The following is a 57,671-nucleotide window of genomic DNA, read 5'->3' as shown; positions in this document are numbered from 1 at the left end:
ATTTTTATTTTGTTTCTTGTCATCATGATTATGTTATTTTCATCTACTATTGCACCCTTTATATTGCGCTCAAGCAGATAATACAAAAGACTTATGTTGGCAAGAACATGGTCAAGTCTTTGACCTGTACAAGAAAGCATTACAACCTCGTCAAACCCATTCTCAGCCAAATACTCAATGGCAATCTGTGTATCTGTTTTATCCTTTTCACAAGGAAATTCCATTATTTGTATGCCATTAATTTTGAAAAATTCCAAAACCTCTTTGTCTACAGAGTCAAAGTCGCCTATTATCAAGTTTGGCACAAAACCATATTTGTATGCTACGTTTGCTCCACCGTCACAGCAAATTATAAAATCAGCATCTTTTATATATTCATCGTAAAATGACTTGCTTGCAATCTTGCCGCTTGAGATTACAACACCTTTCATGTCTCTTGTTCCTTTCCTGGCAATAAAGTTTTAGAAAAAGCTTAGCTGACTTGTTTGAGGCAAGTCTTTTAACACTTTATACTGAGTCAAAATCTCTATAACCTGCTTGTTCAGCTTTGCACGTCTTATAAGGTCATCCACAGACAAAAACCTTCCTTCTTTCCGCGCCTCCACAATACTTTTTGCAGCTGCCACCCCAACATTTGGCAGAGCATTAAAGGGTATTAAAAGCCCTCCATCTTTTATGATGAACCTCTCTGCATCAGACTCGTTCAAATCAACAGGGTAAAACTTCAGACCCCGTGCTAACATCTCGTTTGCAATCTCAAGTACTGTCAGAAGGTTTTTGTCTTTCTGAGAAAGGCTGCTTATCCTGTTTTCTAAATCTCTTATTTTCTGCCTTATAGCATCTCTCCCCTTGAGGATTGTTGCATAATCAAAGTCGTCTGCTCTGACTGTAAAATATGTTGCATAGAAAGCTTCTTTGTAATGCACTTTAAAATAAGCAATCCTGAACGCCATCATTACATACGCTGCAGCATGTGCTTTTGGAAACATGTACGTTATCTTTTTGCAGCTCTCTATATACCAATCTGGAACATTGTGTTCTCTTAGAAGCTGCTCATCCTCCGGCTTTAATCCTTTACCTTTTCTGACATCTTCCATGATTCTGAAACTGTCTTTTGGTGGAACACCCTTTTGAATTAAATATAACATAATATCGTCTCTTGTAGAAATTACCTCTTTGAGCGTTGCAATTCCATTTCTTACTAAATCCTGAGCATTGTTTGTCCACACATTTGTACCGTGCGAAAGTCCAGAAATTCGCACAAGTTCAGCAAACGTCTTTGGCTTTGTCTCAATTAGCATCTGTCTTACAAACCTTGTCCCGAATTCTGGTATACCGAAGGTTCCCACTTCACAATCTATGTCCTCCGGAGAAATTCCAAGAGCTTCTGTGCTTGTAAAAATTGACATAGTAGCCTTGTCGTCAAGCGGTATTGAACGCGGGTCAACCCCTGTCAAGTCCTGGAGCATTCTTATGACAGTCGGGTCGTCGTGTCCAAGAATATCAAGTTTTAAAAGCCTTCCTGAGATAGCATGATAATCAAAGTGTGTTGTGATAACACTTTTGTCCCCGCTATCTGCCGGATGCTGGATTGGTGTAAAATCAAATATCTCTTTGTCTCTTGGGACAATCATAAGCCCCCCAGGGTGCTGGCCTGTTGTTCTTTTTACTCCTGTGCAGCCCTGAGAAAGCCTCAAAATCTCTGCAGGATGAAGATTCAAACCTTTTTCCTCAGCATATTTTGTCACAAACCCGTGCGCAGTCTTTTCAGCAACTGTTGAGATTGTACCTGCTCTGAAAACATAACCTTGTCCAAACAGCTCCTCTGTAAACTTGTGTGCAATTGGCTGATAATCACCAGAAAAGTTAAGGTCAATATCAGGTTCTTTATCCCCATCAAATCCCAAGAAGGTCTCAAACGGTATGTCGTGCCCATCTTTTTTAAGTTTTTTTCCGCAGCGTGGACAGTTTTTGTCTTCTAAGTCATAACCACATCCAACAGAACCATCTGTTACAAACTCAGAATACTTGCAGTTTGGACAAACGTAATGCGGCGGCAGTGGATTTACCTCTGTTATCCCACACATTGTTGCAACAAGAGAAGAACCAACAGATCCTCGCGAACCAACAAGATAGCCGTCTGACAAAGATTTAGATACAAGTTTTTGGGCAATCAAATACATCACTGCAAAACCATTTTTAATAATCGAATTTAATTCCTTTTCAAGCCGTGCTTTTACAATTTCCGGAAGAGGGTCTCCATATATTTCGTGAGCTTTCTTCATTGTCATGTTGTATATTTCTTCCTCAGCACCATCAATCTTGGGCGGGAAAGTCTCATCGGGTATTGGTTTTACATCTTCTATCATGTCGGCAATCTTGTTGGTATTTTCTACAACAACTTCATAACAAGCGTCCTTACCCAGATACTCAAATTCTTTGAGCATTTCATCTGTTGTCCTGAAATAAAGCTGTGGGTCATTCTCAACATCATTGTAACCCTGGTTGTGTTTCAAAATCTGGCGCAAAACCTTTTGGTGTGGATGGCAATAGTGAGCATCTGATGTTGCAACAACAAGCTTTCCAAGCTTTTTGCCAAGCTGGTAAATCTTTTTGTTTATCTCTCTTAGGCTTTCTTCATCTTTTAGGTATCCTTCTCTAATCAAAAAAGAATTATTCTCAACCGGCATTATCTCAAGGAAATCATAAAATGCTGCTATCTTTTCTATCTCTTCCTCACTTTTTCCTTCCAAAAAGGCCCTGAAAATTTCACCAGACTCACAAGCACTTCCAATCAAAAGTCCATCTTTTAACTGTATCAAAAGACTTTTGGGTATCCTTGGCCTTTTGTAGAAGTATTCTAAATGAGAGTATGACACCAGCTTATATAGGTTTTTCAACCCCTGCTGGTTCTTTACAAGTATGGTTGCATGATAACTATGAGATTTGAGGTCTGCCTTTGCGTTTGACTCAATTGAATTAAGTTCTTTTAACCATTTGTACCCTCTTGCTTTTAATCTTTCTAAAAGGGAAATAAAGATACCAGCTGTTGTTTCAGCGTCAGAATCAGCTCTGTGATGATGCCTCAACTCTACATTTAAAAACTCTGCAACTTTGTTTAACTTATGAGAAGACAGATCTGTCAAAAGCCTTCTTGAAAGTTCCAGCGTATCGATATATGTATAGTCGAATATAATTCCACATTCTTGATACGCCTTTTTCAAAAATCCAATGTCAAACTGCGCATTGTGCGCAACAAGAACGCTGCCACTTGCAAACCTTTCAAATTCCAAAATAGCATCAATGAGTTTGGGTGCCTTGTCAACCATGTCCTGGTAGATGCCTGTTAGCTCTGATATCCTCACAGGGATTTTGCCTTCAGGGTCAACAAATGTAGAAAATCTATCTGTAATTTGACCGTTTTCTATCTTCACAGCGCCAATTTCTATTATTCTATCTCTTTGACTGTCAAACCCCGTTGTTTCAATATCAACAACCACAAAGGTAGAGTCAAATCCTTGCCCCTCCTTAGGATTGTAAACAACTGGCACGCCATCATCAATAAGATAGCATTCCATCCCATAAATAACTTTGATATTACAGCTTTTGCTGGCCTCCTGTGCTTCCGGAAACGCCTGGACAACTCCATGGTCTGTTATCGCAACTGCTCTGTGCCCCATTGAAGCTGCCAACTTTATTAATTCTTCTGCAGAGCACACAGCATCCATTGCAGACATTTTGGTGTGAGCGTGAAGTTCAACTCTTTTACTGCTGCTTGTATCAAGCCGCTCAGGTTTTTGACTTTTGTTTATGTTTTTAGCATTTATCACAACAGCTTTTTCAAAATCGTCAAACTCTACCCTGCCTTCGACCTTAACATAATCTCCCACAGAAATTGAAGTAGGAATTTTATCTTTCTTGGCAACAATCTTTACAAAGGTTGAATTTAAATAGTCTGTGATGTAAAGCTTGTATATGAGCACATTCTGGTTTTTAGTCTCTTTTATCTCAAGGTTAAAAATCTCACCTTCAATCACGCAATCAGTACCAACTTTGACAAGAGAAATAGGAGTTACCTCTTTCTTTTCATCTATCTTTTTTCCAAAAATAATGGTCGGGTCTGTCTCAACCTCACTCTTTTCACTTGTAATTTTTTCAGCTTCTTCTTTCTTTTCCTCGCTAAGCCTTAGATATTTTTCTACTTCCTCGTCTGTGTCAAACTGGATAAAAAAGTCTTTAATCTTAAAATCCACGTCGCAAACTATTCCGAACTCTTCAGACAGTATTTGCTTTATAAGCACATCTACTCTTCTTTCAAAAAGAATATCTCTGATACCATTTGGAACCAAAAAATCTAAGCCGTTTGAACTTTGCACAATCTCGCATTCTCTCAAAAAATGGCTAAGACCATTACACCTTTTTGAAATTTTATAAAACAAAAACCATCTATATTTTTTCAAAAGTTCGTCCAACGTCAGGTTTTTGCTTTTGAAAAGTTTTATCTCAACATCTTTGCAACTTTCTAAAAGAGACTTGAATCTTTGCTCAATTCCAATGAGGTCAATATCTTTAAGGTTATCAAGGCTCTCAACATAAACCTTAAGACCCATACTTGATTTGTCAAACTCAATCTTGACAGGCTTTGCAGGCAAAAATGCAACCTCACTCATTGCCCATCCCTACTTTTTTTGAGATTGACATAACCTTTTATTATATCTGAATACATCTTCATCCGGTGCTGAGCACCTTTTATAAACCCAAGCTTCTCTTCCTTCATCACATGCGAAACCTTTGGCAGTGGTACTGTCAAGACTCTTAAGTTAAATTTTTTGGCATACTCTGTGAGAATAATCTCTATTGCATACCCCAAGTTTTTTATATCCTCGCGCGACTCTAAAATTTTTTCAAAAACCCATCTTTTTATTCCTCTCTGGCCTGACAAAAAAGGCGAAATCTTCTGGGCAAGGTCAGTGGAAAACCTACCATCAGAAAAAATTCCCACTGTCATGTCAGCCTTGTTCTCAATCAAAGGTCTAATTAAATTTTCAACATCTTCAACCTTGAGATTTACAAGGTCTGCATCAAGCATCAATATTATATCGCCTTGTGTATTCTCAACACCGTAAAATATAGCATAGCTCTTTCCCATGTTTTTTTCAAGTCTTAAAACTCTCACACCATTTTTTTCTGCTACTTCAGCTGTTTTGTCTACAGATCCATCGTCAATTACAAAAATCTCATCTACAAGCTCACACTTTTTTACAACATCAAGCACAGCACCTATTCTCTTTTCCTCATTGTAGGCAGGAATAAGACAAACCACCTTCTTACACATATTTTCACCTCATCGAAAAATTAAGAAAGAGAAAGAATCTCCTTTACAAGCTCATCAACAATCTCATTCTCTTTTACCTTTCTTATAATTTTGCCCTTTTTGAACAAAAGACCCTCGCCAATCCCGCATGCAACACCCACATCAGCCTCTTTTGCCTCACCAGGTCCGTTTACTGCACAGCCCATTATTGCAACCGTAATGTCCAAGTCCAAATTCTGTATCCTATTTTCAACCTCATTTGCAATCCTTAAAAGGTCAACATTACACCTTGCACACGTAGGACATGATACTATCTTCACACCTTTTCTGAGCTTTAAACTCTTCAAAATCTCTTTTGCAACAATAACCTCTTTTTCTGGGCTATCTGTGAGAGAAACCCTTATGGTATCACCAATTCCCCTCAAGAGAAGATAGCCAATTGCAATGCTCGATTTAACAGTACCTGCAACAAAAGTACCTGCTTCGGTAAGACCAACATGAAGAGGATAGCTGAGCTTTTGAGATAGTATTTCATAGCTCTTAATTGTAGTTAAAACATCTGAAGATTTGACAGACACAACAATATTGTCAAATTCAAACCTTTCAAGAAGTCTTACCTGATAAATGGCAGCTTCAACAATGGCATCTGGTACAGGAGATTTGTATTTTTGCAAAATATCTTTGGGAAGCGAACCCGAATTTGCCCCAACTCTGATGGCAATTCCATATCTTTTGGCCTCTTTTGCTATTTCCTGGACTTTTCTTTCATCACCAATGTTTCCAGGATTTATTCTAATCTTGTCAGCGCCATTGTATATAGCTTCAAGCGCAAGTTTGTGGTCAAAATGAATGTCAGCAACAAGTGGAATGTGTATTCTTGACTTTATTTTACTTATAGCCTTAGCACTATCTAAATCAGGAACAGCAACTCTTATGATGTCGCATCCCAAACTCTCAAGTCTCAGTATCTGCTCAACTGTAGCCTCAATATCCTTTGTCTTTGTATTTGTCATTGACTGAATTCTAATTGGCTCACCGCCACCAATATAAAAATTGCCTATTTTAATCTTTTTTGTCAATAATTTCACCTTCCAGGCATTATAATGTTCTTTATATCATTAAAAGTGACAATCACCAGCAAAAATAGAAGAAGTACAAAACCAATTGTGTGAATGAGTGCTTCTTTTTCTCTATTAAAAGGCTTTCTTGCCACAGCTTCGTATAGATAAAATACAAGTCTACTTCCATCTAAAGCAGGAAATGGAATAAGATTTATAACACCTAAGTTTACTGAAATCAGCTGCATGAGCCAAAGTACGTTCAAAAGACCGCTGAGTACGCTCTGCTTAAATCCGGCATTTGCAGCCTCTCCAATTGTCTTTACCATACCAACAGGTCCCATAATCTCAGAACCAGAAACTTTTCCTGTTATCATTAGAACCACACTGTATATGGTCTCTTTTATCTCTGCATATGTTCCAAATATTCCATAATAGATGCTATCAAACAAGTTTTTGCGTGATATCTTTGAAGCAACACCTATTCGCTTTGTTTTTGTGTTCGGGTCATACTTAGGCATTACCCTGAAAATATATTCTTTGCCATCTCTTAAAACCTTTATCTCCACTTCTCTGTCTTTGTAGAGCATATTGTGAACGGCCAAATAAAAGCTTACCTGGTCCCAGACATAAACTCTATTTTTGTCAAGCGCTACAATCCTGTCACCACTTCTTATCCCAGCCTCATATGCAGGCATGTTTGGTTCTACTTTGCTAATGGTGTTGGTCCCAAAACCAATAAAATAACCAATCCCCATCATGATTATTATGGCCAGGACAAAGTTCATAACAGGTCCCATCAAAACCATCAAAATTCTTTTGTAAACCTTTGCGTTATTGAGTGCTCGTGGATGGTCAACTTCCTGGTCTTCACCAAGAGGCTTTACATACCCTCCTATCAAAAATGCCCTCACAGAATACTCTGTCTCTTTCCCTTTGATGCTAAAGAGTTTGGGACCAAAACCAATGGCAAATTCTTCAACCAGGACACCTGATAGTTTGCATACAATGAAATGTCCAAACTCATGAACAAGTATCACTATTGTTAGCACAATTAATGCAAGTATAAGATTCATTAGCTTTTCTCACCTTCCACAAGATTTTTAAACCTTCTTCTTGCCTCTGCGTCAATTACCAAGATGTCTTCAACTGTCTCAATTTTTTGCAACCTGTGACCTTCAATAATTTTAGCTACATACTTCATAATATCAACAAAGCCAATTTTCCCTTCCAAGAAATATTTTACAGCCTCTTCATTAGCAGCATTGAGCACAATCGGGTAACTTTCTCCTTCTTTTGCACAATCATATGCAATTTTGAGCAAAAAAAATGTATCAAAATCAGGCTCTTCAAATGTAAGATTTTTTACTTTTGCAAGGTCAAGTGGCGCAGCTACTGCTTTGCCTCTTTCTGGAAAAGTAAGTGCATATTCAATCGGAAGACGCATATCCGGGTAAGATAGCTGTGCTTTTACAGACCCATCAACAAATTCAACCATCGAATGAACAATACTCTGTGGATGTATCAATACTTCTATATCATCACAACCTTTATCAAAGAAAAACATAGCTTCTATCACTTCAAACCCTTTGTTTATAAGGGTGGCTGAGTCAACTGTGATTTTCTTGCCCATGTTCCATGTAGGATGCATCAGCACATCTTCTAATTTAACACTCTGCAGTTCTTCGAATTTTTTTCCTCTAAAAGGTCCACCCGATGCAGTGAGAATTATCTTCTTTACATTTTTTTTGTCTTCACCTACAAGGCACTGGAAAATAGCACTGTGTTCTGAGTCAACAGGAATAAGAATTGGAAGAGAATCTTTTTCTTGTTTCTGGGAAATAATCCTTTTTATAATCTTTCCACCTGTCACAAGGGTCTCTTTGTTGGCAAGAGCAACCCTTTTCCCTGCCAAAATAGCCTCAACTGTTGGCACCAAACCAGATATACCAACAAGGGCATTTACTATTAAATCTGCATGTGGATATGTCGCAATATTAATCAGACCTTGCTGCCCTGTTACAACTATCTTATCAGGAAAATTTTCTTTTAATAGAGGATAATATTTTTCATCTACTATACATAAAATGTCCGGACTAAGCTCTCTTGCTTGCTTAATCAAAAGATCCACATTTTTGTGCGCTGAAAGCCCAACAACTTTAATCCCAAGCTTTTTGGCAACATCTATTGTCTGAACACCTATGGACCCGGTTGACCCTAAGATGCAAATCTTTTTTGTCATATACTTCGCTCCTTTAAATGCAATTATTAAAATAATCCAAATTTTGCAAGAAAATAGATTATTGGTGTAACCATAATTAAACTGTCGAACCTGTCAAGCACACCGCCGTGACCTGGCAAAATAGATCCAAAATCCTTTTTCTGCTGCTGTCTTTTTAGCATTGAAGCAAACAAATCGCCTGTGTGTGCAATTATAGATAGTATCATACCTTCTGCAGTGCTAAGCAGCAGGGTTGACAAATCAAAATTTTTGACCGAAAGTCCAAACTGGTAAAACCAGACAGCAACCATACCCCCAATCATTGCCCCCAAAAAACCTTCCAAACTCTTTTTAGGACTTATATTACTCCATATTCTTCTTTTGCCAAAAGCAAGACCAGTAAAATACGCAAAAGTGTCTGAAAGCCAGCACACAATGTAAGGGACCCATATTAGCTTTTTCCCATTTTCAAATCCTCTAAGTAACACTAAAAATAAAATGGGAAAAACTATGTAAATAAAAGAAAATAGCACATAAACTATACTCTGTGAAGCTATCCTGTTTTTAAAGCTTTCTATGAGGGCAAGTAGAAAAAGAAGCACAAATAAAAACAATATTTTATTGTTAATACTATAATTGCTAAAAATAACAAAGAAACTCAATGCTATACTCAAATACAGCATATATCTTTCTATTCTAAACAAATTGAAAAATTCATACAAAGCAACTGCTGCAACAAGAGCACCAAAAATCTTCAGCCAAATACCACCAAGAAAGTTTGCTAAAGCTACCAACGCTATTCCCCAGATAGCAGTGATTATCCTCTGTTTCATCCTATTTCCTCCAAAAAAGCTATTTAACACCGCCAAATCTTCTTTCTCTCTTTTGATAGTCTTCGATAGCTTTTAAAAGGTGCTCCTTTTTGAAGTCTGGCCACAGGACATTTGAAAACCAAAATTCTGTATATGATATCTGCCACAAAAGAAAGTTTGAAACCCTCATCTCCCCGCTTGGTCTTATCAAAAGGTCAGGATCAGGGATATCCCTTGTGTAAAGGTATTTTTTAAAGAGGTTCTCATCAACATCTTCGATATCAATTTTACCACTCTTTATGTCCAAAGCCAAATTTTTTACCGCATTTATTATCTCCTGTCTTGCACCATAATTCAAAGCTATAACAACACAAAGCCCTCTTTTGTCTTTTGTTCTTTCTTCAGCACTTACAATTCTCTCTTGAATATCTTCATCAAGCTTTGAAATATCCCCTATAACCCTGATTCTTATCTGGGTCTTGTTTATGAGGTTTTCTATCTCTGTATCAAAAAACTCTCTCAAAAGGTTCATAAGATTGTCAACTTCCTCTTTAGGTCTTTTCCAGTTTTCAGTTGAAAAAGCGTAAACTGTAAGGTACTTTAATCCTATTTCATCAGCAAAAAGCACTATCTCTTTTAGCTTCTGCGCACCAAACCTGTGCCCCGCCGAACGCGGAAGACCTCTCTTTCTTGCCCATCTGCCATTTCCATCCATAATGATTGCAATGTGCTGTGGCATCTTTTCCTTGTCTATTTTTATTTTTTTTCTTTTCAAAAATTCAAACATCTGCCTTCATGCTCCTTTTTATCGATTAAAAAAATAACGGGGTTGCAACCCCCGCCAAAACCTGAACTTCTGCAACTGGAAAATCTTATACCTCCATAATCTCCTTTTCCTTTGCGCTCAAAAGTTTCTCAATCTGTTCTATGTATTTGTCGTGAAGCTTCTGGACATCCTCCTCGGCGTCTTTGAGGTCATCTTCTGTAATCTCATTGTTCTTTTTCATTTTTTTGTATTCATCAAGCGCCTCTCTTCTTATGTTTCTAATTGCCACCTTTGCATCTTCAGCCATCTTTTTGACTTGTTTTACAAGCTCTTTTCTTCTTTCTTCTGTGAGTTCAGGGAAAATAAGTCTTATAACCTTTCCATCATTTGTTGGGTTTACTCCAAGGTCAGATTTTTGAATGGCTTTTTCAATCTCTTTGAGCATCCTTGCTTCCCATGGCTGGATAACAATCATTCTCGCTTCGGGAACGGTTATGCTTGCAACCTGGGGAATGGGAGTTGGAACGCCATAATAGTCAACCATCACCTTGTCCAGAATATGAGGATTTGCTCTTCCTGCTCTGACCGTTGCAAACTCCTCTTTCAAAGTCTCAATTGCCTTTTTCATCTTCTCCTCTGCAACCTGAATAGGCTCTGCCATTTTACTTTGCCTCCTTTACATTTACAATTGTTCCTATGTTCTCGCCCATAACAGCCTTGAGAATATTTCCTTTTGCAAGTTCAAACACCACAATAGGAATTTCATTGTCCATGCACATAGATGTTGCTGTTGAGTCCATAACCTCAAGCCGCTGATTGATGACATCTAAGTAAGTGATAAAGTCATACTTTTTAGCATTTGGATTTTTCTTCGGGTCACTGTCATAGACACCGTCTACTTTTTTTGCAAGTAGTATTGCCTCTGCGTCAATCTCAGCAGCACGCAAAGCTGCTGCAGTGTCTGTTGAGAAGAAAGGATTGCCTGTGCCACATGCGAAAATCACAACCCTGCCCTTTTCCAAGTGGCGAATTGCTCGTCGCCGGATGTACGGTTCTGCAATCTGTCTCATCTCGATTGCGCTCTGCACTCTTGTCGGAATACCTCTTTTTTCAAGAATGCTCTGAAGTGCAAGTGAATTAATAACAGTTGCAAGCATTCCCATATAGTCGGCTGTTGCCCTGTCTATGTGCTCAGCACTTCTTCCTCTGAAGAAGTTGCCGCCACCAACCACAATAGCAACTTCCACTCCAAGCTCCCTTACCTTTTCAATCTCTTCACAGATGGTTTCAACAACCTGCCAGTCAATTCCAAAACCCTTTTCACCACCCAAAGCTTCACCACTTAATTTTAATATTACCCTTTTGTACTTTGGCTTAACCATTTTTATCTTCTCCTTCTTTACGATAATATTTTACAAACAAAGATGCCCGCATATCAAGAGTTTTTGCTCAAAAAAAGGGAACACCACTTTCAATAAAATAGTGTTCCCTTCCACTGCCATATTTAAAATCTTAGCAGGAAGCAGCCTTTTCAATTCCTTCTCCTCTTTCAAACCTTGCAAATCTTCTTATAACAATATTTTCTCCAATCTTTGCAATCTTTTCTGTAAGCAAATCCTTTATTTTCATGTCAGGGTTTTTAATCCAAGGCTGCTCAAGCAAGCAAACCTCTTCAAAGAACTTTTCAAGCCTACCCTCAACAATTCTATCAACAACATTTTCTGGTTTTCCTTCATTCAAAGCCTGCTGTCTTAAAATTGCCTTTTCTTTTTCAATTACATCAAGGGGAACCTCTTCTCTTGAAACATACTTTGGATTTGCTGCTGCAATCTGCATAGCAATGTCCTTTGCAAATTGTCTAAACTCCTCATTTCTTGCAACAAAGTCTGTCTCGCAATTTATCTCTACCAAAACACCAATTCTGCCATTTCCATGGATATAGCTTTCAACAATACCTTCTGCTGCAACACGTGAAGCCTTCTTTGCAGCCTTTGCAAGACCTCTTTCTCTCAAAAGCTCTATTGCCTTGTCCATATCGCCGCCGGCATCTTCTAAAGCCTTTTTGCAGTCCATCATACCAGCACCTGTTTTTTCTCTGAGCTCCTTCACCATCTCAGCAGTAATCATGAAAAATCCCTCCTACAATTGTTTGATAAAAAACATATTATTCTTCATCTATACCATCATCAACTGTTATTTCCGCCTGTTCAATCTCTTTGTCAGCTTCTTGAGATGAAGTTGTAGCAGGTGTAAACTGTTCACCTTCTCTTCCCTCAATCACAGCATCTGCAATTTTAGATGTGATGAGCTTTACAGCACGGATTGCATCATCATTTCCAGGAATTACATAGTCAATTTCGTCAGGGTCGCAGTTTGTATCAACAATCGCAACTATCGGAATCCCAAGCTTTCTTGCCTCAAGCACAGCATTTCTTTCCTTTCTTGGGTCAACAATGTACAGAATGTCGGGAATGCGTGGCATATTCTGAATACCACCAAGATACTTCAAAAGCCTTTCTTTTTCTTTCCTCAAGAGATTTACTTCTTTCTTTGGCAGAACATCAAATGTGCCGTCTTCTTCCATTCGCTGTAGCTCTTTTAACCTCTCAATTCTTGTCTTGATTGTTCTGAAGTTTGTCAAAAGTCCACCAAGCCATCGCTGATTGATATAAAACATTCCGCATCTTTCTGCTTCTTCTTTGATTGTCTCTTGAGCTTGTTTTTTTGTCCCAACAAAGAGCACAATCTTACCTTCTGCTACCTGAGACTTTACAAACTCATAAGCCTCGTCCATTTTCTTTACTGTCTTTTGAAGGTCAATAATATAAATACCATTTCTCTCAGTAAAGATGTACTCAGCCATCTTGGGATTCCATCTGCGTGTCTGGTGACCAAAATGCACACCTGCTTCAAGAAGCTGTTTCATTGTTAAAACTGGCATTTGTCTTACCTCCCTCAATTCGGTTTTTCTTCGAGCCGGATAATAAGAAGGCTTTTTATGCCTTCCACCGAAGATTTCCGACTCTGCTTTTTTACAAAGCCGACAATATTATAGCACAGGTTAATATTAATAACAAGACAATATTGTTTTTTTACTAAAATTTTTATATAATCATATCTGCAAAACCCCCCAAATTTTATTTTGAAGGTCTATATCCAAAAAAAGAGGTCGTGGCAAGTTGCCATGACCTCTTTTTCTTTATATCTTTTCCAGCACAAATCCTTTTTCTTTTGCATCATTGTAAGAAAATACATTTCGTGTGTCAATAATAATTGCCTGAGAAGGTGGAATATACTCAAAAATCTTTTCAAATTCTATCCCATGCTGCTTTGCTAAAATCAAAACAAGCTGTGTATCTTTCAAAGCCTCTTGCAAGCTGCTGACTTTAAAATCATATTCGGTTTTTACCGCAGGGTCAAACGCTTTAACCTCAACGCCTCGAGCTTGTAAGATTTTAATTATCTCAATAGCTGGGCTGAGCCTATCGTCAGAAGAGTAATCTTTCATCGCAATACCAAGCACTGCAACCTTTTTTGGACATTTGTGTTTTTCAATAGTCTTCATAACAAGGTCGGAGATATAATTAGGAATACCTTCGTTGAACATTCTTGCTGTTTTTGAGAGTTTGAGCTCAACACCCAGCTCCTGTGCTTTTGCATCTAAATAATAAAATGCGTTAGGAATGCAAAATCCTCCAACCCCAGGCCCAGGATACAAGAGATTTACCCTTTTGTGAGTGTTTGCAACCTTTATTACTTCAAATATATCAAGGTTCATCGCCTTTGTAAATCTCTCAAACTCGTTTACCATCGCAATATTTATATCCCTTTGCAGATTCTCTATCACCTTTGCTGTCTCAACAACCTCAAACGACGATGCAACAATTATCTCTTCCTTACAAATCACCTTAATCAAATCAACAGCTCTTTTTGCACTATTTTCACAAAATCCCGCCAAAGCAGTAGGCATATTTTCAAACTCTTCAAAAGCCTTCCCCTCTGCAATCCTTTCTGAGGCATAGGCTAAATAAAAGTCCTCTCCACATTTCAAACCACTCTCTTCTAATATCGGTAGAAATATATTTCTTGTTGTACCCGGAACAACGGTTGATCGCAAAAGTATTAGTTGATTTTTTCTCAAATTTTTGCTTATCTCTTTAGCGCAAGAAATTAGATAATCAAAGTAAGGTCTTCCTCCATAAACAGGTATTGGTACCGTGACTATTACATCGTCTACATTTTCAAGTGCCTCTTCGTAATCGACCATTGGAACAAAGTTCCCATTCTCAAGCTGTTCCTTTAAAATCTCCTGTATAGTCTTTCCATTGTAACTTTCTAAATGGTGAGTCACTCCCTTTTTAAGCTCCTCAATCAATTTTTCGTTGCTATCAACACCAAAGACTTTATAACCCTTCATTGCAAACGAAAGAGCAAGTGGAAGACCAACATACCCAAGTCCAATTACACATACGCTATTCAATATCTATCCCTTCCCTCTTTAGTATATCAATAATTTGAGCTACTCTGCTATCCCAGGAGGTTTGCTTTGCATACTCTATTCTTTTTTCTATCTTTTCAATATTAGGATTTTGTGCCTCCTGCAGAGCTTGAACGCATTTTTCAAGCACATCTTCATAGTTTTTGCCGATATATACAACATCAGAAAATTCTTCTACCTGAGGCATAGAAGTTGAAACAATTGGTTTTCCAGTTGCCAAATATTCATAAAATTTTAGCGGACTTACATTCTCTGAGAGCTTGTTTGTTCTGAATAAGTTCAAGCACACATCAAATTGAGAAACATACTGCGGCAAATCCCTGTGATCAATCCTTCCAAGCAAATAAACATTGCTCAGCTTCTTTAAATTATCTACACTCACACCAGCACCCACAGGTCCTATTAAAACAAAAGACCACTCTCTTTTTTCTCTTGCTAAATATTCTATAAGCTGAGTGTCTATCCATGTGTGGATAACACCTACAAAGCCAAAGATAGGACGGGGTATATTATTCATCTTATCGGGTACAGGCAATTTATTTGAAGCTTTATTAAAGTGTTCAAACTCAGCACCGTTTGGCACAAGATATGTGTTAGGATTTAATGGCTTAAGTTTATTATATAATCCATGGGTTGTTGTAAAAACTACATTACTCTTTTGAGCAAGCTCATCTTCCATGCTCTCAACCAAAGCCTTGTCAATAAACCCTTGAAACTCTGAATGTTTGTCTATACAGTCGTAAACTAAAAAACTGTAAGAAAGATGTTCAAGAAGATCAACAGTGTTTGGCATGTAGGTCCATATTATAGGTGACTTTAAATCAAAGTTTTGATAGATAACTTCTTTTACAAAATTTGCTATCATTTTTTGATTTAACTTATTTATAGATCTTTTCTTGTTATAAAAAGGAATAATAGGTGGCAGAGCAAATACAAAAAGGTTTTCTTTTATTCTTTTTGGAGACTTTCTAAATCTTGTTAGGTAAGGTCTCAAACTGGGGTCTTTTAATGGACCTATCAAGGTCACAGGTGGGTCTAAATAAAATATTCTACAGTTTTGTGGCATTCTTTTCATTATCTGTTGTTTTCGTGTTGGTATAGGGTCCCATGGCGTTGTTGAAAAACAAATTATATCTATCATCTTTTCTCAGTCCCTCAGTAATTTTTTTGAAACTCTTTTTACAAATCTTAAGATACAATATTTCTGGCAGTGCAGTCAACAAAAAATTCTAATATCTCTTGACCAAGCTCAGTAATTTGTAATACTATGGTCTTGATAAACTATTGTTGTGGAGGGAGAAATAAATATGAAAATAGTGGACCAAAAAGGAAGACTATTTGGAATTATTAACATTGTTGACCTTATCTTGATAGTGCTGATTGTAGCAATTGCATGGGTAGGGTTTGCAAAGATTTCATCACATGCAAAATCATCCGAAAATACTCCGCAGGATGAATTTGTGGAAATCAAGCCGGGCGAAGCAATCATCAATGTAAAAATTCCTCTCGCTGACCCTGTTATGGCTCAGTCTCTTCACAAAAACGATTATTTGGTAACTGGCGACACTTTGACAAAATCATACATTCAGGATATTCAAATAAAAGATGGAATATATGAAAGAACATCAACAGACGGCAAAGTTGTTGTCGCAACCCACCCATACAAGAAAGATGTCTATCTTACTATCTATGGCTACGTAACTTTGCAAGGAGCAACAATAAAGCTTGACAAGCAGACAGTCAGAGTTGGAAAGACATTTTATGTAAAGACAAGAACTACAGAACTTGTTGGAGTTGTAACTGGAGTGAAAATTGTAAAAGAATAGGGCTGGTGGAAACATGATTAAAGAAAGTTATTCTTACAAATTGGCTTTGTTATTAGCAAGATATTTAAAGGAGAGCAGAATATATGAGCTTGTTTCCAAGCTATTTTATCTTTCAAGATACTCAGCAGTCTTCGAACTTGTAAGAAAAAAAACAAAAGAAGACTACATACAACAATCTCTTTTCTTTAGGACTCTTTTGAACTTTTATAGCAAGATTATAAATAGTATACATCGGGTACTTTTATCCTCAGAAAGTTTGTGGTCACACAGTTTTTTGGTTTATGTTGTCCGTGAACAGATAAGATTTATGAAAGAAAAACCTGCTTTTTTCTGCATTCTTTACGCTTTTATCTTCTACACTGGCTTTATAGCTGGAAAAATTGTAAAAGGCGCTCTCTCAATAAAAAGTCTACTGCCATGGGCCATTTTGCTACTGCTAAATTTCTTCTTCATTCAAGATGCCATGAGGAAGTTCTCAAAAGACAGTATAATTATCAGGTTCTTTAAAGACATTTTTGCCTGAAAAATAGATTTATGAAAGGTGAAATAGGATGGCTGAAAAGAAAACTTTATATATTACCTCTTTTTTGATGCTTTTGTTAGGAATTATTAGCAGCTTAATCTCTGTAAAAGTTGGCATACTTACGCTTGGTCTGTTTTTGCTTGTGCTAATAATGTTAGAAGACCCTTCAAAACTCTTGTGGGGTGTTGTACTTTATGCTTTTGTGGATTTTCTTTTCAGAAAACTTTCTATTTTAAGCGGTTTTGCTTCTGTGTGGGATGAAGCGCTATTTTTGATAATTGTCTTTGCGCTGTTTTTAAAGTCAATTATAAAAAATCAATCAAGTTTGAGGGTTTCTCCATTAGATGTGTACGTCTTGGTCTTCTTACTTGTTTGTGTATTTTTGCTGTTCAAAAATTCGCCTGATATGAGAATAGCAATAGAAGGGTTTAGAGTATACGCAGAGTATGCCTTATGGTTCTTTGTGGGATTGTGGCTTTTAAAAGACGCAAAGCAGTTTGAAAGGATTATTACAATATTCATCCTGATGATGTTCATAATATCCATTTACGGTATATACCAGTATATTATTGGTGTTGAAATACCCTCAAGCTGGATTGATAGCAGTAGAGAAACGTATATAAGAACAAGGGTGTTTTCAATTATAGGAAGTCCAAATGTCCTTGGAAGTCTTTTGGCAATGTCAATCCCGTTTGTACTTCCATATGTGCTTTATGAGAAAAATATTAAAAAGAGAATTTATTATTCGGTTGTGTTGATTTCGATGATTGCCTGCCTTGGGTTTACATTTTCAAGAGGAGCATGGCTTGCATTTTTGTTTTCAATGCTTCTTTTTGGTTTTTTCATAGACAAAAAAGTTTTGGGCATTCTCTTTGCCATCTTTGTATCAGTCCCTATTTTGGCACCTTCAATTGTGATGAGGGTGCTTTATATGCTAAGCTCTGAGTATGCCAAAAGCAGCGCAAGGGCAGGAAGAATTGCCCGTTGGACAAAAGCATATGAGATTTTGACACAGCATCCTCTCTTTGGTGTTGGATTTGGAAGATTTGGCGGTGCGGTTGCAAAGAGAAATATAGCCAATGCATTTTACGTTGATAATTTCTACCTTAAAAGTGCTGTTGAAATGGGAATCATTGGAGCAGGTTTAATGATTTTGGTGTTTATAGTAGGGCTTTTGCTTGCTGCAAGAACTGTAAAACATCTGCGCTCAAAAGAACTTAAGAATATAGCAAGCGGAGTGCTCATTGGTCTTGCAACAGTCTTGCTGCACAACGTGGTTGAAAACATCTTTGAAGTTCCAATGATGACAACATATTTCTGGCTGTTTTTGGGATTTTTGTTTGCTCTCAAATCAGTAGAAGATAAAAGCCAATCTTTTCAGCAGAAGAACATCTGCAACAATGGGGGAAGCTAAAAAATGCCATTTGACGGAGTTGTTTTAAGTGCTCTTAAAAAAGAGTTAATTTCGGAGCTTGTGGATGGCAAAGTTGAGAGAATATATCAGCCAAATCAGTTTGAGGTAAACCTTTATGTCTACAAATTTGGCAGTACAAAAAAACTGATTATCTCTGCAAATCCTTCTTTGCCAAGGATATATATTTCACCAAGGCAAAAGAAAAACCCAGAAGTTGCTCCAAACTTCTGTATGATTTTGCGCAAGAACTTGCTCGGTGCAAGGCTTGTCGGAATTTATCAGGAAGGGTTAGAAAGAATTTTGAAGATAGAGTTTGAGACAAAAAGTGAGCTGGGTGACATTGAGACAAAGTATATCATATTTGAAATGATGGGAAGGCACAGCAATATATTCTTGGTAGATTCCAATTACAAAATTATTGATGCGATAAAAAGGCTATCATTCGAAGACTCACCAAGACCAATTTTACCTGGAGTCAAATACACATTGCCGCCAGTTTTGACAAAGAAAAATCCTATTGAAGTTTCATTTGAAGAATTTGCCTCTTTTTTTAAATCCTCAAACAAAAGTCCAGAAAATATACTGACCGACAATCTTTCAGGAATTAGCAAACAATTTGCGAATGAAGTTATCTTGCGTGCACAAGTTTTTGAAAAAAGTCTTGAAAATGAGGATACAATTAAAAGGATTTTTGATTCTTTAAAAGAATTATTATATTGTATAGTCGAAAAAGGGGAGATACTTCCAACACTCTATACTGAAAAAGGAAACGTTGTAGACTTTTATGCTATCGACTTGAAATGTTACACTGCTTACCCCAAAAAACACTTTCCAAATCTAAATTCGTGTATAGACGAATACTATTTTAAAAAAGAACAATACACAGTATTTATTGAGAAACGTCAACATCTTCAGAAGGTTATAGAACAAAATATAAAGAAGCTGAGCCAAAAATATGAGCAGAATATTCAAAAAATACAAGAGGCTAAAAATGCCGAGGTTTACAGAAAATATGGTGACCTAATTTTAGCAAATCTTTACCAGCTCAGAGAAACAAATGAGGATTTTGTTGAAGTTATTGATTATTACAGTGAAGATTTGTCTACCATAAAAATTCCGCTTGAAAAAGACAAAGATTTGAAACAGAATACTGAGAGGTATTATAAGCTTTACAATAAGCTCAAAAAAGCTGAAGAGTATGCTAAAAATGAAATTGCCGAAATTGAGAAAGAACTTGAATTTCTGCAAAGTTTAGAAGCACTGCTTGAAAAAAGCCAAGAAATAGAAGACCTTTTGAGCATTGAAGAAGAGTTAGAAAAAGAAAGTTATATCAAAACTCAGGCAGAAAATGCAGGTCAGCAAAAGAAAAAAGAAAATCAAAAATCAAAACCTCACCACTTTATCAGCTCAGATGGATTTGACATATATGTGGGAAGAAACAACCTGCAGAATGATTTTCTCACCCTAAAATTTGCTTCAAGCCATGACATCTGGCTTCACACCCAAAAGATTCCCGGCTCTCATGTTATAATTCGAACAAACAACAAAGAAGTCCCGCAAACAACCTTGATTGAAGCTGCACTTCTTGCAAGCTACTTTAGCAAAGCCAAGCATTCAACAAAAGTGCCGGTTGACTATACCTTTGTAAAGTATGTAAAAAAACCACCCAAAACCAAGCCAGGTTTTGTTATTTATGATAACTTCAAGACTATCATTGTTGATTCGCCTGAAAATATTGATAACTTTAACAAAGTTGAGTAATGGCTTCTATGTTTAACGTTAAAATAAACTAAAAATACGGACGGGAGGGATTTTGAATGCCAAAAGAAGGTAACTGCGTGGTTGCGCAATCAGGTGGACCAACTGCTGTCATCAACGCATCGCTTCTGGGTGTTATTGAAGAAGCTATGAAACAGCACCCAATCCGTGCTATTTATGGTGCTAAAAATGGAATCATTGGTCTTATCGACGAAGAGCTTTACGACCTCAGAATGGAAGACCCTGAGGAGCTGAAGCTTTTAAAGACAACTCCATCCTCTGCCTTAGGTTCTTGCAGGTATCAGCTCAAGCCTTTTGAACATGATGAAAAAGACTATATCAAGATTTTCAATGTATTTGAGGCGCACAACATCCGCTACTTTTTCTATATAGGCGGAAATGACTCAATGGACACAGCTGACAAGCTCACACGATATGCGCAAAAAATTGGATATGACATATGCATAATCGGAATTCCAAAGACAATCGACAACGACCTTGTGATGACAGACCACTGTCCGGGTTTTGGAAGTGCTGCAAAGTACATTGCAACATCTGTGATGGAAATTGCAAGAGATGCAGTGGTGTACCCAACAAACATTGTTACTATAATTGAAGTGATGGGAAGAAACGCTGGCTGGCTTGCAGCAGCATCTGCTCTGGCATCTAAAGATATAGGCGCACCAGATTTAATATACCTTCCTGAAGTTCCATTTTCAATCGACAAGTTTTTGGATGATGTAAGAAACATCCACAAAAAAACTGGAAAGATCACTATTGTGGTTTCAGAGGGCATAAAAGACAAAGAAGGAAAGTATATTGCTGATATGAGCCACAAGTTTGGAATAGACGCGTTTGGGCATGTGCAGCTTGGCGGTGCAGCATTTGTTTTAGAGAACATCATCCGCGAAGAAGTGGAAAAGAGAGTAAAATCAATTCAATTCAACGTACTGCAGCGCAGTGCTGCTCATATCATGTCCAAAACTGACGTTGAGGAAGCGTACATGGTTGGACGCATGGCAGTAAGGTACGCGGTTGAAGGCGCTTGTGGATACATGGTAGCAATAAAACGCGACAGTGACAATCCTTATTCAAGTTCAACAGAGCTTGTTGAGCTCAGCAAGGTTGCAAATGCTGAAAAGCTTGTCCCGCTTGCATGGATATCACATGACGGCAACTATGTAAAAGAAGATGCTCTAAATTATATCCAGCCGCTAATTGAAGGTGAAGTTGAAGTCAAGTACGAAAGAGGTCTTCCTCGATATGCAAAGCTCAGAAAGATAATGGTGCCAAAGAAGGTCGTATAAATAAAACAAAAAAGCGGGAGCTGAAGTTTTAAGTGCTGCTCCCGCTTTAATTTTTACTGTGACTGAGCCATTTCAGATGAAGATGTAGATGCCTTTTCTTTTTTGACTATTACTGTATTTCCATCAACAAAGTCCACTATAAACTCATCGCCCTGTTTTATCTTCCCTTCCAAGATAGCCTCTGAAATCTTGTCTTCCACCATGCTCTGGATTGCACGCTTCAGCGGTCTTGCACCGAACACAGGGTCAAATCCTTTTTTAGCAATTGCTTCAACCAAGGAGGTAGTAAACTCTGCATAGTACTCGCTTGCCTTTATCCTCTCCTGCAAGTTTTTGAGCATTATTTCTACAATCTTTTTAACATCCTCTTCGTCAAGCGGATGGAAGACTATAATTTCATCAATTCTGTTCAAAAACTCTGGCCTGAAAGTTTTCTTAAGCTCTGTCATGACATTTTCTTTTATCTGTTCATATGTCCTTTGTTTTTCATCCTCTGAAGTTGAAAATCCTAACTTTTTGGGGTTTGTAATAAGGTTTGCACCAATGTTAGATGTCATGATAATAACAGTGTTTCTAAAGCTTACCGTTCTTCCCTGAGAGTCTGTGAGTCTTCCATCGTCAAGTATCTGCAAAAGCAGGTTGAAAACATCAGGGTGCGCTTTTTCTATCTCGTCAAACAACACAACAGAGTAAGGTCTTCTTCTGACCTTCTCGGTAAGTTGGCCACCCTCTTCATACCCAACATAGCCTGGAGGCGAACCGATGAGCTTAGATACATTGAACTTTTCCATATACTCCGACATGTCGATTCTTATCATAGCATCTTCTGTGCCAAACAGTGCCTCTGCCAAAGCCCTTGCAAGCTCTGTTTTACCAACACCAGTAGGTCCGAGGAAGATAAACGAACCAATTGGTCTTTTCGGGTCTTTGAGCCCAACTCTTCCTCGTCTTATAGCCCTTGCAACAGCTTTGACAGCCTCATCCTGACCAACAACTCGTCTGTGCAAAACCTCTTCAAGCTTTAAAAGTCTTTCAGACTCATCTTCGGTAAGTTTATTTACCGGAATTCCTGTCCAGCTTGATACAATGTATGCAATGTCATCTTCTGTAACAATTGGCTGTGTCTTTTGCTGGTCATTTGTCCATGAATTTTTAATCTTTTCAAGCTCCTGGCGAAGCTTCATTATTTCATCTCTTATCTTTGCAGCTTTTTCATACTCCTGAAGCCTTATAGCCTCTTCTTTTTCCTTCTCAAGCTTTTCAATCTTCTCTTCAAACTCTTTCACATGCGGGGGCAAAGTATACATTCTGAGCCTTACCCTTGATGCTGCCTCATCAATAAGGTCGATTGCTTTGTCCGGCAGGTATCTATCTGTGATATATTTAGTAGACAGCTCAACAGCAGCTTTTATAGCCTCATCAGTTATCTTAACACCATGATGAGCTTCGTATTTGTCTCTAAGACCTTTTAAAATCTGTATAGCTTCTTCAGGTGTTGGCTCACCAACCAAAATTGGCTGGAACCTTCGCTCAAGTGCTGCATCCTTTTCTATGTGTTTTCTGTACTCATCAAGAGTTGTTGCACCAATGACCTGTATCTCACCACGTGCAAGAGCAGGTTTTAAGATGTTTGACGCATCAATTGCACCTTCCGCTGCACCAGCACCAATTATGGTATGCATCTCATCAATAAACAGAATGACATTTCCCGCTTTTCGAACCTCTTCCATAGCTTTTTTGAGCCTTTCTTCAAACTCTCCTCTGAACTTTGACCCTGCAACCATCGCAGAAAGGTCTAAAGCCACAACCCTTTTGTTTCTCAAAAGTTCAGGAACATTTCCCTCAACAATCTTTTGTGCAAGCCCTTCAACAATGGCAGTCTTACCGACACCCGGCTCACCAATCAAGCACGGGTTGTTCTTTGTTCTTCTCGACAAAATCTGAATAACCCTTTCTATCTCTTTTTCACGGCCAATAACAGGGTCAATTTTGCCCTCCAAAGCAAGCTGGGTGAGGTCTCTGCTAAACTGATTTAGTGTTGGAGTGTTCTGTGTTTGGAAATTGATCTGCTGCTGAGGAGATACACCACCAACATTTTTTGCATCCTCGTTCAAAAGCTTCATAATCTCTTCAAAAAGCCTCTGTGGGTCAACACCAAGGTCCATCAAAATCCTGACAGCAACACTTTCACCTTCTCTCATTATAGCAAGAAGGATATGTTCTGTGCTGATATAGCTGCTACCAAGCCTTCGCGCTTCCATAAAGGCAATCTCAAACACTCTTTTTGTTCTCGGGGTAAAACCTGTTGGTGGCTGTGGAAGCTGATAGTCGCCCCTTCCAATCAGTTCTTCAATCTCATCAATCACCTTTTCCTCAGTAACACCCTGGCTTTGCAAAACTCTTGCAGCAATGCCACCACCTTCTCTTATAAGTCCCAAAAGCAAGTGCTCTGTTCCAACATAGTTATGGCCAAGCTCGGCAGCAGCCTGCTGCGCAAGCATTATTGCTTTCTCAGCTCTTTCTGTAAACCTTCCTTGAAACATATTAATTCTTCCCTCCCTATTCTAAAATTTTTCTTATAAGTTCTGCTCTTTTTATGTCTCTTTCCTCTGGTGTCATTTCCCTGCCAAAGTAGTCTTGGATAATAGCAGGCTGAATTAAGTTCAAAAGCACATCCAGCTTGTCGATTGTTGTCTCCTTTATTATACCCATACTGATGCCCATCCTCACATCAGATATGAGTTTTAAAGCTTCGTTTGAAGAGATATTCCTTGCATATTTCAAAATTCCAAAAGCCCTGTAGACCTTGTCTTCAACAAAAGCTCTGTTTTCGCTCAAAAGCCTCAACCTTGCTTGCTGTTCCTGTTCTATTATCTGGTTTGTAATTGAAACTACATTTGCTATAATGTCTTCTTCAGGCTGACCCAAGGTTATCTGATTAGAAATCTGATACAAGTTTCCTGCAGCTTCACTTCCCTCACCATAAAACCCCCGCACTGCAATCCCCAGCTTTGTTATTGTATCAATTATTCCTTTCATGTACCCCAGAAGTGTCAGAGCAGGAAGATGAAGCATAAAAGATGCTCTCAAGCCTGTTCCAACATTTGTGGGACATGAAGTAAGGTAACCCCACGTCTCGTCATAGGCATAAGGAAGATGCTGTTCCAAAAAGTCGTCAATCCTGTTTGCATCTTCCCATGCCTTTTGTATCTGCTGTCCTCTGTAAAGAACCTGAATTCTTAAATGGTCCTCTTCATTTATCATAATGCTGATATTCTCATTTTGGTCAATTGCCACAGCACTTTTTATCTTTGACGATGCAAGCGCGGGTGATATCAAATGCTTTTCTATCAGCACCTGACGTTTTATAAGAGGTAGTTTTTTTATCTCGAAAAAATCAAAATGATACTGCTTGTTTTTTAAGATTACCTCCCTTACCCTATTTATAACATTTGAGGCATCATAGTCATTCATCTTTATGGTGAAAGGAACATCAGAAAGATTTCGTGCAAGCCTTATTCTGCTTGTAACAACAATATCATTCATCGTGAAAAATCACTCCCGTGAAAGCTTTTTTTCAAGCTCTCTTATTTTATCCCTAATTTGAGCAGCCTTTTCATACTCCTCATTCTTTATAGCAACGTTGAGCTCTATTTTGAGCCTGTCAATTTCTCTTTTTATTGCAATATCCTCGCCCATCTTTGTTGGAATTTTACCAACATGTTTTGTGTTGCCGTGAATCCTGCGGAAAATGGGATAGAGCTTTTCTGAAAAGGAACTATAGCACATAGCACAGCCAAACCTGCCAGCTCTTCTAAACTCGTCAAACGTCATACCACAACCCTTGCATGTAAGAGCAATCTCAAAAGAGGGCTTTAGGACCTGTGCTCCAAAAGCTGGCTCCAGTATTCCTGCCAAAAAGTTTGTTACAGAAAATGGTGCATCGAACTCTATACTGCCTTTTTGCTTTGCACAAACCTCGCAAAGATGCATCTCTGTTTTAACTCCGTTTATAATCTGTGTATAGTGCACAGTTGCCGGTCTTTTCCCACAATTTTCGCAAAGCATGATATCTCACCGTCCTTTAAAAAGAAAAGCTTCTTCTCATTTAAATATTACCCATTCATAAGAGAAATTATCATTGCTTTTAGAATTAACATTCTGAGCGTATCTTTCAATGGTTGATTCACCGGCAGTGTCTTGTCATTGAGCGCAGCTTTCATTATATTTGCTTCTCTTTTTGATATCACACCATTTTCAAGTAAACACTCAACAATTTCGTTTGCCTGGTGCTGACTCACAGGTGAGTTTATATTGTTCAGAATATTTTCAAGCAGGTTAGAAGAATTTTCAAACTTGACCTTTACAATTCTAATAGACCCGCCACCGCCACGTTTGCTTTCAATGTAATATCCTCTTTCAATAGTAAACCTGGTGGAAAGCACATAATTTATCTGAGATGGTGCACAGTTGAAAAAGTTTGCAAGCTCATTTCTCTGAATTTCAACCTCACCATCTTTTTTTTCAATCAGGTCCTTTATAAACTCCTCAATGATGTCAGAAAGCCTTGGCATAAAAATTCCACCCCGCTTCAACCTTAGCTGACTTTGACTATCTTTGACCTTACAAATATATTTTAATATATTTTTCTTTTTAATGCAATATATTTCCTGTTGTTAAGATGTAACAAATATATTATAATCATTTGTATAAAGTGCTCGCTCGAAAGGGAAGAAATTAAGGTTGAGTGTCAAAAAGATAATGTATGTAGCTTCTTCAATCATTGTAGGATTAATTATCTTCTTTGCATCCATGCATATAAGCAAAAACTTTTTCTCAGCTATAATTTTAAAACAAAATTATACTTACCTTCAAGAAGAGAGGCTCAAGAACTTTGAAAAGCCAAAACCTTTACAAAATCAAAAATTAGTCAAAATTAGTTTAAGTGAAAACAATAAAGCTAATAATTCTATTGTCACTTCAAACAAAGATGCACAAGCTGAAAAGCAAGCAAAAAATGAAAAAATCGTTTATCTTACCATTGATGATGGACCATCACCTGTCACCCCTTCCATACTTGAAATCTTGGAAAAAGAGAAAGTTAAAGCCACCTTTTTTGTGGTAGGTATAAATTGTATAAAGTATCCACAGTACTTAAAGGAAATTTATCAGAAAGGCCATTTGATAGGAAATCATTCATATTCTCACAGATATAAAAGCATATATAAAGATTTTAACCATTTTGTTGAGGACTTCAAAAAGGCGCAAGATACTATATACAAAATCATAGGAATAAAACCCAAATACTATAGATTTCCTGGTGGGTCTCTCAGCAGAGTTTCACCTCAAATTAAAAAGTTCCTTGACGCAAACGGTATAGTGTATGTTGATTGGAATGCAATCACTGGCGACTCAACAAAAAACCATGAAAATCTTACACCCAACCAAATCTTAAAAATTACAATTTCGACAGCTAATAAAAAAAATGAAGTTGTACTTCTGATGCATGACAGCTCTTCTAAAAAGAATGTGATAGAAGCTCTGCCAAGTATAATCAGAGCTTTCAAAAAACAGGGATACAGATTTGAAACAATTGACAAGATGCAAAAACCCCTTCAGTTTAAAACAAAAGCCGCATCACACTGATGCGGCTTTTAACTTCCCCATTTTATCTAAACCTGCAGTGGTTATCTTGTTGCCTTTATCTTGGAGAAACAATCACTGCAGTATATGGGTCTGTCGTTTCTGGGCCTGAATGGAACCTTTGTCTCTTTCCCGCATGCGCTGCACACTGCATCGTAAAGTTCACGTCTCTGGGTTTGTCTACCTTCTCTTCTTTGCATAGCCTTTCTTTGGTCTCTGCACTCTTTGCATCTTGTTGGCTCGTTCTTGAACCCCTTCTGCGCGTAAAATTCCTGTTCACCTGCTGTGAACACAAACTCTCTTCCGCAATCCTTGCAAACTAAAACCTTGTCTTGATACATTCTAAAATTCCCCTCACTTCATGGATTTAGATTTTTTCTGACGCCCATTGTTCCTTTGCCGAACAACCAACGTCTTTTTAATTATAACCCCATTTTAGCATTTTGTAAATAGCAAATTAAAAATTTTTTTACTCCTCTTCTTCCTCCTGCATCTGAGCCTTAGCTGCCTCTATTACCTTTTGTGCAATATGGCTGGGCACCTCTTCATACCTTGCAAATTCCATGGAAAAATATCCTCTCCCCTGTGTCATGGACCTGAGGTCTGTTGCGTATTTGAACATCTCAGCAAGAGGAACTTCTGCTAAAATCTCTTCCAAGTGATTGTCAAGCGGCTGCATACCCAGAACTCTTCCCCTTCGTCTGTTCAAATCACCCATAATATCACCAGTGTAGTCTTGTGGAACAACAACTTTTACACTCATGATAGGCTCTAAAAGCACCGGGTTTGCCTGCGCAAGACCTTTTTTGAAGGCTAAAGATGTTGCAACTTTGAACGCAAGCTCTGATGAATCAACTGGATGGTATGACCCATCAACCAAGGTAGCTTTCAAATTCATAACAGGATAGCCTGCAAGTACACCCTTTTTAATACACTCTCTCAGTCCTTTTTCAACAGCAGGAATGTACTGTTTTGGAACAGCACCGCCAAATATCTTCTCTTCAAATACCAAATCTTCTTCCGGGCTTGGTTCAAATTCAATAAACACATGCCCGTACTGACCATGTCCACCTGTTTGTTTTTTGTACTTTCCCTCGCTCTTTACCTTTTTTCTGATAGTCTCTCGATAGGGCACTTTTGGGTCAGACAAGACAACCGAGACGCCAAACTTGTTTTTAAGCTTGCTGACGATCACATCTATGTGCATCTCACCAATACCATAGATGATGTTTTGACCTGTTTCATTGTTCTTTTCTATCCTGAAAGTAAGGTCCTCTTCCATGAGCCTGTGAAGACCGTTTGAAATCTTTTCCTCATCGCCTTTTGTCTTTGGCTCAATTGCAAGCATAAGCCAGGGACGTGGAAAATCAATTTCTTCAAGCTTTATAGGTCTTGACTGTTCGCACAAGGTTGAGTTTGTCAGAGTTGATTGGAGTTTTGTCACAACACCAATGTCACCTGCAACAAGCTCTGATGCTGGAATCTGTTTTTTGCCTCTTATAACAAACACCTGGGAAATCTTTTCTGGCTTTTCAGACATGGTATTAAGCAAGGTCATCTCCGGCTTTAGAACGCCGCCTACCACTTTCAGATATGAAATTCTACCAACAAACGGGTCAGCAACTGTTTTGAATACAAAAGCACAGACAGGCTGGTTTTTGTCAACTTTTATACTTAATTCACTTCCATTTTTCGTATCCTTTGCTTTATAGTGCTTTGTATCGGCTGAGGGCAAGAGTCTGCAGATGCTGTCTAAAAGCTCTTTAACACCAAGACCCTTTGCAGCACACCCGCACAGTATTGGAAAAACTGACCTTTGTTTTATTCCTTCGCTAAGTCCCCTGTAGATTTCGTCCTCAGAGATTTCTTCACCTGCAAAATACTTTTCCATCAGTTTCTCATCATTTTCAACCGAATCCTCTATAAGACGATTCCTTATCTCCTCAATTTTATCACTCAACCCGCTCGGAATTTCTACTTCCTTTGCGGTGTTATCTTCATACCTATAAGCTCTTTTTGAAATCACATCAACAAAGCCAATAAACTTTCCATTTTCCATTATTGGATACTGAATCGGGATTGCCTTTGGTGTTAAAACTTGGTTAATTCTATCTACTACCTTTTCGAAATTGGCATTTTCCTCATCCATCTTGTTGACAAATATGAGCACTGGAAGGCCATGCTTTTGAGCAAGCTCCCATGCCTTCTCTGACCCAACCTGTACACCTGTTTTTGCACCGATTACCAACACTGCAGAGTCAGCTGCATAAAGTGCTTCACATACTTCTCCAACAAAGTCAAAGTATCCCGGCGTGTCGAGAATGTTTATTTTACAGTCCCGCCACTCAAGAGGTTCTACTGTCATTGAGATTGAAATTCGCCTCTTTATCTCTTCCGGGTCAAAGTCTGAGGTGGTTGTACCATCTTCTATCCTTCCCATTCTGTCAATACATCTTGCGGCAAATAACATACTCTCTGTGAGGATTGTTTTTCCATCCCCCCCGTGACCAAGTAAAACCACATTTTTTATATTCTGCGGCGCATAGTCTTTCATACAGGCATTCCCCCTTGTAACTTAAAAGATTTAAATTTGTGTACGATAAATAAGATATTCTACAATGATTTTAAAAATCCTTTTGCTATTTTGCTAATCTTCTCAGAAAAATTTAAAAAGGCAAACTCAGAGGAAGTTTAAGATGTGGTAGAATATATATAAATCTTATTGACGTACCAAAAAATGTTGCTGTAAAATTTTATTAAGGAAACTTTTTTAATCTTATTTTAAAAACAAAGGGGTTTAAAAATCACATGAAAAAAGTGACAGTTGACCAGCTTGAAGAAGGCATGAAACTTGCGCGGGATGTGTTTACTGAAAACGGCAAGCTTTTGCTTCCAGAAGGGTTCATCATAAAACCTTCATTTATTCAAAAGCTTAGAGAACACAATATCGACAGCGTCTATGTGGAAGATGAAAAAGCTGAAAGTTATATAAAAGAAGAGGTCATTTATCATGAAACCTTTGTTGCCATTCAGGACTTGATGCTGTCTGCAAAGGCAGGAGAAATTGTTGACCCATTTGTTGCTAAAGAAATAGTAAACGACATTGTAGCGCAAATAATTGAAGAAGAGGATGTGTTCTTGAGAATAGTTGGATTTAGAGATGTTGATAACTATACATACTTTCATTCTGTGGATGTGAGTATTTTTGCCGCTATAATAGGAAAGCTTTTAGAACTTGACAGAAAACAAATAGAAGACTTGGCTTTGGCAGCACTTTTGCACGATTTTGGCAAAATGAAAATTCCTCATGAGATACTAAACAAGCCTGCAAAGCTTACTGACGAAGAGTTTGAAGAGATGAAAAAACACACTATATATGGATATCAAATTGTAAAAAACATGGATGGTATTTCTGAAGAGGTTGCAGAAGTTGCACTTTTACACCACGAAAGACTTGATGGTTCTGGCTATCCTCTCAAACTCAAAGGGGATAAAATACCATTGTTTGCAAGAATTGTGGCAATTGCAGATGTGTATGATGCCCTTACTGCAGATAGAGTGTACAAAAAGAAAGTAGTGCCAACAAAAGCGGCAGATTATCTTACAAAATATGCAGGCATTCATTTTGACAAGGACATTGTTCAAAGGTTTTTAAAGATGGTGGTAAAATACCCGGTGGGTTGCTTTGTTGTTCTAAATACGGGTGAGATTGCTATTGTGTACGAAGAAAATCCTTTCAACAAGACAAGACCAATAGTGAAGGTTGTTGCAAGAAAAGAAGGCCCACCTGTGCTCATTCCTTATTTTGTGGACCTCTCTCAAGATCATAAAAGGGAAATTATTGATGTAATCAACTATTAACTTTTTTTGCTTACAAGACTTATATAAGGTACAGCATTTTCTCGATAAGACGACACAATTCCTTTTTGCAGCTTAAAGTAGCCGCAGGAAGCAATCATAGCTGCATTGTCTGTACAGTACTTAAATTCCGGCACAAAAAATTCAATATTGTGCTCGGCACACTTTTTATAAAATTCGCTTCTTAGCCTTGAGTTTGCAGCAACTCCACCGGCAACCGCTATTTTTTTTATATTTGTCTCAAGTGAAAGATTGATTGTCTTTTCCACAAGTATGCTCACAACTGTCTTCTGAAAAGACGCAGCAACATCTTCTATTTTAAATTCCTCTTTTTTTTGCCAAAGGCTATGAACATGGTTTATCACAGCAGATTTCAATCCGCTGAAACTAAAATTGTATCCATCAACATCGGCAATTGGGTATTTATATTTATCCTCATCACCCAGCTTTGCAATTTTGTCTATGGCAGGCCCGCCAGGATACCCCAACCCCAAGTACCTTGCAATCTTGTCAAAAGCCTCGCCTGCCGCATCATCTCTTGTTTTCCCAACCACCTCATACTCTTCAAAATCTTTTAAAATAATTAGATTAGTATGCCCTCCAGAGACCACAAGAACAATTAGTGGTGGTGTGAGCTGAGGGTATGTTATAAAATTGGCATAAATGTGCCCTTCAATGTGATTCACAGCAACAAACGGAAGCTTTTTGGCATAGCTTAGTGCCTTTGCAAACGAAAGCCCAACAAGAAGCGAACCTACAAGCCCAGGTCCGTACGTTGCAGCAATACCATCTATAGTGTCTACTGTCAGACCTGCCTGTTTGAACGCCATGTCAACAACATATGAAATCTTTTCAACATGCTTGCGAGAAGCTATCTCTGGCACAACACCACCAAATTGATGATGAATATCAATCTGGGAGTATATCACATTTGACAGAACCTTTCTTCCATCTTCTACAATTGCAGCTGAAGTCTCGTCGCATGATGTCTCGATCCCAAGCACAAGCATCTTTTAGTTCTCAGCTCCTTACTTAGAAACTTTGACACCCTTTTATTATACCAAATTCTCATAGAATTTTAATTTTTTCTATCACATATTTTTGATATAATAAATTAGTCCGAAACATTCTCAAGAGGAGGTTATAGACTTGACAGCATTTCAGGCAATCTTCTTAGGAATACTGCAGGGACTTGGAGAATTCTTGCCAATTTCAAGCTCTGCACACTTGATAATCTTTCCATGGCTTTTTGGCTGGAAAGAACACTCTCTTGTATTTGATGTTGCTCTACACCTTGGAACACTCTTGGCAGTACTTGTATATTTTTGGAAGGATTACTTGGATATCGTGGTACAAGGAATAGCAAAGCCAAAGTCAGAAAAAGGAAAATTGCTTTGGTTCATAATAGTTGCAACAATTCCCGGCGCACTTTTTGGATATCTTTTTGAAAATATTGTAGAGGAAGTTTTTAGAAAACAATATCTTTTGATTGCAATTGTGCTTGCAGTGTTCGGGTTTATCTTGTACTACGTAGACTCAATTGCAAAAAATAAAATAGAGCTTTCAAAGATGAATGTGTTGCAGGCAGCTTTAATTGGTGTCTCGCAGGCATTTGCCCTTTTCCCCGGAATTTCGCGATCTGGCATAACAATGACAACAGGACTTTTGCTTGGTCTTAAAAAAGAAGCTGCAGCTAAATTTTCGTTCTTGATGTCAGCACCCATTATACTTGGTGCAGGAGCTGTGTCGCTTTTAAAAAACATCAATCATGTGTCTGCTGAGTTTTCAAACTTTGCAATTGGATTTTTTACATCTGCTATAGTAGGTTTTCTTGCAATTCATTTTTTGCTTGGTATTGTCAAAAAAAGTGGTTTTAAAATTTTTGCATATTACAGATTTTTCTTGGCAGCAGTCATTTTAGCCTTCTATCTTTTAAGAGCAGTGTAGATAAGCTCAGCATTGCTATAACGCCAAGACCGATGTATCCCATGAGAGAGTAAAGTTTTCTCAGCAGCTCCTGAAACTCATTAAAGCCCAAAATAAGCGAAAGGATAATAATTACAAACTCAGCTTTTGGATTTTTTATAGAATAGGAAAGCCCCATGTAGTTTGCAAGAGTAGTTGTAAGTATTTCTAAAAGTGCACATGTAATAAGGACAAACTGCAAAATAATATTCTTTTCAACTTTCAAAAGAGGCATCTGGGAAGTTTGAAGGTTAGCTTCCCAAAGTAGCATGACGTTTATAATGCTCAGCAGAAAAAAAATTATGATAGATGATATCCCTATTGAAATTTTAATCTCTTTTTGACAAAATCTTTCTTTAAGGCCATTTACTACAGGAAAGGCAAGCAACGAATTGTAAGTGGAGTAAAGTAGAGGAAATATAAGATGATTTAAAATATCTTTTGGCAAAGTGCATCTTAGACTTTCAAATTGAAACATTATCTCATTTTTATGCCAAGCCTTTAGAAAGACAAAAATAAGCGCTGTAATTAAAATACTAACCACAACCTTATTCATATTTATGACTGCCAGCAAACCATGTTTGAAAATTGCAATGCTCATGACAAAACAAAGCAGAGTAAATATATACCTGCTTACTCCCAAAAATTCTCTTCCTAGCTGACCAAATGCAGAAAACATAACTATTAGTGTTATTACAGAAAAGAGCAAGATGTAAAATTTGAATATTATTAAAATTATTCTGCTTTTAATCCTGATGTTCACAAGGTAAAGTAGAATTAGAAATATCAAAATGGAAGAAAAGCCGATATAGAAAAAACTTTTTTCTTTGAACTGAGAGAAAAAATAGAAAATCTCCTGACCGGTAGAAAAACCAGCGCCTATTATCGACCCAAGGATTGTCGAAATGATTGCGAAAATTCTTCCCATAGGTGATTATTTCCCCTTGATACCTTCATATATTTCTCAAATTACATGATATTTAGATTCAAAATACTATATGAAAGAATTCTGGAGGAATAAAAAATGGAGTTTATAAAACAGATATTTATATCAATTGCTGAATACCTCTCTCAGTTTGGCCACTTAGGCATATTCATAGGGATGACGCTTGAGTCTGCCTGCATTCCAATACCCTCTGAGGTCATCCTGCCGCTTGGTGGATACCTCGCATACAAAGGAATTGGAAGCGTGCTTTCCATGACTATTGTTGCTACCTTAGGAGGTCTTGCCGGCTCCATAATAGCCTATGTAGTAGGGTACTTTGGCGGAAGACCATTTATACTCAAGTACGGCAAATACTTTTTTATCTCAAAGCACGACTTTGAAAGAGCAGAAAAATTTTTTCAAAAAAGAGGGGAAATTACTATATTTTTGAGCAGGCTTCTGCCTGTCATAAGGACATTTATCTCGCTTCCTGCTGGTATTGCAAAGATGAACTTTGTAAAGTTTTGTATCTACACAATCCTTGGGTCATTTCCTTGGTGTTTGCTTTTTGTCTATCTTGGTAAAAAACTTGGCGATAACTGGAAGTCAATTGAAGAGCATTTAAAAGGCTTTGACTATCTCATATTAGCCTTAATAATTGCTGCAATTGTGGGTTATGTTGTCTATAAAATCTTCAAAGGCAAAAAGTCAGCTGAAGTTGAATAAATATAAATATTGATGTATAATTATTAAAAAATTTTTAGTGAGGGAGCAAAATTATGAACATAGATGAAATAATCTCTTATGATTCACAGTACTATGTCAACGTGTTTGGCAGTCGGATACCACTTGCTTTTGAAAGAGGAGAAGGGTGTATTCTTTATGACAGCCAAAACAAAGAGTATCTTGATTTTATCTCTGGAATTTCTGTGTGCAATTTAGGGCACAGTCATCCAAAATTTGTGGCTGCTTTAAAGGCTCAGATTGAAAGGCTCATACACACATCAAGCCTGTTTTACATTGAACCTCAAGCACTTTTGGCAAAAAAACTTGCTGAAGTTTCTAAATTTGACAAGGTATTTTTCTGTAACTCCGGCGCTGAGGCGAACGAGGCTGCCATAAAGCTTGTGAGAAATTATTTTTATAAAAAAGGGCTTTCTAAATATAAAATAATTACACTTGAAAATTCATTCCATGGAAGAACACTTGCAACAACCGCTGCAACAGGTCAAAAGAAGTATCAAAAGCCATTTGAGCCAATGCCAGAAGGATTTATAAACGTTGAGGCAGACATTGAAAAGATAAAAAGTGCTATAGATGACAAAACAGCAGCGGTTATGATTGAACTTGTTCAGGCAGAAGGCGGAATAAAGGTGCTTTCAAAAGAGTTTGTACAAAAGCTTTATAGCCTTTGCAAAGAACATGGGCTTTTATTTGTAATTGACGAGGTTCAAACAGGTATTGGTAGGTGCGGCAGTCTTTTTTGTTTTGAGCAGTATGATATAACTCCTGACATAATTACTCTTGCAAAAGGGCTTGGAAATGGTGTGCCGATTGGAGCTATGCTTTGCAAAAAAGAGGTTGCTACATTTGAACCAGGTGAGCATGGCTCAACCTTTGGTGGAAATTTGCTTGCAACAAGAGCAGCTTTAGAGGTGTTGAGAATAATTGAAGAAGAAAATATAATTGAAAATGTAAATGTGATGGGGAATTACCTAAGACAAAAGCTTCTTGAGCTAAAAGAACAATTCGATTTTATGGTAGATGTCAGAGGTTTGGGCCTTTTAATAGGTGTTGAATTTTCTTTCCCTGTGAAAGAACTTGTAAAAGAGTTAGCTTTAGCCGGACTTTTGACAAGCAGTTGCGGAGGTGGAAACGTAATAAGATTTGCTCCACCTTTGATTGTTCAAAAAACTCACATAGATAAAGCTTTGGAAATCTTCAAAGATGTGGTGAAAAGATATGCTGACATGGGAAGAGCTTGAAAGTGCGTGTCTTTCATGTGAAAAGTGCCCTATTTCCAAAAATCGTACAAACGTTGTTGTGGGTGATGGCAACAAAAATGCAAAGCTTGTGTTTGTAGGTGAAGCTCCTGGTGAGGAAGAAGACAAGCAAGGGAAACCTTTTGTGGGCAGGGCAGGAAAGTTTTTAGACTTGGCTTTGACCTCTTTGGAGCTTTCAAGAGAAAAAGATTTTTATATCTGCAACATTCTAAAGTGTAGACCTCCAAACAACCGTGTTCCAACAGAGGTTGAAGCTCAAAACTGCCTGCCTTTTTTGAGAGCCCAGATAAAACTCATCGCACCAAAAATAATTGTCTGTCTTGGTGCAACAGCTATGAAATATATTCTTGGCAAAGACCTTAAAATCACCCAAGACAGGGGGAAGTGGTTTGAAAAAGGTGGTTTTTGGATTATGGCTACATACCATCCAGCAGCACTTTTAAGAGACCCAGGCAAAAGAGAGGATTTTTACAGGGACTTGAAAAGTGTGAAGGAAAAGCTGGAGAAGATAAAGTAGTGATTAATAAAAAATAAATTTAAGGAGCAGACCACAAGATTTTGTCTGCTCCTTTGGCTTTTTATGGTATCTTTACTTTAATTACATTGCCACCCACTATTCTATCTGAGTAGATGGCATAAACTGTAAAGTAATAGTAATGTCCTTTCTTGAGTTCTTTATATTCCCCATTTATCAAATACTTATCTTTTGCTTTGACATTTATTGAAGTTATGTTTCTATCCGAAATTGCTGCAAGCAAACCGTCTTTATTGAAGTCAGGTGATGGGTTTGAATCAGATACAACAACTCTGTACCCTTGAAGCTTATCATTGTCTATTTTGTCCCATTTTAAGTTAATATACGATTGTCCCCACCATCTTACTGTTTTTGCCTGCAACTTTGGTCTTAACTTTGCAATCTCTAAATTAGAGTAATAAATGGCCTTGATGCTATTCCCAGGGATGAGTCTATCTTGATACTGAGCTGTTACACTAAAATAATATTCTTCACCATCTTTTAAATACTCGCCAAAATCTCCACCTTTGTAAGGAATTGTGTTGTCAATTACAATCTGGGTTGTATTTCTGTCATTGATAAAAACAAGATAACCATTGTCTGGATATTTAGGTTCACTTGTCTTTTTAGATATCACAACCCAATATCCTACAAGTCGTGAATCATTTATAGGCTGCCAGCTCAAAACAAATTTATTGTCTCTATATTCATACTTTACAGAAGGTTTTTCAAAATAATTTGGTATAACTGGCATTCTCATTTTTATAGCATTGCCTTTTACATAAACATTCCCTTCATAAATTGCTGTAACACTGAAATAATACTCTTCTCCGCTTTTCACATAAACTCCAAAGTCGCCACCATTATACTTTGAATTTACTCCAATTTCTATATAATTAGCGTTTCTGTCCGACAGTATAGTCAGATAACCATCTTGCGGATATCCCGGCTGGCTATTGTTCTTTGAGATAACAACTGCGTATCCTTTCAGTTTTCTATCATTTATTCTATTCCATATCAGGACAACTCTGTCCCCCTTTGTATAGGCGGTAACATTTGGTACAGGATAAGTATATTGCTGATTAGAACCTGATGAGGAATTATCATCATAGGTAACTTTTTCTTCGGTTGATTGAGTATTAATAACGTTGTACAATAGTACTGCTGCCTGAGCACGGGTAAGAATTCCTTGTGGTTCGAATTTATATTGATTAGAATTTGGAACTGGGCTTCCTACCATGATACCTTTTGCAATGGCAATTGCAACATATTTAACAAGATTCTTTGATATCTGGTCTTTGTCAATGTAGTTGTTTAAAATATTCATGTCAACATTTTCATTCTGTAGTCCCTTTGCTTTTACAAGAGCAACTGCCATATCCTCTCTTACCGCATAATCAGATGGTTTAAAGTAGTCGCCATTTTGAGTTCTAAAACCTGTTAAATAATATTTTGCAGTTTCTACATAAGGATATGCCCAGTGGTCTTTTGGAACATCTCTAAAGGATGGATTATCTGTCACTTTGATTGGAAGATTCAAACTTATTACCATAATCCTTGCAAATTCTGCTCTTGTGACTGGATTGTCAGGTCTGAATGTGTTGTCCGGATAACCTGTTATAATTCCTCTTTCTACCATGAATTTCACCGCATTGTAAGCCCAATGATTTTGAGGAAGGTCAGAAAAAATTGTGTTTGATTGTTCTTGAGAAAAAGAAATTGTGCTAAAAATAGAAATCATAAAAACTATCACCAGAAAACTTGCCAACAGCTTTTTGCAATACCCTTTCACACTCCTCCAACCCCTTTCTAAAATGAGATGATTTTTTACACAATAACATTATATCCAATATTTATGTAATTCACATTATGATATTATTACAAATCTATGTAAATTTTATTTTTGTTTTTTACATTGAAACCTATCCAAATTTTTGAGATAATTTTAATATACACAACAGTAAAATCTCGGTGAGTTTGACATGCTTGAGGTATATGAACAGATTACAAAGCTTAAAAATACAATTGAACGTTTTAGTAGTTTTATCGTTACTACCTCTTCTGAAAAAGATATAAATGAAATACTTCTTATGAGCATTGATGCCTGCATAGAACTGACTGGAAGCGACGGTGCAACAATTTATCTAAAGGAAACGATAGACCAAGAAGAAAAACTTGTTATAAGAGCTACAAAAAATCTGTCTGTTAACTTTGAATTCTATTTAGGATATTCCCTGCCTATTTCCCCAATTAGCCTTTGCGGATATGCCGCAGTATATCAAAAACCTGTTGTAATAAACGATACCTTAAATTTGCCTGAAAATCACGAATTTAGACAGTTCAAATTCTTTGACAAGAGTTTACATTATATTACAATCAATACCATAACCGCTCCCATATTTGATTTTAGTAACAATCTCTTAGGAGTGTTGCAGGTAATTAATAAGAAAGCAAAACCAAATATAAAATTAGACGAAAATAATGCTGCACTCTTTACTATTAGCTACACTGAAACAGATATAAAGCTCATACTGGCAATTTCCTCTTTCGTAGGTACTCTTCTTGACAGAGCTAAAACTTATGAGAAAATTGAAACAGCTGTTACCAATACGCAAAAGATGCTGGCTAATATGTTTGACTCTGTAAAAAAGTCTATCTCAGTTTTAAATGATATTTTAGTGAGCGGTCAGCAAAAATTCATAGAGTCTTTACAAGCCGAAAAGAAAGAAAAGCTTCTTGCTCTTAAAGAAGGAATAGAACTTTTTAAAAAACAATATGAACTTTCCAAAATCACCGAAACAATTATGAGCATAGCATATTTGATAACAAAAAATGGGGATATAAAGGCTACAGATGTTCTGCATGAGATAATTTCAACAGAAATAAGACTTTATGATATACCTGTGAAAGTAAATGAAAACGAATATGTAATTTTTCTTCACAATGTTGACATAATAAAAGCACGCATGATTGCCAAAAGAATAGAGCGAAAAGTTTTTGAAAAATTGCGATTGAACGATATGCCATCTTCCTCATTAAAATTTCACTGGAGCTTTTATGAATTAAAACCTGACGAAGAAAAAAGTATTGAAGAGATACTCAATTATTTGCAAAAAATAGCTAAAGAAAGCGAAGGTGAAATTATAACATGAAAATACCTGTATTGAAGTTTTTAGGAATAGGAAGCGCCTTTAATCCCTACTTTAACAATACTTCTGCTTATTTCGAATTTGACACAGAACTATTTTTAATTGACTGTGGAGAAGGTGTGTTTTCAAACCTTTACAAACTCAAGTTACTTGAAAGATACAAAACAATCAATGTCCTTATCACTCACACCCATTCAGACCATGTAGCAACTTTAGGACATTTACTTCTTTACTGTTTTTATGAGCTAAACAAAAAAGTTAAAGTCTTTTTCCCAGAAGAGTCTTTAATTTCTTCTCTGCTAAGTAGTATGGGCGTGGAAAAAGATATTTATGATTTAGTGAAATTGAATGACATCTTTATATATAAAGAGAAGCTTACGATAATATCTATAGAACAGGCACATGTTCATGAAATTCCCTGTTTTGGCTATCTAATTGAAACAGGAGAATCTCGTTTTTTCTACAGCGGTGATTCAAAAACCATAAATCAGCTAATACTTGACAAATTCTTAAAAGGTGAAATTGACTTTTTGTATCAAGATACATGTTCTGAAAACTTTAATGGAAACCACCCTCATCTTTCATTAGCAGAGCTTTCCCAGCTTATCCCACCAGAAAAGAGAAGTTATGTTTTTTGTATTCATCTTGATATAAAATTTAACTTTAATCTTGCTTCAAGTTTAGGTTTCAGGATTCCAGAACAAATACAAATTTGAAAGAAGGAGCAAATCCATGAGTGAGCGTACAGCTTCCCAAGAACTTAAAAATCTAATTAGAAAACTTAGCAAAATAGGCATTGCGATTTCGCGTGAAAAGAATGTTGATTCAATCTTAGAGATGATATTAAATGAAAGCATTGATATTACAAACAGTGATGGTGGAACTATTTACACTGTAAAAGAATTTGAAGGCCAGAAATACCTTGTTATAACATTTGCAAAAAACTACTCTGTCGATTTTCAATTTATAGGCTATAAAATTCCTTTAGATGAAAAGAGTATTGTTGGGTTTGTTGCAAAAAATGCTATCCCTGTTACAATAAACAATGTACAATCTTCTCAAAACTCTCATTTGCAGCAGTTTAAACTTTTTGACAAAACATTAGGATATACAACAATAAATGTCATGGCTGTTCCCATGATTGACTATCAGGGAAATGTCATCGGAGTTCTTCAAGTGGTAAATAAAAAGAAGAGTAAGGAAATAAAACTTACACCAGAAAATATTCTCTACAGCATTGTCGATTACACTAATGAAGATGAAGAAATTGTTCTGTCTTTGGCATCCCAAGCATCACTTTTAATTGAAAGAATTCACCTTTACCAGCGAATAGAAAAAAATATCGCAAACACGCGCTATGCTTTAATAAGCTTATTCAACTCCATGAAGCAGGTAATAGCCAACCTAAGTGAAGATATTCTTATTGAGCAGGAGGAATTCAAAAAATTTGCAACCCTCGATAGCCTCACAGGACTTTTTACAAGAAATGAAGGAATGGTCTACTTAGAAAAACAAATTCAGCTTTCAAAAATGAACGAATCACATTTTGTAGTGTGTTTTGTTGACGTTGACGGCCTGAAATGGGTAAACGATACATACGGGCATCAGACAGGCGATGAACTTTTGAAAAATTTTTCACAAATTTTAAAGGAAAGTATAAGAAGTTATGACATTGCGTTCAGATACGGCGGAGATGAATTTGTTGTGGTCCTCTCGAAAGCCACTTTAAAAGAAGCAAATATTGTTTTTTCAAGAATTCAAGATAAGATAACCAAATTTAATATGTCGTCTTCACATGCATATAAAATTGAGATAAGTTATGGATTTGCTGAATATTCCCCTGAATCAAATTTTACGGCTGAAGACTTAATAAAGATAGCGGACGAAAATATGTATAAAATGAAAAAAGAGAAAAAAAAGAAAAAAAGTTGCCCCTCTTAAAAGCTATAAGAGGGGCAAAATTTATTTTTAGGAGTTCGAGGGGTTATGAGGATAGAGGGATTATCTTGCCCAAATAAAGCGTGAAAAATGGTCTGTTTTTAACTGCTGTTTTTTAATCTTTACAAAAATATTAATCCCCGCAGACCTGTCATAAATGTAACCTTCATATCCTAAACATTTAAGATGAACATCTTTTTTGAATTTAGCATCTGGTGAAAATTCAATATATACATCACCGTTTTCTGCATAGATTTGAGCATTGAACGTCATTGAGTTTATGCCATCAGGTAGCGAATCTTTCTTAAAATCAATCTCAACAAAACCTACCTGGAATTTTCCTCCTTCGTTTGTAACTGTAAAGCTACCATTGAACAGCACAGGATTTTCGTTCTCAGCCAGTACAACAGAGGTTGTTATCAGCGAAAATACCAACACTATAATAGCTATTAAGACAATTTTCTTAAATCCCTGAGGCTTCATAATTTTCCACCTCCTTTTTTTTCGGGCTAATACACTATATATACTGCCCGCAAACAAAACCTATAAAAACTTAAAGGCACCTGTTCTTGCCAGGTGCCTTTATGCCAAAGATAACACATCTTTAGCATATGCTTCGGCAGCCTGGCGACCATAGGAAGATTTGCTTCCGACAGGCCCATGGCTTTGCGCCCCTGCCTTTCGACAGGTTTGCCTTTGTCGACATATGCTACTGTTTTTATTCTTTTGATTTTGATATAATTGATAATAAGTGTTTTCAGTAAAATTATCTCACACTATTTCTTTTTTTGCAATATTTTTTATTTCTATTTATGGAATAAAAAGGTGTGGTGAGATTGTTCTGCTTCAATTGCGGAAGTAAGTTGCAAGAAAAGCTTGCACAAAAGTGTGTTGTATGTGGTATCAAATTTGATAAGTTTTGTCAAAATTGCACTTTCCCTGTACCTTCTTTTGCAAATTTTTGCCCTAATTGTGGCAGCTACATCACAAAATCAAGAGAATATTTTAGAACGGAAGAACTCAAGAAAGTTGCTGTGATGTTTGCCGACGTTTCTGGCTTTACAAAATTCTCTGAAAAATTATCGCCCGATGAGGTCAAAAAGTTGATAAATGAATTTTTTGAGTTTATTCTAAAACCAGTTTACAATTTAAATGGAATCGTAGATAAATTTATAGGTGATTGTGCACTTATCCTTTTTGGGCTAAAAAGCGCCCAGATGGATGCTCCACTGAGAAGCGTTCTGTGTGCACTGGAAATGCTAAAGCTCTCAAAAGAATTTTCAAAAACAAAGAACGTTGAGTTATCCCTTTCAATTGGAATAAACTATGGACTTGTTGCAGTGGGTAAAATTGGTGGACTTTTTGAAAAAGATTATACCGTCATGGGTGATGTTGTAAACACAGCTCAGCGTCTTCAAACAGCAGCACCCCCAGATACTATTTACGTTTCCGAAAACGTATATAAAGAAACATATGAGAATATAGAGTATATCGGCCCTATTGAATTGAATGTCAAAAATAAATCACAAATGGTGAGGTGTTATATACCTATAAATACGTCCAAACAAGTCGATTACAACAAAGTTGTAGAAACATTAACGGCTAAATATACAACTAATGTTATAGATAGTATAGTTAATAGAAGTTCAGATTTTTTGGTAATTGTTTGTCCTGATGGCTGCGGAAAACGATATATTTTTCAAAACATAATCTCTAAGTTAGAAAGGAGCAATCTGAGATACTATTTTATAAGTTTATCTAACAATAATTTTTCAAAACCATTTTACTTATTATCTCTGCTAATCCTAAAAATATTAAACGTCAACTTTGAAGATTCTGTAATTTTGAAGAAGAACAGACTTATATCTTTTTTAGATTACCTTTTCAAAGAAGACTATAAAATGGCCGAAAGATGTTTCAATTACCTTTCCCTTGTACTTCAAATAGATTTGAATGAAGATTTCAAGCAGTTTCTCTCTTATATGACCCAAGAAGATATTGAATTCAAAATTTTTGAGGTTATTTCATCTTTCCTGAAAAAAATTTTTGAATCTGAATTTGCGGTTGTAATAATTGATAATATAAATTTTGCAGACAAAGAATCGTTTAATTTTATCCTTGATTTTCTATCAAAACAACTACAAAATAAGCCGTTTTTTATCTTCTCCTCAAGCTCAGAAGTACATAAGGTTCCAAAAGGGTTACATTTTAAAATACAAAAATTATCCAATGAAGAAATAAAAACTGCTGTGGAAATTCAATTCAACGCAAAAGAGGTTGAAGAGTCATCTTTACACCTGCTTATGAACATCTCTGAAGGAAAATTGGACTATCTCATAGAAACGTTAAAATGGTTAGATACAAATAAACTTTTTTCACTTTCAAACGGCATTTTTAAAATCAATCTTTCTCAGCAAAATATTGAAAGCATTAGAAGAAACATTATACTTGACAAACTTTCAAATATTGATGATGAAGTATTAGAATACTTAAAAATTGCAGCTGTATATGGCTACAGATTTAGCAGCAAGATTATTTTTAATATTCTTCAGCCTAAAATTGAACATACTTATCTGCTTAGCCAAGTGCAAAAGTTAAATTTAATAAGGCTCATTGATACAGTTTATAACTCAAATTTCACCGATAAAATTTACGAATTTGTCGAACCAGAAATTGTTAAAATCCTCCTTGATTTTATTCCTCAGCAAACCAAAAGAATGATCCACCTGAAGATTGCTACCACAATTGAAAAAATGATTGCTCAGAAAGATTTGACAATCTACTACGAAACTCTATATTACCATTTCAAAGAAGCAGGGGAAGTTTTAAGAGCTGCAAACTATCTTTTTGAGCTGGCAATGCAATATAAAAAGATGCAGCTTGGCAAGTTTGCTGTAGAATGGCTCTATAAATTGCTTGATGAGATTAAAGCCGAAAATTCCCCTGATTGCCTTTCTCTCTTTGTTTCTTCTTTAGAGCAACTGGCAGCTTTAGAAAAATCTTTTGGCAACTATGAAAAGGCTTTACAACATTATAATAAACTTTTCCAGTTTGCCAAAACAGATGAAGAAAAGTTTTTACTTGAAACTGAGATATGCGAGTGTGTTATCCTTCAAAACAACTTTAAAAAAGCTGAAGTCATTTTAAATGAGCTCCAAAAAAAGTTATTGCCAAGTAACTTTGCAAGAACAAAAGTCTTGTATCTGCAATGTCTTTATAAAAGCTATACAGGAAGTTCTGATCTTCTGATGTTGGTAAGTCAGCTTGAGGCTGCACTAAAAGAAAGCAATAACTTTGAAGATTTAGCCCAAATTCTAAATATAGTTTCTTACTCACTTTACACTTTTACCTCTGAGACCAAAAAGGTTATTCTCTATCTTAAAAAAGCTCTAAATTATGCAAACAAGTCTAAAAACTTGCTCTTGAAAGCCAAAATTCTGACAAACCTTGGCATCCTAAATTATGAAAATGGCAATCCTTCAGAGGCATTGAAATTTTTAACCAGTGCTTTTGAACTTGCTAAGGTTTTATCAAATCGTCACCTACAGTTGATTCTATTAAATAACATTGGAATTATCTATTTTGAAAAAGGTCTTTTAAAAAAGGCATTAGAAAATTTTTCTGAAGCTTTTTCATATGCACATGAGTGGAAATTGGTATACGAAGAGTGTATAACTCTTCAAAATATTGCTGAATTATATCTTGAAAAAGGAAATATTATCGAAAGTTATAATCTCTTTTCACAGAGCTTTGATTTGGCAAATAAATTCAATTTCATACCAGAAAAAGCTCTATCATTGATAGGAATGGCAAAAGCAATGCTTGAAAAATCTAATCTATCAGGTGCAGAAGAATTTTTGAATGAGGCTTTAAACGCCTTGTCAGAGAACAAAGAAAACAGGGTTGAACTGGAATATCTTTTAGCAAAAACCAAGCTGCATCTTCTTCAAAATGACATTGAGCAAGCTACAACGGCTATAGAACAGGCAATGAAAACGGTAGAGCAGCTGAAAAATCTTCTAATCCGTATCAAGACATTTAGAATGTATTCACAGGTACTCAAACATAAAAAAGAATTTAATAAAGCACTAGAAACTCTTAAAATGTGTGAAAAGCTTGCAAGTCAAACAGTTTCGTTTTTAGAGTTTGCAAAGATATACTACGAAATAGCAAATATCCATCTACTTTTGGGAAATAAAAAAGAATTTGAAGAGAGTATAAAATTAGCTTCCCTGTGGGCTGAAAAAATAGATGAAGAATGTTCTATAAAATTTTTGATTATGTGTCTTTTAAATAAAGTAAGAGGCTAACTTTACACTCTGCAAAGTTAGCCTCTTTATTAGTCTTATCTTAATGTAACTTTTTTAACAACAACATCGTTAATTTTCTTTTCAAATGCAGTTGTATATGTTACACCACTACTTATAATGTCGATGCGGGAGATATTAAAGTTAACTTTTGTTGCCGTCAAATTAGGCTTTAATTTGAATGTTACAGGTTTTGACAAAACCCTCAAACCATTTGATACTCTTGTTGAGGTATCAACAACAAGTTGCAGTGGAAATGTTACATTTGTATTTAATGTATCAGTTGGACTCATTTCAACATAAATCTTTATTTTTGCAGCAGAATCATAATCGAAAAGGCCCATATCATCAACTTTAAGCGACAAATTAGCACTTGAATTATCCGAAATTATCTTTTTGGTGATAGAAAAGCTTTTAATCATATTAGCTGCATCAATAACAAAGAAATTAAGTGGTGTTAAATTCATTGAATTTGCAGTGCTATTTATGTTATACGATAACACAGGTGTAAATGATATCGTACCTTCACGCAAGAATGTGACCTTGTAATCAATAGTCAAACTTGTCGGTGTTGGACCTGAATCAACTGCATAATTGAACGATGGATTTGTTGTGGTAACCTTTTGCAGTGTAACGTAAGGATTATTAATCGAAAGTGCAAAATTGTTAATAACAGTAGTAATATCAAGCGACTTACCATATGCACTTATTGTAAGCTTAGCATCATAAGGAGTGTTGGGTACAAATATGTTTCCGCTGCCTATTACCTGAAATGTAGCACTAATTCCAGGCTGCCTTACAAATTCCACCTGACCAAGGTTGACTTCCAAGCTACCTGTGCTTTCACCATTTACTGTGTCATACTTTCTAAATGTTAAAGTAGCCTTTCCAAGATTATATATTCCTTCTGTGTTCGAAGTTATCTTAAACGAAATCTCTTGAGCAGCTGGAGTTCCGCCACCGTTCTCAAAGGTAACAGGATTAAATGTACCTATCAATTTGCCATTTTCTATTCTCCACCCTGCTGGCATAGAAGTAACTGTAAGTCCTGACGGAATAGGGTATTCAACTGTAAGATTGTCATATGTTACTGCTAAGTTGATTATCTTAAATATATCCTGCAAAATGGTATTTAAAGCGTTTGCGGTTGAAATATAATATGATTTACCATTTGCAGTGCTTGCCATCAACTCAATAAAAGTTTTATCTACATCAGCACCAGTTGTATCAACACCAACAACAAAAAGCTTTGCTCCACTTTGCGAAAGTGACTGCACAGCTGAAAGAGTTTTTGACTTTGTAGTGTTATTTGGCGCTGAGCCAGGTCCATCTACTACAGGATATCCATTTCTGGTTCCATTTAAGTAATATGTGGGCATACCGTCAGTAATAAATACTACATATTTGTCATTGCCAGAAGGAGAAGAATCAAGCAGAGTCTTTGCTTTGTTCAAAGCAGCTTCCATATTTGTTCCGCCTTGAGCTACCATACTATCAATTAATGATTTTGTATTGTTGACAGCATTTGAATTCGTTAAATCCACAAGAGTATTCGTTGAGGTAGACGATGTTGTTCTAAAATAATAATAATAATTTTGCTTTAGGTAATAACTCGAACCATCATTTACGTATGAATCGAAATCTACTATACCAAGCTTATCTCCACTTTTTGCTGAGTTTTTGAAACTGTCAATAAGATTTTTCGCAGCATTCTTTGCAGCAGTCATCTTTCCATTATTGTCCATAGAACCAGAAGAGTCAATAACAAGCACAACAGAAACAGGTGACCTTGAAACATTAATTGACCCTGTGGGGGTAAGTTTGAGCTTTACTTCAATGTCATTTCCAATATAACTCTTACTTTTTACAAGTCCTCCACTTAAACTGATACTTACCGAAGATGTATCTCCAGCTTTTGCCTTTGGCGAAAAGTAAGCTAATCCTCCTATTACTGTCATTATAATCAGCACAATACTGAACCACGCTAAAAATCTCCTTTTCATTTTAATCCCTCCTTTTTCTCACAATGCAAACACTTTATTTAAAACCATAAAATCCTATTCTAATTTCAAATATCTTCTAATTTAAATTATACCACTTTCATCAATCACTAACAACCTGTCTTTTACTTTTAATTTTAATATTTGTTTTGACTGTAGTCTCATAAAATGTGGTAACAAACGGTATTTCTATAATGTCGTTTGTATCAATCCCTTTTATGAAGAAATTATAAAGCTGTCCTAACCTGTCTGAGATGCTGCTAAAGTTTGCATAATTAAAGTAATACATAAGCTGACTTGAAACCCCTCGACTATATTCAATTTTCAGATTACCATTCCCAGCTATTACTATATCCCCCCCTGCTATTATATTGCCTTTCAGATTTTTTTCTGTTGTACTGCTGTTTTTCAGAACAATGCTTCCTTTTGAAACAATCAAAACATTTTCTATATCTCCAAGCGGAACCCCGTTCCAGCTGGGCAGACCAAAGTCAATTTCTTCTACATCATTTTTGCTAATCACTATAAGATTCTTATCATCATTAATTACAAGTCTGTCAGATAAAAGCTGGTCAAAATCAACAAAATCAGTCAGATCAAATTTGTCTCTGGTTGTATCTAACAATCCCTTGTCCACAAGGTTGAGTTCTTTGAAAAACTGCTCCACAGTTGGGTCTATCACGTTATCAACAACTGCCTGTCTTAAGAAGTCTGAAGACGAAATGGTAGCTCCCAAGTTTATAAATTCACCAGATCCTGCTGGCCCAATGGTTGAGTTAATAACACCCTCGTTTAAAATGTTAAGTATTTTCCTTGCTAAATAAAGTTTCCCGTTTGCATTTAAAAAATAATGAAAATAACTTGTATCATGGGGATTGGACGGATTAAAGTTTATGCTTCCACCACCAACAGTTATATTTGATGCTCCCATATTATATGGCGTATCAAAATCATCGGGGTCCTTTACATGTGCTGTAAGGTAATGCAGAACAAAGTTAATTGCTCTTTCTTCAGGCGAAATAGTAAAACCACTAACCGTTGGAACATCCATATCATAAAGATTTACATCCACTTCATCAGTTGGACTTACCTTAACTTTAAATGGCTTAAAATAATCCGGTGCAAACAAATCAGCAGTTGTAAAAGCACCAATACTTCCATTCAAACCAAGCGTATTAAGAAGGTCGGTCAGGTCAGCCAGAGGAAGATTAAAATACTGATAAATAGTAAAATTTGGTATTAAAGAGGAACTTTCAGGCATTCTGAAAAGTTTTTCTTTACCAGTTTCATCAGTTCTGTGAATTTCATCTACATATGCAACACCCATAAGTACAATATTTCTTCCTATGGTCAATTTTGCTGTATCTTCATTAATAACTATGGAAGAACTGCTGTTATAATTGTATGGAGTGTCACCTGTACCAAGTCCTATCAGCGAACCTGAGATCTCGATATTGCTGTTTTGTGCGTACATTGATACGTTGTCCATTATATATGCATTTTTGTTTATAGTTATCGCTGAACTGCCAGCAGTATTTTCTGTAACAATGCTATGGCAATATACCTCATCTGTGACTGCAACCTGAGAATTTGGCGCACATGTTTTTATAAATCCACCATAAAGTGCATACTTATCTCTCAACCCAACTGGAGTTGAAGGAGCATTAGGATTAATATCAGTATAACCCACAAAAACAGGAGCACTCTCAATTTTTATATTACCACTTTTAATACCTGAACTTCCTATAATACTCTCTATCCTACTTTTAACTGCAGAATCAATTGGATTTACCCTTGAACTTGACGCCAAGTTATCAAGCTGTGTCTGTGTAATACCAGCCAAAATTCCGCCAAAGTACTCAGAAGGGTTTGAATATCTTACATCGTTTGCTGTCCCTCTTACATATACCTTGCCACCTTTTATACTAAATAAATTCGAATCATTAATTACAATGAGATTTCTTCCAGCAAAAAGAGTATAGTCAAGTATGTGATTAAAACTCCTTTTTATAATCCTTGTTGTAAAATTTAAAGCACTACTTTTGTAAGGAAAGATGTTAAAATCTACTCTCAAAATTCTTTTGGTCTTTTCTTTTAAAAGATTAACAATAACCTCCATTTTCACATCAATTGGATTTTCTATGTCAAGGGTTGACATATGCAAGTTCATATCAACAGCTGGATCAAATTTTATTTCAACGTCGACGTCAGGATTGTTAAAATCAACCATCTTCATGAAAGAATATAGGTCATTAGAAGCACCTTTCCAATTGTCAACAGTATAAGTTACACCTGATACAGTAAACTCAATTGCTGGTCTTTCGTTTGAAGAACCCGAAGCTGTAAAGAAATTGTTCATGTATTCTTTGAACTTTTCCAAGAACTTTTCTTTGACCTTTTTTTGATAATCCTGATTGATTGCAGCAACTGCACTGTCATAGTCAGTTTTTGATATCAGTCCATTCATATACTGAACATAATATTGATTTTCCCTTTCCTGATAGTCTCTCAATATATCTGCAACATCAGGATTTTGAGTATTGAGAACACCACTTTCCATAAAAACATAGTTATCAGCCATTTTTCTTGCCCTGTCTGCAACCATGTCAAGATAGTACACTACTCTTTCAAAAACACTCTCAGCGTCGTAATATGCCCTGTTTTTTGCATAGTACCCCTTGCTAATTTTTAGTGACGACATTGCAGCTTCAATCAGTGCAACTGACATCACAAACATTACTGCTATGAAAATTATGGTTAAAACCAAAGTCGAACCTTTATGCTTACTTTTAATTCTCATATCATTTCACCCTATATGAATAATAGGTCGTATACTCTTTCACAAATTGACCTTTAGGGTCATATATCTTAAGATGAATTCGTCTTACTTTCTCTACACCCGTGAGAATAGCATGCCGTGGAGAATTATCATAAACTATAAATGGAGTTGTAGCTATAACTTTTATATTGTTATTTACATTTGTCAGCCACAAATTGAACATAGTGGTTGTAAGATGGTTCGAAAGGTCGTATACGCCATCCACGATCACATAAAGATAATGTGATAATGTATCTGAGACAAACTCGGCTCCCAGCTTGGCTGGTTCTGTACTATTGCCATTTATAAAAGTGGCAATTGTTGCACCATTTAGGATGAAGGTATAAGTAGCCTTTTTCCCTACTTCATCATATCTTATCTCAATCTTGAGCTTGTCATATGAACTTGAAGATATGTTTCTTTCATACGTATTATGGGTTGTTAAATCTTCTATCGTTAATTTTCCTGCTGAGTCTAAGAACATCCTAAAATCAATCTGGCTATTTTCAATATTTTGAATGGTTCCTGTTTTAAAAGAATCATCTATATCATAGTTTACAGTATACCCATTTACGTTCATACTTCCAGTCCCATAAACATTTTGATACACAAGAGTCTCAACGGCTTGGTTGATGACCTCAGCAACCTCAAGGTTTGTTTTTGCACTCACGTTTACTTTGAGAGACTGCTGAATAAGTAACACAATCGGGGTGACAAGCAGAGCAAATATTGCCACTGTCACAATAACCTCAACAAGAGTATACCCTTTAAAAGTTCTTCTCATCTTACTCGCCACCCCACATCATTTTCTTGTCACACTGACTTTTGAACCATTTGTCACAATATTAACTCTTGGTTTTTGTTTATCATCATTAGATACATAAACCTTAACTGGCTTATCAGAGTTGTTGGTTATCTTAAGTGTCACTACATTATCGTCATCTTTATACTTTCTTGGACTTGAAAAAACAACAATTAAAATCTGACCACTGCTTTGAAAATTTAGCTGGTCAAAATCATCCCCCTGCGGATACACACTTGCTTCAGTACCTATTTTGTAGTAATACTTGTCTCCTTCTTTTTTGATAGCTATATATGCATTTTCATTTTTCTTTTTTGCCCCAAAAATAGAACCTTTTCCACTCTTTTCGATAGATATATTTGTTGTTGGAGAATAGAGCGTTGACACTGTAACAACAAAATCAGCTTTTGTGTAATCAACCTTTTCCTCTGACAATTGAGTCTGTTCCTGCTCTGGTTTATTTGAATTGGGCTTGTTGGAAGAAGTATTAGAAGAAGTTTGCGGCAAAGTTGTTTTCTGCTCAGAATTAGCAACAGATAAATTATCTGTTCTTTCAACCTTTACTGCAGGCGGCGGTCCTGGTTCATTTTTTTTTAAGTCCTCTGGAGTATAATTAAATTTCACCTTTTGTCCAGCGCCACCGCTGAACAAATCACCTTTTCCAGAAGGAATTGCAAAGTTTTGCCATTGTCTTGCAGGTGCAAGGTTATCTTCATATCCATAAAATCTTATCTCAAAGCTCGCTGTAACCATATTATTGTTGCCACTTGATAAAGAAATTGTATCAAGAGAATACAAAGGTGAAAAATCTTTTTGCAGGAACAAAAGCTTTTTAAAGTTTGCATACGTCATCTGCCAGTTCTGTTTAGATGAATAAAAATACGCTTTTGCAATATTTACATTGTTATAATTCACATTCAGATTTTGTTTTTGTGAAAAGGTAAAATCCGAAGTTTTACTTCCTACCATTTGAGCAAGTCTTTGAAGGTCAAGCATTGAAAACTTTTCGTCTTGATTTGGTGGAATTTTTTGACTGATTATTGTGTAGTCTTTCTCTATTTCTTTAAGCTTTGCTTTTTGAACATTATACATAGCAATTTTCTGTTCTATCTCGCTCAGTCTATTTTCCAATTGCTGCTTTTCTGAAAGCAAGCTGCTCAGCTTTTGGGAATATGGATTGTAAAAAAGATTGTAAAACAAAAATCCTAAAAGCACCATACCAAGAATTAATAAAAGCTTTTTATCTCTCTCTGTAATTCGCACTTTATCTCACTTCCTTGCTATATCAGCCGATATTGTTGACATTTTGGAATTCTCATCTCCAGTTACGCTGCTAAAGCTTATGTTTGTAAAGTAACCACTTGTTTGAAGGTTGTAGACAAACTGTGTGACAGTTTCAAGCTTATCAGCCCTGACAGTGCACGTTACCTTTTCGGTTGAAAGGTTCAGGCTCTCAAACTTGAGATTTGAAGGTGTCAAAGATTCAAGTTTATCTAAAATCTCTAAAAGTTTTATATGCCCACTTGACACATATTCAAGTAAAGCTTCTTTTTGAGTATACAAGGTTTTCTTTTCGACAAGCTTCTGCGCTTCATCCATCTGTTGCTGTTTTATTCTTATCTCATCATTCAACCTTCTGATATCATTATTTGTCGTCATTATTCTGGTTAAAAAAATTGAGGCAATCAGAGCAAATACGCATATTTCTAAAACAAATACCAAAAAATAAATTCTCAGCGTTGCATCTTTCTTTTTTATTCCTCTTTCATAAGCCAACAACAGGTTTATATCCTTGAGATTTTTTGCCATTATTACCTCTCCTTAAAATCTCAAAACTCAAAAACTAAATAAGCCCACTGATTGTAGTGGAATAATTGCAAACTTCACTTTTTGTCATTATTATCTTCTTATCAATCGATTGCAGTTCAGTGAGTAAGACCATTTCAGCATTTATCTTTGTTCGCAGAATATCGCTTATATCTATATGCTGGCAAACCTCACCCATAAGATATACCTTCGAAAGATTTTTGCTGTCCTGTTCCCTGCTTTTATAAAATTCATAGAACTTTGAAATATTTTCAACAATCTCATTGATAGTGTAGGTATAAAAATATTCTATGAAAGCTTCAGAACCTTCTTCCTCACTGAACATTCTTTCCAAATCATAATTTGGAAACGTTTTAGAAAGAACAATTTCATCTTCGTTGACTATCACAACTGTTATATAAGACCTTACAATGTTTACAATCATTATAAGCTCTTTATCTTTTTCTTTTCTAACCTTTCTTTCTAAACCTACGAGTTTAGATATTGTATTTGGCTCAATATCAATTTTCTTAACCTTAAAACCAAGTTTTTTCGTAACTGTTACTATATCTTCGACAAGACTTTTAGGAAGAGCCACAAGCAAAATCTTTTGCTTCTTTGTTTTTCCTTCATTAAACACCTTCAGCTGTTTATAATCAATAACATAATTTTCAATGCTTGTTGGAAAGTACTGTCTTGCTTCAAATGTAATAAGATTAAACGTCTTGTCTTCATTGAGGTACGGCACTACTAATTCTCTGATAATCATGTTAGAAATACCTGACAAAACAAAAGTTATATTGTTTTTTGGAAAATTATTTTTTAAAAAGATATTGCCCAGCGTTTCGTAAAAAAGATTTGGTTCAAGTTTCATGTCGTTTATGATGACATTATCTTTCAGCTGCTCTTCAGCAAATTTATTTATATGAATACTTCCTGAAAAGCTTCCTTCAGCAACCTTTATGTAGTTTTTCCCAAGTTCTATAGCTACTTTTGTGCTCATATTCTTCTTAAACCCCTCAAAATAGAATTTTTACCAGTCATAACGTCTGTTATAAACAATTTTGTAAGTCCTTGTCTGACCACGAACACCCAAATCCACTGTGTACTGAATGACTATCTGAGGCGGATTGTCATCAACATCAAAATTTGTGACTTTCCCCTCAAGGTAAGGTGTAATTACACCATCTTTGGTGATTCTTATACCTTTTGTTGATGGCTCATACTTTATAGTTACGCTTGTGCCTGAGGTTGACGAATTATCTTCGTATACAATCATATCAACCCTCTCAGTAGAAGAATTTCCAACAATACTTTGCTGGTCTGCCATCTGAAGCCACTGCTTTATTGTATCTTGAAGCCTTTTTGCCTGAGACTCAATTGAAGCAATCTTTGCTTCTTCCTGAGCTACCTTGAAATTGTTCATAAAAAAGCTGTACAGAGCAACAATGATTATTCCAACAATTGCAACAACAGCTATTATCTCAATAAGTGTAAAACCTTTTAAAAATTTCCTCATTGCACTTCAACGCTCCCCGGTGGTATGCTGTTAAGTACTATTGTCTTTTTGTAGCTAGAACCTGAAATAGGAATTATTTCTATTGTTTTTTGGGCGGTATATGGTGTATGAACAGATCCTCTTGCTACTATAGAACCTGTAAATTCTATAATCTCTCCTTTGGGCCCGAATGTAAGGTATGTCGCAACGCCTGTATTACTCATTACTATTGTTGAGGTCGGAGCAATTTGTACTGTTTTCGATTTTATCTCTTTTAATACAATTTCTCGGTGGGGTGTTGAACTTGTATCTAATTTTATCAGCTGGATTTTCAAAGACTTCTCGCCTGTTACAGGATCAGGAATTTGACGATTGTCAATCCTTATGTAATACTTTGACATATGCCCACCTGTTGCTGACGAATACGTGTCATATTCCATCTCAGAGTCAACCTTCTCATAAAGCTCTCTTATCATTGCAGCAAACTGGGTTGCAACGCTGTTTACATCAGCTCTTTTCTTCATTGCTATATAATTTGGAACTGCAATTGCCAAAAGGATTGCCAAAATCGCCAAAACAATTGCCATTTCTTGCAGGGTAAAGCCTTTAAACCTTTTCATCTTATCCCTCTTTTTATTTTCTAAAAGCTTTAATCATGTTTTGGATTGTTTTTAACAATAAAAGCAGCTGCTGCAATTGCAGCTGTGATGTCAACTGTGAACTGTTCCTGAAGCTCTGCAAGCCTTTCAAAAAGCTCTCCTTCTTTTGTGACAAAATACCTTGGCGGAAGCCTGTTGAGTGCTAAAGCCATAATGTCAAGCTTGCACTTTGGACACTTGCAAACATCAATGTTTTCAAGAACTTTATCTATCATATTCCCTACTGCTTCTTCCATATAGTTTTTTATTGTATACACAACTTTTGCCCCCTTGCTATTATCTCAATCTTTTTAGGCTATCTTATGTACTCTAAGTACATCTTTAAAATAGTATCACCATATAGTATTGTGATAATTAGAGCAGCGGATATAAACGGTCCAAAGGGGACTTCACTCTTCAAATTCTTATTCTTCTTTACCAATACAAATGCTGCAAACACAGCACCCAGAACAAATGCCAGAAAATTTGCTAAAATAGCTTCTACTGCTGTAAATCCAGCGCCACCCGCTGCAATTAAAAGTACATCTCCAAATCCCATTGCTCTTCCTTTAGATAGAATGTAAACTATTAAAATTAAAAGCATTGAGAAAATCATTCCTGAAAAGATGCTCAAAGCAGTTTTTATGCTAACTCCTCTTTCCAAAAACACCTGCACACATCTTGCAGCAAACAGCAAAAAGATGCTCTTTGTTGAAATCTCCATGGTGTCAATATCAACTGCTGAGATATAAAGAAGAATACAATAAATAAAGAAGGCAACAAACATCTCTGGCGAAAAACCATATTTGGAATAGCACAAAAGGCCGCCTGCTGCTGTTAAAAGCTCAACAATGGGATATCTTATAGAAATCCTTTCTTTGCAGAACCTGCACCTTCCTCTTAAGATTATATAGCTTACAACAGGAATCAAATCATACCACTTTATTCTTCTTTTGCATTTCGGGCAGTGGCTCGGGGGGAACACAATCGACTCCCCCCGAGGAATTCTGTATATACAAACATTCAGGAAGCTGCCAAGGATGAGGGAAATTATAATATCACTAATTATCCAAAACACCATTTTTCATTATGGATTCGCATAAACGCCCTTAAGTTCTGGATAAAGTTCATTATTTTGTGCATCTGAACCACTCGAACCCGCCCCAACATATACAGCATTTCCAGTAGTATCTGTCCAGTAATAGAACTGCCATGAACTGTTGTATCTTACTTTTGGTACTCCACCTGTCATATATTGAGTTACCCATGGCTCAGAACCATTTATTGCAGTTGGGTTAGTTTGTGTTACAGTGTATCCGTCTCCTACATACTGCTGAATTGCTGTAGCAATCGTCCTTGCGTTTGCCTTATCAGCATTAATTTTTGCTCTGTTAATCTGCCTCAACACCTGCGGAACAGCAATTGCAATCAATATTGCAATAATCGCCAAAACAACAACCATTTCAATCAATGTAAAACCCTTATTTTTCTTATTAACCTGCTTTACCAACCAAGCCATCATGTCAAAATCAACCTCCTACAGTTTTTATTTATAATTCTCGTCAAACTCGGGAAAAAGTTCCCACTGGTTTGAATCATCACCCGCATAAATCTTTAAAACTGATGACTCATACTTGTAGTAAAAATAATAATTTTTATTTAACCTTGGCCTTGGCAGGCTTCCCTGGATATACCTTGTTAAATCAAGCTCAGGTGGATTCCCTACTAAATTACTACTAATTTTGTGAATGTTTGAATCTGGTATGATTTCGCTCAAATTCTTACCTGTTTCCTCCTGCCACATCAAAAATGCATATGCAATGTGGCGGGCTGTTTGGCTGTCTGCTCTTTTTTGAGCATTCTGGATTGTCCTTAAAACCTGTGGCGTTGCAATTGCTACAATCACTCCAATTATAGCAATCACAACAACAAGTTCAATCAAAGTAAAGCCATAAAACTTTCTTTTCATAAGCCACCGCCCTTTTTATGTGCCGATGCTGCCATAGAGTTTGAACATCGGCATGATAATTGACGCAAGCAAAAATCCAACCATCAAAGCAAGCAGCACAATCATAACAGGCTCAAACAGTGATGTCAGTCTTGTGACCTGATTTTCAACCTCATTTTCGTAGTAATCTGCTGCTTTTTCAAGCATGTACTCAAGCTGTCCTGTCTCTTCGCCTGTCTTTAACATGATGTTCATAAGCTTTGGAAAAATCCCCATCTCCTCAATCGGATAGCTTAACCCCTCACCACCTTTCACCCTCTCAATAACCTTCTCAAACTCCCTTTCAATAAAGGCGTTTGACA

The 57,671-nt window shown here is 36.5% G+C and carries 52 protein-coding genes and 1 riboswitch (2 of these 53 running past the window's edge); of the genes, 15 read left to right on the top strand and 37 right to left on the bottom strand.

Going from position 1 to position 57,671, the window contains the following annotated elements; genetic code table 11:
* The 14 genes from OTK01_RS04590 to OTK01_RS04525 form a co-directional block, all read right to left on the bottom strand.
* Positions 1-431: the 5' portion of a thiamine diphosphokinase gene (locus OTK01_RS04590; protein ID WP_029227923.1), read on the bottom strand. 205 nt of this gene lie to the left of the window's left edge; only the first 431 of its 636 coding nucleotides appear in the window; it begins with the start codon at positions 429-431; its stop codon lies beyond the left edge, outside the window.
* 30 nt (positions 432-461) lie between these two features.
* Entirely contained in the window at positions 462-4,670 is a 4,209-nt protein-coding gene (locus OTK01_RS04585) for a PolC-type DNA polymerase III (RefSeq protein ID WP_029227924.1), read from the bottom strand.
* On the bottom strand, positions 4,667-5,335 hold the full coding sequence (locus tag OTK01_RS04580) for a glycosyltransferase family 2 protein (protein ID WP_013432207.1): 669 nt from the start codon (positions 5,333-5,335) through the stop codon (positions 4,667-4,669). Before OTK01_RS04580 ends, OTK01_RS04585 begins: the two co-directional genes overlap by 4 nt.
* A gap of 20 nt (positions 5,336-5,355) precedes the next feature.
* Positions 5,356-6,402 carry a flavodoxin-dependent (E)-4-hydroxy-3-methylbut-2-enyl-diphosphate synthase gene (ispG, locus tag OTK01_RS04575; RefSeq protein WP_013432206.1) on the bottom strand — a complete coding sequence of 349 codons (1,047 nt, stop codon included), beginning with the start codon at positions 6,400-6,402 and terminating at the stop codon, positions 5,356-5,358.
* Entirely contained in the window at positions 6,399-7,448 is a 1,050-nt protein-coding gene (locus OTK01_RS04570; RefSeq protein WP_013432205.1) for a M50 family metallopeptidase, read from the bottom strand. The genes ispG and OTK01_RS04570 overlap by 4 nt, the downstream gene beginning before the upstream one ends.
* Complete coding sequence (locus OTK01_RS04565) at positions 7,448-8,614, bottom strand: 1-deoxy-D-xylulose-5-phosphate reductoisomerase (RefSeq protein WP_013432204.1); 1,167 nt, start codon at positions 8,612-8,614, stop codon at positions 7,448-7,450. Before OTK01_RS04565 ends, OTK01_RS04570 begins: the two co-directional genes overlap by 1 nt.
* Positions 8,615-8,640: 26 nt before the next feature.
* On the bottom strand, positions 8,641-9,426 hold the full coding sequence (locus OTK01_RS04560) for a phosphatidate cytidylyltransferase (protein WP_029227925.1): 786 nt from the start codon (positions 9,424-9,426) through the stop codon (positions 8,641-8,643).
* A 19-nt stretch (positions 9,427-9,445) separates the two neighbouring features.
* Positions 9,446-10,192, bottom strand: a complete 747-nt coding sequence (locus OTK01_RS04555; RefSeq protein WP_029227926.1) for an isoprenyl transferase — start codon at positions 10,190-10,192, stop codon at positions 9,446-9,448.
* An 85-nt stretch (positions 10,193-10,277) separates the two neighbouring features.
* Complete coding sequence (gene frr, locus OTK01_RS04550) at positions 10,278-10,832, bottom strand: ribosome recycling factor (RefSeq protein WP_013290906.1); 555 nt, start codon at positions 10,830-10,832, stop codon at positions 10,278-10,280.
* Position 10,833: 1 nt separating this feature from the next.
* Positions 10,834-11,553 (bottom strand): UMP kinase, encoded by a 720-nt coding sequence (gene pyrH, locus OTK01_RS04545; protein ID WP_014042748.1) that lies wholly within the window; start codon positions 11,551-11,553, stop codon positions 10,834-10,836.
* 130 nt (positions 11,554-11,683) lie between these two features.
* A complete protein-coding gene (tsf, locus tag OTK01_RS04540) occupies positions 11,684-12,298 on the bottom strand; it encodes a translation elongation factor Ts (RefSeq protein ID WP_013402854.1) in 615 nt (204 codons plus the stop codon).
* Positions 12,299-12,335: 37 nt separating this feature from the next.
* Positions 12,336-13,112 carry a 30S ribosomal protein S2 gene (gene rpsB, locus OTK01_RS04535; protein WP_013432200.1) on the bottom strand — a complete coding sequence of 259 codons (777 nt, stop codon included), beginning with the start codon at positions 13,110-13,112 and terminating at the stop codon, positions 12,336-12,338.
* 258 nt (positions 13,113-13,370) lie between these two features.
* Positions 13,371-14,651 (bottom strand): nucleotide sugar dehydrogenase, encoded by a 1,281-nt coding sequence (locus tag OTK01_RS04530; RefSeq protein WP_029227927.1) that lies wholly within the window; start codon positions 14,649-14,651, stop codon positions 13,371-13,373.
* Entirely contained in the window at positions 14,644-15,810 is a 1,167-nt protein-coding gene (locus OTK01_RS04525; RefSeq protein WP_029227928.1) for a glycosyltransferase, read from the bottom strand. Before OTK01_RS04525 ends, OTK01_RS04530 begins: the two co-directional genes overlap by 8 nt.
* A gap of 166 nt (positions 15,811-15,976) precedes the next feature.
* On the opposite strand from OTK01_RS04525, the gene OTK01_RS04520 reads away from it, so the two are divergent.
* From OTK01_RS04520 to OTK01_RS04500, 5 genes are read left to right on the top strand one after another with little or no spacing between them, the layout of a single operon-like run.
* Positions 15,977-16,495, top strand: coding sequence for a DUF4330 domain-containing protein (locus OTK01_RS04520; RefSeq protein WP_029227929.1), 519 nt, complete (start codon positions 15,977-15,979; stop codon positions 16,493-16,495).
* 13 nt (positions 16,496-16,508) lie between these two features.
* Positions 16,509-17,018, top strand: coding sequence for a hypothetical protein (locus OTK01_RS04515; protein WP_029227930.1), 510 nt, complete (start codon positions 16,509-16,511; stop codon positions 17,016-17,018).
* 28 nt (positions 17,019-17,046) lie between these two features.
* Positions 17,047-18,432: an O-antigen ligase family protein gene (locus tag OTK01_RS04510; RefSeq protein WP_029227931.1), complete on the top strand. Its 1,386-nt coding sequence runs from the start codon at positions 17,047-17,049 to the stop codon at positions 18,430-18,432.
* A gap of 3 nt (positions 18,433-18,435) precedes the next feature.
* Complete coding sequence (locus OTK01_RS04505; protein WP_029227932.1) at positions 18,436-20,193, top strand: Rqc2 family fibronectin-binding protein; 1,758 nt, start codon at positions 18,436-18,438, stop codon at positions 20,191-20,193.
* 56 nt (positions 20,194-20,249) lie between these two features.
* Positions 20,250-21,497, top strand: coding sequence for a 6-phosphofructokinase (locus OTK01_RS04500; RefSeq protein WP_013432193.1), 1,248 nt, complete (start codon positions 20,250-20,252; stop codon positions 21,495-21,497).
* A gap of 53 nt (positions 21,498-21,550) precedes the next feature.
* Here the strand turns inward: OTK01_RS04500 and OTK01_RS04495 are convergent, their stop codons facing one another.
* The 4 genes from OTK01_RS04495 to OTK01_RS04480 are packed head-to-tail and all read right to left on the bottom strand — an operon-like array spanning position 21,551 to position 26,071.
* On the bottom strand, positions 21,551-24,040 hold the full coding sequence (locus OTK01_RS04495; RefSeq protein WP_029227933.1) for an ATP-dependent Clp protease ATP-binding subunit: 2,490 nt from the start codon (positions 24,038-24,040) through the stop codon (positions 21,551-21,553).
* Between the two features lie 16 nt (positions 24,041-24,056).
* The gene (locus OTK01_RS04490; protein ID WP_029227934.1) at positions 24,057-25,043 is read right to left on the bottom strand and encodes a protein arginine kinase; all 987 of its coding nucleotides are present in this window, start codon (positions 25,041-25,043) and stop codon (positions 24,057-24,059) included.
* 9 nt (positions 25,044-25,052) lie between these two features.
* Positions 25,053-25,565 (bottom strand): UvrB/UvrC motif-containing protein, encoded by a 513-nt coding sequence (locus OTK01_RS04485; RefSeq protein WP_013432190.1) that lies wholly within the window; start codon positions 25,563-25,565, stop codon positions 25,053-25,055.
* 47 nt (positions 25,566-25,612) lie between these two features.
* The gene (locus OTK01_RS04480) at positions 25,613-26,071 is read right to left on the bottom strand and encodes a CtsR family transcriptional regulator (RefSeq protein WP_013402843.1); all 459 of its coding nucleotides are present in this window, start codon (positions 26,069-26,071) and stop codon (positions 25,613-25,615) included.
* 187 nt (positions 26,072-26,258) lie between these two features.
* Between OTK01_RS04480 and OTK01_RS04475 the strand changes: the two genes are divergently transcribed.
* Positions 26,259-27,143: a polysaccharide deacetylase family protein gene (locus tag OTK01_RS04475; RefSeq protein ID WP_416352868.1), complete on the top strand. Its 885-nt coding sequence runs from the start codon at positions 26,259-26,261 to the stop codon at positions 27,141-27,143.
* 41 nt (positions 27,144-27,184) lie between these two features.
* Here the strand turns inward: OTK01_RS04475 and OTK01_RS04470 are convergent, their stop codons facing one another.
* Both OTK01_RS04470 and fusA read right to left on the bottom strand, forming a co-directional pair.
* Positions 27,185-27,481 (bottom strand): zinc-ribbon domain containing protein, encoded by a 297-nt coding sequence (locus tag OTK01_RS04470; RefSeq protein WP_013432187.1) that lies wholly within the window; start codon positions 27,479-27,481, stop codon positions 27,185-27,187.
* Positions 27,482-27,609: 128 nt separating this feature from the next.
* On the bottom strand, positions 27,610-29,694 hold the full coding sequence (gene fusA, locus OTK01_RS04465; RefSeq protein ID WP_029227936.1) for an elongation factor G: 2,085 nt from the start codon (positions 29,692-29,694) through the stop codon (positions 27,610-27,612).
* 254 nt (positions 29,695-29,948) lie between these two features.
* On the opposite strand from fusA, the gene OTK01_RS04460 reads away from it, so the two are divergent.
* Positions 29,949-31,001 carry an HD-GYP domain-containing protein gene (locus OTK01_RS04460; protein ID WP_029227937.1) on the top strand — a complete coding sequence of 351 codons (1,053 nt, stop codon included), beginning with the start codon at positions 29,949-29,951 and terminating at the stop codon, positions 30,999-31,001.
* On the opposite strand, the gene tsaD is transcribed toward OTK01_RS04460, so the two are convergent.
* A complete protein-coding gene (gene tsaD / locus OTK01_RS04455) occupies positions 30,998-32,008 on the bottom strand; it encodes a tRNA (adenosine(37)-N6)-threonylcarbamoyltransferase complex transferase subunit TsaD (RefSeq protein ID WP_029227938.1) in 1,011 nt (336 codons plus the stop codon). The genes OTK01_RS04460 and tsaD overlap by 4 nt on opposite strands.
* Before the next feature lie 139 nt (positions 32,009-32,147).
* Here tsaD and uppP point away from each other — a divergent pair, with 139 nt between their 5' ends.
* The gene (uppP, locus tag OTK01_RS04450) at positions 32,148-32,945 is read left to right on the top strand and encodes an undecaprenyl-diphosphatase UppP (protein WP_029227939.1); all 798 of its coding nucleotides are present in this window, start codon (positions 32,148-32,150) and stop codon (positions 32,943-32,945) included.
* On the opposite strand, the gene OTK01_RS04445 is transcribed toward uppP, so the two are convergent.
* Entirely contained in the window at positions 32,911-33,891 is a 981-nt protein-coding gene (locus OTK01_RS04445; RefSeq protein WP_029227940.1) for a hypothetical protein, read from the bottom strand. The genes uppP and OTK01_RS04445 overlap by 35 nt on opposite strands.
* A gap of 96 nt (positions 33,892-33,987) precedes the next feature.
* On the opposite strand from OTK01_RS04445, the gene OTK01_RS04440 reads away from it, so the two are divergent.
* Genes OTK01_RS04440 through OTK01_RS04430 form a run of 3 tightly spaced genes read left to right on the top strand, consistent with a single transcriptional unit; the run spans position 33,988 to position 36,408 of the window.
* Positions 33,988-34,614: a DedA family protein gene (locus OTK01_RS04440; protein ID WP_029227941.1), complete on the top strand. Its 627-nt coding sequence runs from the start codon at positions 33,988-33,990 to the stop codon at positions 34,612-34,614.
* A 53-nt stretch (positions 34,615-34,667) separates the two neighbouring features.
* Entirely contained in the window at positions 34,668-35,873 is a 1,206-nt protein-coding gene (locus tag OTK01_RS04435) for an aspartate aminotransferase family protein (RefSeq protein ID WP_029227942.1), read from the top strand.
* Positions 35,851-36,408: a uracil-DNA glycosylase gene (locus OTK01_RS04430; protein WP_013432179.1), complete on the top strand. Its 558-nt coding sequence runs from the start codon at positions 35,851-35,853 to the stop codon at positions 36,406-36,408. Before OTK01_RS04435 ends, OTK01_RS04430 begins: the two co-directional genes overlap by 23 nt.
* Before the next feature lie 61 nt (positions 36,409-36,469).
* Here the strand turns inward: OTK01_RS04430 and OTK01_RS04425 are convergent, their stop codons facing one another.
* Positions 36,470-38,197, bottom strand: a complete 1,728-nt coding sequence (locus tag OTK01_RS04425) for an S-layer homology domain-containing protein (protein WP_029227943.1) — start codon at positions 38,195-38,197, stop codon at positions 36,470-36,472.
* 190 nt (positions 38,198-38,387) lie between these two features.
* Here OTK01_RS04425 and OTK01_RS04420 point away from each other — a divergent pair, with 190 nt between their 5' ends.
* The 3 genes from OTK01_RS04420 to OTK01_RS04410 are packed head-to-tail and all read left to right on the top strand — an operon-like array spanning position 38,388 to position 41,495.
* A complete protein-coding gene (locus OTK01_RS04420; protein WP_029227944.1) occupies positions 38,388-39,557 on the top strand; it encodes a GAF domain-containing protein in 1,170 nt (389 codons plus the stop codon).
* Positions 39,554-40,270, top strand: coding sequence for an MBL fold metallo-hydrolase (locus tag OTK01_RS04415; protein ID WP_029227945.1), 717 nt, complete (start codon positions 39,554-39,556; stop codon positions 40,268-40,270). Before OTK01_RS04420 ends, OTK01_RS04415 begins: the two co-directional genes overlap by 4 nt.
* Before the next feature lie 16 nt (positions 40,271-40,286).
* Positions 40,287-41,495 (top strand): sensor domain-containing diguanylate cyclase, encoded by a 1,209-nt coding sequence (locus OTK01_RS04410; RefSeq protein WP_029227946.1) that lies wholly within the window; start codon positions 40,287-40,289, stop codon positions 41,493-41,495.
* 60 nt (positions 41,496-41,555) lie between these two features.
* Here OTK01_RS04410 and OTK01_RS04405 read toward each other — a convergent pair whose 3' ends face one another.
* Complete coding sequence (locus OTK01_RS04405) at positions 41,556-41,975, bottom strand: hypothetical protein (protein ID WP_029227947.1); 420 nt, start codon at positions 41,973-41,975, stop codon at positions 41,556-41,558.
* A 132-nt stretch (positions 41,976-42,107) separates the two neighbouring features.
* Positions 42,108-42,197, bottom strand: a riboswitch (cyclic di-GMP riboswitch).
* 125 nt (positions 42,198-42,322) lie between these two features.
* Here OTK01_RS04405 and OTK01_RS04400 point away from each other — a divergent pair.
* Positions 42,323-45,802 carry an adenylate/guanylate cyclase domain-containing protein gene (locus OTK01_RS04400; protein WP_232841652.1) on the top strand — a complete coding sequence of 1,160 codons (3,480 nt, stop codon included), beginning with the start codon at positions 42,323-42,325 and terminating at the stop codon, positions 45,800-45,802.
* Between the two features lie 35 nt (positions 45,803-45,837).
* Here OTK01_RS04400 and OTK01_RS04395 read toward each other — a convergent pair whose 3' ends face one another.
* The 13 genes from OTK01_RS04395 to OTK01_RS04335 form a co-directional block, all read right to left on the bottom strand.
* Positions 45,838-47,802 (bottom strand): vWA domain-containing protein, encoded by a 1,965-nt coding sequence (locus OTK01_RS04395; protein WP_029227949.1) that lies wholly within the window; start codon positions 47,800-47,802, stop codon positions 45,838-45,840.
* A 100-nt stretch (positions 47,803-47,902) separates the two neighbouring features.
* Positions 47,903-50,599, bottom strand: a complete 2,697-nt coding sequence (locus tag OTK01_RS04390) for a pilus assembly PilX N-terminal domain-containing protein (RefSeq protein ID WP_029227950.1) — start codon at positions 50,597-50,599, stop codon at positions 47,903-47,905.
* A gap of 1 nt (position 50,600) precedes the next feature.
* Positions 50,601-51,401 (bottom strand): type IV pilus modification PilV family protein, encoded by an 801-nt coding sequence (locus tag OTK01_RS04385; protein ID WP_029227951.1) that lies wholly within the window; start codon positions 51,399-51,401, stop codon positions 50,601-50,603.
* Positions 51,402-51,419: 18 nt separating this feature from the next.
* On the bottom strand, positions 51,420-52,682 hold the full coding sequence (locus OTK01_RS04380; protein WP_029227952.1) for a type II secretion system protein M: 1,263 nt from the start codon (positions 52,680-52,682) through the stop codon (positions 51,420-51,422).
* 6 nt (positions 52,683-52,688) lie between these two features.
* Positions 52,689-53,228, bottom strand: a complete 540-nt coding sequence (locus OTK01_RS04375) for a PilN domain-containing protein (protein WP_029227953.1) — start codon at positions 53,226-53,228, stop codon at positions 52,689-52,691.
* A gap of 34 nt (positions 53,229-53,262) precedes the next feature.
* Complete coding sequence (pilM, locus tag OTK01_RS04370) at positions 53,263-54,228, bottom strand: type IV pilus biogenesis protein PilM (RefSeq protein WP_029227954.1); 966 nt, start codon at positions 54,226-54,228, stop codon at positions 53,263-53,265.
* A 30-nt stretch (positions 54,229-54,258) separates the two neighbouring features.
* Positions 54,259-54,744, bottom strand: coding sequence for a prepilin-type N-terminal cleavage/methylation domain-containing protein (locus tag OTK01_RS04365; RefSeq protein WP_029227955.1), 486 nt, complete (start codon positions 54,742-54,744; stop codon positions 54,259-54,261).
* Complete coding sequence (locus OTK01_RS13225; RefSeq protein WP_029227956.1) at positions 54,741-55,343, bottom strand: prepilin-type N-terminal cleavage/methylation domain-containing protein; 603 nt, start codon at positions 55,341-55,343, stop codon at positions 54,741-54,743. The genes OTK01_RS04365 and OTK01_RS13225 overlap by 4 nt, the downstream gene beginning before the upstream one ends.
* A gap of 29 nt (positions 55,344-55,372) precedes the next feature.
* Entirely contained in the window at positions 55,373-55,639 is a 267-nt protein-coding gene (locus OTK01_RS04355) for a late competence development ComFB family protein (protein ID WP_029227957.1), read from the bottom strand.
* A gap of 38 nt (positions 55,640-55,677) precedes the next feature.
* Positions 55,678-56,442 carry a prepilin peptidase gene (locus OTK01_RS04350; RefSeq protein WP_051129948.1) on the bottom strand — a complete coding sequence of 255 codons (765 nt, stop codon included), beginning with the start codon at positions 56,440-56,442 and terminating at the stop codon, positions 55,678-55,680.
* A gap of 6 nt (positions 56,443-56,448) precedes the next feature.
* The gene (locus OTK01_RS04345) at positions 56,449-56,883 is read right to left on the bottom strand and encodes a type II secretion system protein (RefSeq protein ID WP_029227959.1); all 435 of its coding nucleotides are present in this window, start codon (positions 56,881-56,883) and stop codon (positions 56,449-56,451) included.
* Positions 56,884-56,907: 24 nt separating this feature from the next.
* On the bottom strand, positions 56,908-57,330 hold the full coding sequence (locus OTK01_RS04340) for a prepilin-type N-terminal cleavage/methylation domain-containing protein (protein WP_029227960.1): 423 nt from the start codon (positions 57,328-57,330) through the stop codon (positions 56,908-56,910).
* Between the two features lie 15 nt (positions 57,331-57,345).
* On the bottom strand, positions 57,346-57,671 hold the final stretch of the coding sequence (locus tag OTK01_RS04335) for a type II secretion system F family protein (protein WP_029227961.1). The gene runs 886 nt beyond the window's last position; 326 of the gene's 1,212 nt are visible here — the last part of the coding sequence; the start codon falls outside the window, past its right edge — the gene reads right to left on this strand; it ends in the stop codon at positions 57,346-57,348.

The sequence above is a fragment of the Caldicellulosiruptor acetigenus genome (assembly GCF_026914305.1).
In the GTDB taxonomy this organism is placed as follows: domain Bacteria; phylum Bacillota; class Thermoanaerobacteria; order Caldicellulosiruptorales; family Caldicellulosiruptoraceae; genus Caldicellulosiruptor; species Caldicellulosiruptor acetigenus.
Note: the sequence above shows the minus strand (reverse complement) of the source record. Positions and strands in the feature narration are given on the sequence as shown.

Excerpts from the sequence above, each read along its gene's own strand:
- OTK01_RS04395 (WP_029227949.1), bottom strand. The coding sequence starts at position 47,802 with ATGAAAAGGAGATTTTTAGCGTGGTTCAGTATTGTGCTGATTATAATG.
- OTK01_RS04470 (WP_013432187.1), bottom strand. The coding sequence starts at position 27,481 with ATGTATCAAGACAAGGTTTTAGTTTGCAAGGATTGCGGAAGAGAGTTT.
- OTK01_RS04345 (WP_029227959.1), bottom strand. The coding sequence starts at position 56,883 with ATGATGGCTTGGTTGGTAAAGCAGGTTAATAAGAAAAATAAGGGTTTT.
- OTK01_RS04475 (WP_416352868.1), top strand. The coding sequence starts at position 26,259 with ATGTATGTAGCTTCTTCAATCATTGTAGGATTAATTATCTTCTTTGCA.
- tsf (WP_013402854.1), bottom strand. The coding sequence starts at position 12,298 with ATGATTACTGCTGAGATGGTGAAGGAGCTCAGAGAAAAAACAGGTGCT.
- OTK01_RS04405 (WP_029227947.1), bottom strand. The coding sequence starts at position 41,975 with ATGAAGCCTCAGGGATTTAAGAAAATTGTCTTAATAGCTATTATAGTG.
- OTK01_RS04485 (WP_013432190.1), bottom strand. The coding sequence starts at position 25,565 with ATGCTTTGCGAAAATTGTGGGAAAAGACCGGCAACTGTGCACTATACA.
- OTK01_RS04570 (WP_013432205.1), bottom strand. The coding sequence starts at position 7,448 with ATGAATCTTATACTTGCATTAATTGTGCTAACAATAGTGATACTTGTT.
- OTK01_RS04340 (WP_029227960.1), bottom strand. The coding sequence starts at position 57,330 with ATGAAAAGAAAGTTTTATGGCTTTACTTTGATTGAACTTGTTGTTGTG.
- pyrH (WP_014042748.1), bottom strand. The coding sequence starts at position 11,553 with ATGGTTAAGCCAAAGTACAAAAGGGTAATATTAAAATTAAGTGGTGAA.
- OTK01_RS04385 (WP_029227951.1), bottom strand. The coding sequence starts at position 51,401 with ATGAGAAGAACTTTTAAAGGGTATACTCTTGTTGAGGTTATTGTGACA.
- OTK01_RS04585 (WP_029227924.1), bottom strand. The coding sequence starts at position 4,670 with ATGAGTGAGGTTGCATTTTTGCCTGCAAAGCCTGTCAAGATTGAGTTT.
- OTK01_RS04480 (WP_013402843.1), bottom strand. The coding sequence starts at position 26,071 with ATGCCAAGGCTTTCTGACATCATTGAGGAGTTTATAAAGGACCTGATT.
- OTK01_RS04520 (WP_029227929.1), top strand. The coding sequence starts at position 15,977 with ATGAAAATAGTGGACCAAAAAGGAAGACTATTTGGAATTATTAACATT.
- OTK01_RS04490 (WP_029227934.1), bottom strand. The coding sequence starts at position 25,043 with ATGAATGATATTGTTGTTACAAGCAGAATAAGGCTTGCACGAAATCTT.
- OTK01_RS04460 (WP_029227937.1), top strand. The coding sequence starts at position 29,949 with ATGAAAAAAGTGACAGTTGACCAGCTTGAAGAAGGCATGAAACTTGCG.
- OTK01_RS04445 (WP_029227940.1), bottom strand. The coding sequence starts at position 33,891 with ATGGGAAGAATTTTCGCAATCATTTCGACAATCCTTGGGTCGATAATA.
- tsaD (WP_029227938.1), bottom strand. The coding sequence starts at position 32,008 with ATGCTTGTGCTTGGGATCGAGACATCATGCGACGAGACTTCAGCTGCA.
- OTK01_RS04500 (WP_013432193.1), top strand. The coding sequence starts at position 20,250 with ATGCCAAAAGAAGGTAACTGCGTGGTTGCGCAATCAGGTGGACCAACT.
- OTK01_RS04495 (WP_029227933.1), bottom strand. The coding sequence starts at position 24,040 with ATGTTTCAAGGAAGGTTTACAGAAAGAGCTGAGAAAGCAATAATGCTT.
- OTK01_RS04350 (WP_051129948.1), bottom strand. The coding sequence starts at position 56,442 with ATGGTGTTTTGGATAATTAGTGATATTATAATTTCCCTCATCCTTGGC.
- OTK01_RS04510 (WP_029227931.1), top strand. The coding sequence starts at position 17,047 with ATGGCTGAAAAGAAAACTTTATATATTACCTCTTTTTTGATGCTTTTG.
- OTK01_RS04420 (WP_029227944.1), top strand. The coding sequence starts at position 38,388 with ATGCTTGAGGTATATGAACAGATTACAAAGCTTAAAAATACAATTGAA.
- OTK01_RS04435 (WP_029227942.1), top strand. The coding sequence starts at position 34,668 with ATGAACATAGATGAAATAATCTCTTATGATTCACAGTACTATGTCAAC.
- pilM (WP_029227954.1), bottom strand. The coding sequence starts at position 54,228 with ATGAGCACAAAAGTAGCTATAGAACTTGGGAAAAACTACATAAAGGTT.
- OTK01_RS04565 (WP_013432204.1), bottom strand. The coding sequence starts at position 8,614 with ATGACAAAAAAGATTTGCATCTTAGGGTCAACCGGGTCCATAGGTGTT.
- frr (WP_013290906.1), bottom strand. The coding sequence starts at position 10,832 with ATGGCAGAGCCTATTCAGGTTGCAGAGGAGAAGATGAAAAAGGCAATT.
- OTK01_RS04430 (WP_013432179.1), top strand. The coding sequence starts at position 35,851 with ATGCTGACATGGGAAGAGCTTGAAAGTGCGTGTCTTTCATGTGAAAAG.
- rpsB (WP_013432200.1), bottom strand. The coding sequence starts at position 13,112 with ATGCCAGTTTTAACAATGAAACAGCTTCTTGAAGCAGGTGTGCATTTT.
- OTK01_RS13225 (WP_029227956.1), bottom strand. The coding sequence starts at position 55,343 with ATGAAAAGGTTTAAAGGCTTTACCCTGCAAGAAATGGCAATTGTTTTG.
- OTK01_RS04580 (WP_013432207.1), bottom strand. The coding sequence starts at position 5,335 with ATGTGTAAGAAGGTGGTTTGTCTTATTCCTGCCTACAATGAGGAAAAG.
- fusA (WP_029227936.1), bottom strand. The coding sequence starts at position 29,694 with ATGAAAGACTATGCGCCGCAGAATATAAAAAATGTGGTTTTACTTGGT.
- OTK01_RS04415 (WP_029227945.1), top strand. The coding sequence starts at position 39,554 with ATGAAAATACCTGTATTGAAGTTTTTAGGAATAGGAAGCGCCTTTAAT.
- OTK01_RS04365 (WP_029227955.1), bottom strand. The coding sequence starts at position 54,744 with ATGAGGAAATTTTTAAAAGGTTTTACACTTATTGAGATAATAGCTGTT.
- OTK01_RS04440 (WP_029227941.1), top strand. The coding sequence starts at position 33,988 with ATGGAGTTTATAAAACAGATATTTATATCAATTGCTGAATACCTCTCT.
- OTK01_RS04525 (WP_029227928.1), bottom strand. The coding sequence starts at position 15,810 with ATGATAGATATAATTTGTTTTTCAACAACGCCATGGGACCCTATACCA.
- OTK01_RS04375 (WP_029227953.1), bottom strand. The coding sequence starts at position 53,228 with ATGGCAAAAAATCTCAAGGATATAAACCTGTTGTTGGCTTATGAAAGA.
- OTK01_RS04560 (WP_029227925.1), bottom strand. The coding sequence starts at position 9,426 with ATGAAACAGAGGATAATCACTGCTATCTGGGGAATAGCGTTGGTAGCT.
- OTK01_RS04390 (WP_029227950.1), bottom strand. The coding sequence starts at position 50,599 with ATGAGAATTAAAAGTAAGCATAAAGGTTCGACTTTGGTTTTAACCATA.
- OTK01_RS04515 (WP_029227930.1), top strand. The coding sequence starts at position 16,509 with ATGATTAAAGAAAGTTATTCTTACAAATTGGCTTTGTTATTAGCAAGA.
- OTK01_RS04505 (WP_029227932.1), top strand. The coding sequence starts at position 18,436 with ATGCCATTTGACGGAGTTGTTTTAAGTGCTCTTAAAAAAGAGTTAATT.
- OTK01_RS04555 (WP_029227926.1), bottom strand. The coding sequence starts at position 10,192 with ATGTTTGAATTTTTGAAAAGAAAAAAAATAAAAATAGACAAGGAAAAG.
- OTK01_RS04410 (WP_029227946.1), top strand. The coding sequence starts at position 40,287 with ATGAGTGAGCGTACAGCTTCCCAAGAACTTAAAAATCTAATTAGAAAA.